General features: G+C 72.2%; 52 protein-coding genes and 1 pseudogene (2 of these 53 cut by a window edge). 33 read left to right on the top strand and 20 right to left on the bottom strand.

Annotation, left to right across the window (positions count from 1 at the left end; all coding sequences use genetic code 11):
* The 7 genes from trpB to rpsA all read right to left on the bottom strand — a co-directional run.
* Positions 1–980, bottom strand: the 5' portion of a protein-coding gene (gene trpB / locus BMX97_RS24385) for a tryptophan synthase subunit beta (RefSeq protein ID WP_091753800.1). Its footprint begins 241 nt before the window's first position; the window shows 980 of its 1,221 coding nt (coding positions 1–980); its start codon is at positions 978–980; the stop codon falls past the left edge of the window.
* A 52-nt stretch (positions 981–1,032) separates the two neighbouring features.
* The gene (locus tag BMX97_RS24380) at positions 1,033–1,761 is read right to left on the bottom strand and encodes a phosphoribosylanthranilate isomerase (RefSeq protein WP_091753799.1); all 729 of its coding nucleotides are present in this window, start codon (positions 1,759–1,761) and stop codon (positions 1,033–1,035) included.
* A gap of 48 nt (positions 1,762–1,809) precedes the next feature.
* Positions 1,810–2,748: a bifunctional Delta(1)-pyrroline-2-carboxylate/Delta(1)-piperideine-2-carboxylate reductase gene (locus BMX97_RS24375; RefSeq protein ID WP_091753798.1), complete on the bottom strand. Its 939-nt coding sequence runs from the start codon at positions 2,746–2,748 to the stop codon at positions 1,810–1,812.
* Between the two features lie 2 nt (positions 2,749–2,750).
* Complete coding sequence (locus BMX97_RS24370; RefSeq protein WP_091753797.1) at positions 2,751–3,104, bottom strand: lipopolysaccharide assembly protein LapA domain-containing protein; 354 nt, start codon at positions 3,102–3,104, stop codon at positions 2,751–2,753.
* A 120-nt stretch (positions 3,105–3,224) separates the two neighbouring features.
* Positions 3,225–3,551: an integration host factor subunit beta gene (ihfB, locus tag BMX97_RS24365; RefSeq protein WP_091753796.1), complete on the bottom strand. Its 327-nt coding sequence runs from the start codon at positions 3,549–3,551 to the stop codon at positions 3,225–3,227.
* Positions 3,552–3,619: 68 nt separating this feature from the next.
* On the bottom strand, positions 3,620–4,576 hold the full coding sequence (gene sppA / locus BMX97_RS24360; RefSeq protein ID WP_091753795.1) for a signal peptide peptidase SppA: 957 nt from the start codon (positions 4,574–4,576) through the stop codon (positions 3,620–3,622).
* A 250-nt stretch (positions 4,577–4,826) separates the two neighbouring features.
* Entirely contained in the window at positions 4,827–6,539 is a 1,713-nt protein-coding gene (gene rpsA, locus BMX97_RS24355; protein ID WP_048428043.1) for a 30S ribosomal protein S1, read from the bottom strand.
* A gap of 604 nt (positions 6,540–7,143) precedes the next feature.
* On the opposite strand from rpsA, the gene BMX97_RS24350 reads away from it, so the two are divergent.
* From BMX97_RS24350 to BMX97_RS24320, 7 genes are all read left to right on the top strand, one after another.
* The gene (locus tag BMX97_RS24350) at positions 7,144–7,623 is read left to right on the top strand and encodes a (2Fe-2S)-binding protein (protein ID WP_048428044.1); all 480 of its coding nucleotides are present in this window, start codon (positions 7,144–7,146) and stop codon (positions 7,621–7,623) included.
* A 17-nt stretch (positions 7,624–7,640) separates the two neighbouring features.
* Positions 7,641–9,962 (top strand): xanthine dehydrogenase family protein molybdopterin-binding subunit, encoded by a 2,322-nt coding sequence (locus tag BMX97_RS24345; RefSeq protein WP_091753817.1) that lies wholly within the window; start codon positions 7,641–7,643, stop codon positions 9,960–9,962.
* A 211-nt stretch (positions 9,963–10,173) separates the two neighbouring features.
* Positions 10,174–10,578: a hypothetical protein gene (locus tag BMX97_RS24340; protein ID WP_091753794.1), complete on the top strand. Its 405-nt coding sequence runs from the start codon at positions 10,174–10,176 to the stop codon at positions 10,576–10,578.
* 236 nt (positions 10,579–10,814) lie between these two features.
* A complete protein-coding gene (locus BMX97_RS24335) occupies positions 10,815–11,897 on the top strand; it encodes an alkene reductase (protein WP_091753793.1) in 1,083 nt (360 codons plus the stop codon).
* Between the two features lie 273 nt (positions 11,898–12,170).
* Positions 12,171–12,419, top strand: coding sequence for a DUF4170 domain-containing protein (locus BMX97_RS24330; protein ID WP_060845982.1), 249 nt, complete (start codon positions 12,171–12,173; stop codon positions 12,417–12,419).
* Between the two features lie 281 nt (positions 12,420–12,700).
* Positions 12,701–13,645, top strand: coding sequence for a ribose-phosphate pyrophosphokinase (locus BMX97_RS24325; RefSeq protein WP_060845981.1), 945 nt, complete (start codon positions 12,701–12,703; stop codon positions 13,643–13,645).
* Between the two features lie 304 nt (positions 13,646–13,949).
* Positions 13,950–14,666, top strand: a complete 717-nt coding sequence (locus BMX97_RS24320) for a DUF1013 domain-containing protein (protein ID WP_091753792.1) — start codon at positions 13,950–13,952, stop codon at positions 14,664–14,666.
* 58 nt (positions 14,667–14,724) lie between these two features.
* Here the strand turns inward: BMX97_RS24320 and xseA are convergent, their stop codons facing one another.
* Entirely contained in the window at positions 14,725–16,308 is a 1,584-nt protein-coding gene (gene xseA, locus BMX97_RS24315; RefSeq protein WP_091753791.1) for an exodeoxyribonuclease VII large subunit, read from the bottom strand.
* A 153-nt stretch (positions 16,309–16,461) separates the two neighbouring features.
* Here xseA and purD point away from each other — a divergent pair, with 153 nt between their 5' ends.
* From purD to BMX97_RS34255, 4 genes are all read left to right on the top strand, one after another.
* Positions 16,462–17,751 (top strand): phosphoribosylamine--glycine ligase, encoded by a 1,290-nt coding sequence (gene purD, locus BMX97_RS24310; RefSeq protein ID WP_091753790.1) that lies wholly within the window; start codon positions 16,462–16,464, stop codon positions 17,749–17,751.
* A 73-nt stretch (positions 17,752–17,824) separates the two neighbouring features.
* Positions 17,825–18,736: an alpha/beta fold hydrolase gene (locus BMX97_RS24305; RefSeq protein ID WP_091753789.1), complete on the top strand. Its 912-nt coding sequence runs from the start codon at positions 17,825–17,827 to the stop codon at positions 18,734–18,736.
* A gap of 133 nt (positions 18,737–18,869) precedes the next feature.
* Entirely contained in the window at positions 18,870–19,745 is an 876-nt protein-coding gene (gene rarD / locus BMX97_RS24300; protein ID WP_091753788.1) for an EamA family transporter RarD, read from the top strand.
* A 130-nt stretch (positions 19,746–19,875) separates the two neighbouring features.
* Positions 19,876–19,998 (top strand): hypothetical protein, encoded by a 123-nt coding sequence (locus BMX97_RS34255; protein WP_280142813.1) that lies wholly within the window; start codon positions 19,876–19,878, stop codon positions 19,996–19,998.
* A 92-nt stretch (positions 19,999–20,090) separates the two neighbouring features.
* On the opposite strand, the gene BMX97_RS24295 is transcribed toward BMX97_RS34255, so the two are convergent.
* On the bottom strand, positions 20,091–20,858 hold the full coding sequence (locus tag BMX97_RS24295) for an SDR family oxidoreductase (RefSeq protein ID WP_091753787.1): 768 nt from the start codon (positions 20,856–20,858) through the stop codon (positions 20,091–20,093).
* Positions 20,859–20,887: 29 nt separating this feature from the next.
* Complete coding sequence (locus BMX97_RS24290; RefSeq protein WP_091753786.1) at positions 20,888–21,592, bottom strand: GntR family transcriptional regulator; 705 nt, start codon at positions 21,590–21,592, stop codon at positions 20,888–20,890.
* Positions 21,593–21,787: 195 nt separating this feature from the next.
* Between BMX97_RS24290 and BMX97_RS24285 the strand changes: the two genes are divergently transcribed.
* The 5 genes from BMX97_RS24285 to BMX97_RS24265 all read left to right on the top strand — a co-directional run bounded on the left by BMX97_RS24285 (position 21,788) and on the right by BMX97_RS24265 (position 28,636).
* Positions 21,788–23,035, top strand: a complete 1,248-nt coding sequence (locus BMX97_RS24285; RefSeq protein WP_091753785.1) for an ABC transporter substrate-binding protein — start codon at positions 21,788–21,790, stop codon at positions 23,033–23,035.
* 274 nt (positions 23,036–23,309) lie between these two features.
* Positions 23,310–24,188, top strand: coding sequence for a branched-chain amino acid ABC transporter permease (locus BMX97_RS24280; RefSeq protein ID WP_091753784.1), 879 nt, complete (start codon positions 23,310–23,312; stop codon positions 24,186–24,188).
* A gap of 5 nt (positions 24,189–24,193) precedes the next feature.
* Positions 24,194–26,719: a branched-chain amino acid ABC transporter ATP-binding protein/permease gene (locus tag BMX97_RS24275; RefSeq protein ID WP_091753816.1), complete on the top strand. Its 2,526-nt coding sequence runs from the start codon at positions 24,194–24,196 to the stop codon at positions 26,717–26,719.
* Between the two features lie 40 nt (positions 26,720–26,759).
* The gene (locus tag BMX97_RS24270; protein WP_091753783.1) at positions 26,760–27,686 is read left to right on the top strand and encodes a 3-hydroxyacyl-CoA dehydrogenase; all 927 of its coding nucleotides are present in this window, start codon (positions 26,760–26,762) and stop codon (positions 27,684–27,686) included.
* Between the two features lie 20 nt (positions 27,687–27,706).
* Entirely contained in the window at positions 27,707–28,636 is a 930-nt protein-coding gene (locus tag BMX97_RS24265) for a 3,5-dioxohexanoate:acetyl-CoA acetone transferase (protein WP_091753782.1), read from the top strand.
* Between the two features lie 285 nt (positions 28,637–28,921).
* Here the strand turns inward: BMX97_RS24265 and pip are convergent, their stop codons facing one another.
* Together pip and mutM are read right to left on the bottom strand one after the other, a co-directional pair.
* The gene (gene pip / locus BMX97_RS24260; protein WP_091753781.1) at positions 28,922–29,857 is read right to left on the bottom strand and encodes a prolyl aminopeptidase; all 936 of its coding nucleotides are present in this window, start codon (positions 29,855–29,857) and stop codon (positions 28,922–28,924) included.
* A 20-nt stretch (positions 29,858–29,877) separates the two neighbouring features.
* Positions 29,878–30,768 (bottom strand): bifunctional DNA-formamidopyrimidine glycosylase/DNA-(apurinic or apyrimidinic site) lyase, encoded by an 891-nt coding sequence (gene mutM, locus BMX97_RS24255; protein ID WP_091753780.1) that lies wholly within the window; start codon positions 30,766–30,768, stop codon positions 29,878–29,880.
* Positions 30,769–30,899: 131 nt separating this feature from the next.
* Here mutM and ubiE point away from each other — a divergent pair, with 131 nt between their 5' ends.
* The 5 genes from ubiE (at position 30,900) to BMX97_RS24230 (ending at position 36,277) form a co-directional block, all read left to right on the top strand.
* On the top strand, positions 30,900–31,658 hold the full coding sequence (ubiE, locus tag BMX97_RS24250; RefSeq protein ID WP_091753779.1) for a bifunctional demethylmenaquinone methyltransferase/2-methoxy-6-polyprenyl-1,4-benzoquinol methylase UbiE: 759 nt from the start codon (positions 30,900–30,902) through the stop codon (positions 31,656–31,658).
* 10 nt (positions 31,659–31,668) lie between these two features.
* Positions 31,669–33,219, top strand: a complete 1,551-nt coding sequence (gene ubiB, locus BMX97_RS24245; protein ID WP_091753778.1) for a 2-polyprenylphenol 6-hydroxylase — start codon at positions 31,669–31,671, stop codon at positions 33,217–33,219.
* Between the two features lie 67 nt (positions 33,220–33,286).
* Positions 33,287–34,306, top strand: a complete 1,020-nt coding sequence (locus BMX97_RS24240; protein WP_091753777.1) for a hypothetical protein — start codon at positions 33,287–33,289, stop codon at positions 34,304–34,306.
* A 423-nt stretch (positions 34,307–34,729) separates the two neighbouring features.
* Positions 34,730–35,065 (top strand): hypothetical protein, encoded by a 336-nt coding sequence (locus BMX97_RS24235; RefSeq protein ID WP_091753776.1) that lies wholly within the window; start codon positions 34,730–34,732, stop codon positions 35,063–35,065.
* Positions 35,066–35,095: 30 nt separating this feature from the next.
* The gene (locus BMX97_RS24230) at positions 35,096–36,277 is read left to right on the top strand and encodes a S1C family serine protease (protein ID WP_091753775.1); all 1,182 of its coding nucleotides are present in this window, start codon (positions 35,096–35,098) and stop codon (positions 36,275–36,277) included.
* Between the two features lie 33 nt (positions 36,278–36,310).
* Here the strand turns inward: BMX97_RS24230 and BMX97_RS24225 are convergent, their stop codons facing one another.
* Complete coding sequence (locus tag BMX97_RS24225) at positions 36,311–37,249, bottom strand: pirin family protein (RefSeq protein WP_091753774.1); 939 nt, start codon at positions 37,247–37,249, stop codon at positions 36,311–36,313.
* Positions 37,250–37,474: 225 nt separating this feature from the next.
* On the opposite strand from BMX97_RS24225, the gene BMX97_RS24220 reads away from it, so the two are divergent.
* The 3 genes and pseudogenes from BMX97_RS24220 to BMX97_RS32340 form a co-directional block, all read left to right on the top strand.
* Positions 37,475–37,783 carry a hypothetical protein gene (locus tag BMX97_RS24220; protein ID WP_143074708.1) on the top strand — a complete coding sequence of 103 codons (309 nt, stop codon included), beginning with the start codon at positions 37,475–37,477 and terminating at the stop codon, positions 37,781–37,783.
* A gap of 168 nt (positions 37,784–37,951) precedes the next feature.
* Positions 37,952–41,272 carry a S41 family peptidase gene (locus tag BMX97_RS24215; RefSeq protein ID WP_091753772.1) on the top strand — a complete coding sequence of 1,107 codons (3,321 nt, stop codon included), beginning with the start codon at positions 37,952–37,954 and terminating at the stop codon, positions 41,270–41,272.
* 359 nt (positions 41,273–41,631) lie between these two features.
* Positions 41,632–41,845: pseudogene (locus BMX97_RS32340) on the top strand (IS701 family transposase); the annotation flags it as partial.
* A 223-nt stretch (positions 41,846–42,068) separates the two neighbouring features.
* Here the strand turns inward: BMX97_RS32340 and BMX97_RS33150 are convergent.
* A complete protein-coding gene (locus BMX97_RS33150; protein WP_177202335.1) occupies positions 42,069–42,245 on the bottom strand; it encodes a hypothetical protein in 177 nt (58 codons plus the stop codon).
* 363 nt (positions 42,246–42,608) lie between these two features.
* Here BMX97_RS33150 and BMX97_RS24205 point away from each other — a divergent pair, with 363 nt between their 5' ends.
* The 3 genes from BMX97_RS24205 (at position 42,609) to BMX97_RS32335 (ending at position 46,383) form a co-directional block, all read left to right on the top strand.
* Entirely contained in the window at positions 42,609–43,982 is a 1,374-nt protein-coding gene (locus BMX97_RS24205) for an MFS transporter (RefSeq protein WP_091753770.1), read from the top strand.
* Between the two features lie 169 nt (positions 43,983–44,151).
* Complete coding sequence (locus tag BMX97_RS24200; protein ID WP_091753769.1) at positions 44,152–45,795, top strand: OFA family MFS transporter; 1,644 nt, start codon at positions 44,152–44,154, stop codon at positions 45,793–45,795.
* 183 nt (positions 45,796–45,978) lie between these two features.
* Entirely contained in the window at positions 45,979–46,383 is a 405-nt protein-coding gene (locus BMX97_RS32335) for a hypothetical protein (protein ID WP_143074706.1), read from the top strand.
* Positions 46,384–46,423: 40 nt separating this feature from the next.
* On the opposite strand, the gene BMX97_RS24195 is transcribed toward BMX97_RS32335, so the two are convergent.
* The 3 genes from BMX97_RS24195 to BMX97_RS24185 form a co-directional block, all read right to left on the bottom strand.
* The gene (locus BMX97_RS24195; RefSeq protein WP_091753815.1) at positions 46,424–46,606 is read right to left on the bottom strand and encodes a hypothetical protein; all 183 of its coding nucleotides are present in this window, start codon (positions 46,604–46,606) and stop codon (positions 46,424–46,426) included.
* 112 nt (positions 46,607–46,718) lie between these two features.
* Positions 46,719–47,135 carry an SWIB/MDM2 domain-containing protein gene (locus BMX97_RS24190; protein ID WP_091753768.1) on the bottom strand — a complete coding sequence of 139 codons (417 nt, stop codon included), beginning with the start codon at positions 47,133–47,135 and terminating at the stop codon, positions 46,719–46,721.
* Between the two features lie 168 nt (positions 47,136–47,303).
* A complete protein-coding gene (locus BMX97_RS24185) occupies positions 47,304–48,323 on the bottom strand; it encodes an aldo/keto reductase (RefSeq protein WP_091753767.1) in 1,020 nt (339 codons plus the stop codon).
* Between the two features lie 298 nt (positions 48,324–48,621).
* Between BMX97_RS24185 and BMX97_RS24180 the strand changes: the two genes are divergently transcribed.
* The 3 genes from BMX97_RS24180 (at position 48,622) to BMX97_RS24170 (ending at position 51,552) form a co-directional block, all read left to right on the top strand.
* Entirely contained in the window at positions 48,622–49,791 is a 1,170-nt protein-coding gene (locus BMX97_RS24180) for an MFS transporter (RefSeq protein ID WP_091753766.1), read from the top strand.
* Between the two features lie 173 nt (positions 49,792–49,964).
* Complete coding sequence (locus BMX97_RS33145; protein ID WP_177202339.1) at positions 49,965–50,783, top strand: hypothetical protein; 819 nt, start codon at positions 49,965–49,967, stop codon at positions 50,781–50,783.
* A 109-nt stretch (positions 50,784–50,892) separates the two neighbouring features.
* Complete coding sequence (locus BMX97_RS24170) at positions 50,893–51,552, top strand: sigma-70 family RNA polymerase sigma factor (RefSeq protein WP_091753765.1); 660 nt, start codon at positions 50,893–50,895, stop codon at positions 51,550–51,552.
* Between the two features lie 18 nt (positions 51,553–51,570).
* On the opposite strand, the gene BMX97_RS24165 is transcribed toward BMX97_RS24170, so the two are convergent.
* Positions 51,571–51,858, bottom strand: coding sequence for a hypothetical protein (locus BMX97_RS24165; RefSeq protein WP_091753764.1), 288 nt, complete (start codon positions 51,856–51,858; stop codon positions 51,571–51,573).
* A gap of 559 nt (positions 51,859–52,417) precedes the next feature.
* Between BMX97_RS24165 and BMX97_RS24160 the strand changes: the two genes are divergently transcribed.
* The 3 genes from BMX97_RS24160 (at position 52,418) to BMX97_RS24150 (ending at position 54,467) form a co-directional block, all read left to right on the top strand.
* Complete coding sequence (locus BMX97_RS24160) at positions 52,418–52,729, top strand: hypothetical protein (protein ID WP_244538618.1); 312 nt, start codon at positions 52,418–52,420, stop codon at positions 52,727–52,729.
* A gap of 80 nt (positions 52,730–52,809) precedes the next feature.
* Positions 52,810–53,979, top strand: a complete 1,170-nt coding sequence (locus BMX97_RS24155) for a mandelate racemase/muconate lactonizing enzyme family protein (RefSeq protein WP_091753763.1) — start codon at positions 52,810–52,812, stop codon at positions 53,977–53,979.
* Positions 53,976–54,467, top strand: coding sequence for a GNAT family N-acetyltransferase (locus BMX97_RS24150; protein ID WP_244538617.1), 492 nt, complete (start codon positions 53,976–53,978; stop codon positions 54,465–54,467). The genes BMX97_RS24155 and BMX97_RS24150 overlap by 4 nt, the downstream gene beginning before the upstream one ends.
* An 11-nt stretch (positions 54,468–54,478) precedes the next feature.
* Here the strand turns inward: BMX97_RS24150 and BMX97_RS24145 are convergent, their stop codons facing one another.
* Complete coding sequence (locus tag BMX97_RS24145) at positions 54,479–55,483, bottom strand: TRAP transporter substrate-binding protein (RefSeq protein ID WP_091753762.1); 1,005 nt, start codon at positions 55,481–55,483, stop codon at positions 54,479–54,481.
* 106 nt (positions 55,484–55,589) lie between these two features.
* On the bottom strand, positions 55,590–55,669 hold the 3' end of the coding sequence (locus BMX97_RS24140) for an alpha/beta hydrolase (RefSeq protein ID WP_091753761.1). It continues 1,204 nt past the right edge of the window; 80 of the gene's 1,284 nt are visible here — the last part of the coding sequence; the start codon falls outside the window, past its right edge; the stop codon is at positions 55,590–55,592.

The following is a 55,669-nucleotide window of genomic DNA, read 5'->3' as shown; positions in this document are numbered from 1 at the left end:
CAGGCGTGCTCGGGGCCGATGCCCGGGTAGTCGAGGCCGGCGGAGATCGAGTGCGCGTCGGCGATCTGGCCGTCGCCGTCCATCAGCAGGTAGGTGCGGTTGCCGTGCAGCACGCCCGGCTTGCCGCCGGTGAGCGAGGCCGCGTGCAGGCCGCTCGACACGCCGTGGCCGGCCGCCTCGACGCCGTAGATCGCCACCTCGCGATCGTCGAGGAAGGGGTGGAACAGCCCCATGGCGTTCGAGCCGCCGCCGATGCAGGCGACGAGCGAGTCCGGCAGGCGGCCCTCCATCTCCAGCATCTGCGCCTTGGTCTCGACGCCGATGATCGACTGGAAGTCGCGCACCATCGCCGGATAGGGATGCGGGCCCGCCACCGTGCCGATGCAGTAGAAGGTGTCGGCGACGTTGGTGACCCAGTCGCGCAGGGCCTCGTTCATCGCGTCCTTGAGGGTGCGGGTGCCGGACTCGACCGGTATGACCTCGGCGCCCAGCATCTTCATCCGGAAGACGTTCGGCTTCTGCCGCTCGACGTCGACCGCGCCCATGTAGACGACGCATTTGAGGCCGAAGCGGGCGCAGAGCGTCGCGGTGGCGACGCCGTGCTGGCCGGCTCCCGTCTCGGCGATGATCCGCGGCTTGCCCATGCGCCGGGCGAGCATGATCTGGCCCAGCACGTTGTTCACCTTGTGCGAGCCGGTGTGGTTCAGCTCCTCGCGCTTGAAGAAGATCTTCGCGCCGCCGAGGTGCTCGGACAGGCGCTCCGCGTGGTAGAGCGGGCTCGGCCGGCCGACGTAATGGGTGAGGTAGCCGTTCATCTCGGCCTGGAAGGCCGGGTCGGCCTTGGCGGCGGCGTAGGCCTCCTCCAGGGCGAGGATGTTCGGCATCAGGGTCTCGGCGACGAAACGGCCGCCGAAGATGCCGAAGCGGCCGCGCTCGTCGGGGCCGGTGCGGAACGAGTTCGGATTCTGGGGAGCGGTCACGGCGGGAGCTCTGCCTCTGGAAGGATTCGCGAAAGAACGGTGTCGGCGGGGCTTACGCCCTTCGCGCCGCAGGGGCAATTTCCGGTGCGGTCGCACCCCCGACGACCCGCGCGGCGGACCCGTCCGTGCCTGCGGCGGCTTTGGCGGCCGACACGAAGGCGGCGATGCGCTGCGGGTCCTTGCGGCCGGGGCTCGACTCGACGCCCGACGACACGTCGACGGCGCGAGCGGCCGTGATCGCCACGGCGTCCGCGACCGTGTCGGGCGTCAGGCCGCCCGAGAGCATGAACGGGTCGTCCCGGCCGGCGCCGGCCAGCAGCGACCAGTCGAAGGCGTGGCCGTTGCCCCCGGGCAGGATCGCGCCGGGCGCGGGCTTGGCGTCGAAGAGCAGCCGGTCGGCGATGCCGCGGTAGCGGGCGGCGCGGATCAGGTCGTCGGCGGTGGCGATGCCGAGCGCCTTCATCACCGGGAGCCCGGTCCGGGCGCGAAGCGCCGCCACGCGCTCGGGGCTCTCGCTGCCGTGGAGCTGGAGCCAGTCGGGACGCAGCGCCGCCACCACCGCCGCGACGAGGGCGTCGTCGGGATCGACCAGCAGCACCACCCGCTCGGTCCGACCGAGGGCCTGTCGCGACAGGGCGGCACCGTGGTCGAGGTCGACGTGGCGCGGGCTCTTGGGAAAGTGGACGAGGCCGATCTGGTCGGCGCCGGCCGCGAGGGCGGCCTCGAGCGTCTCGGGCGTGCTGAGACCACAGATCTTGACGAGGAAGGGTGCGGGCGACATGCGCCGACTATAGGGCGTCGGGCGCCCGCCCGCACGGGTTTCGCGCGCTCACGCCGACGGCGTCAGGCTCTCCCAGACCGCGATGGCCGCGGCGAGGTCCTCGATCGCGGCGCCGACCGACTTGAACACCGTGATCTCGTCCGGCGACGTCCGTCCGGGCGCCTCGCCCCGGCACAGGTCGGCGAGGTCGCCGGTCACCGCCTCGGGGGCGAGCGCGCCGGAGGCGATCGCCACCGCTACGTCGCCGCCCTTCTTGAGGGCGTCGGACGTGTCGACGTAGAGCGGGCCGCGCCGCAGGGCCGCGTCGTCGGCCTCGCGCATCGCCGGCGTGAAGGCGCCGACGAGGTCGAGATGGGTGCCGGGCCGCAGCCACTCGCCCCGCACCAGCGGCTCGGTCGACAGGGTGGCGCAGGAGACGAGATCCGCTTGCCCCACCGCCGCCGCGAGATCGGTCACCGGCTCGGCGTCGAACCCCTCGGCGGCGAGCGTCGCGGCGAGCCGCCGTGCGCCCTCGGGCCGGCGGTTCCAGATTGCGACATGGCGGACCGGCCGCGCGGCGGCGTGAGCCCGCACCAGATACGGGGCGAGGGCACCCGCCCCCACCATCACCATCCGGGCGCCGTCCGGCCGGGCGAGGTGGCGGGCGGCGAGCGCCGAGGCGGCGGCGGTGCGCCACAGGGTCAGGCGGGCGCCGTCGAGGAGCGCCAGCGGCCGGCCGTCGCGGCCACCGCAGAGCAGGACCCCGCCCTGGATCGTGTCGAGCCCGTTCGCCCGGTTGCCCGGAAACAGGGTCAGGATCTTGATGCCGACATAGTCGGTCGTCCAGGCCGGCATCAGCAGCAGCGAGGCCCCGTCTGGGGCGGTCTCGATCGGGTGATGGTGGCGCGTCGGGACGGTGGCGCCGGCCCGGAAGGCGGTGGCGAGGGCGTCGGCCAGGCGGGCGTGGTCGAGCGCCGCGTCGATCTCGCCCTCGCCGATCCACCGCATGGTCAGGCGCGGCCGACCGGAGCCGGCAGGGCGGTGCGGCCGATCGTGGCCGGGGCCGGGGCGGCCTGGCGCAGGCGCTCGGCCTCGTGGCGCAGGCGGGACAGCTCGCGGCCCTTGGCGCGGCGGTCGCGGCGGGTGTCGCCCTGGCCGAGCCAGGAGCCGACGCCGCCCACCACGACGCCGAGCGCCACCGCGGCGAAGATCAGCGCGTAGAGCGGCATCTGGAGGCTGAAAGCCGGCGTGCCGTTGGTGAACGGATCGAAGGAGAGCATCACCGGCTGGCGGTTGGCCACCGCCAGCAGCACGACCACGATCGCGATGGGCAGCAGGATCAGGCCCTTGAGGAAGCGGATCATCGAAAAACCCGGTCTTTCGTCGGTGATGCGGAAGGGGGCGGGACCGCCGGAGGGAGTCCCGTCGAGCAAAGTTGTAACGCGCGGGCGCGCCGGCGCCAGGGGGCAGGCGCCGCGGCCCGGTCAGCCCAGGGCGGCCTCGACCCGGCTCGGCTCGTCGGCGCCGATCCCGGCGGCGTTCAGGCGCAGCCGCATCTCCTTGCCGGTCTTGAAGACGGGAATCGCCTTCTCGGCCACCGCCACGGCGGCGCCTGTGCGCGGATTGCGGCCCCGCCGCGCCTCCCGGCGCTTGACCGAGAACGCACCGAAGCCCCGCAGCTCGACCCGGTCGCCCCGCGCCAGGGCGTCGGCGATCGTGTCGAGGATCGCGTTGACGATGTTCTCGACGTCGCGCTGGTAGAGGTGCGGGTTCTGCTCGGCGATCTTGAGGACCAGCTCTGACTTGATCATGGAGTATCGTCTCGACTGAGGCGGGGCCGGCCGGGGAGATGCGCGGGGTCGCGTCTCGGTGAGGGTCCTTACGGGCGCCAGACCGCGAGGAGCCCGCCCTGCGACAGGGCGGCGGTCTCGGAACCGGCCTGCTGCAGCCTGGCGGCGAGGTCGTCGTAGCCCAGCAGGCCCGCGCCGGCGGCGGCAGCCGAGAACAGGCCGAAGCGGTTGTCGGAGCGCGGCTTCCAGTCCCGCACCGGCAGGTTCTTGGCCACGCCCTTCTCGCGCTCGAGCCAGGCGATGGCCTGGCGCTCGTTGCCGGTCTCGTCGATCAGGCCGAGGGGCACGCTCTGGCGGCCGCTGAACACCCGGCCGTCCGCCACCGCCTTGATCTGGTCGGGGTTCATCCTGCGGCGCTCGGCCACCAGGTCCTTGAACCAGCCGAAGGTGTCGCCGACGATCGCCTGCAGGGCCTCGCGGGCGGCCGGCGGGGTCGGGTGGAAGCCGCTCGGCTCGGCCTTGAGCGGCGAGGACTTCACCTCCTCGACCTTGACCCCGACCTTGTCGAGGAGGCCGGACACCTCGGGGTACTGGAACAGCACGCCGATCGAGCCGACGAGGGAGGTCTCGCGGGCGACGATGTGGTCGGCGGCGATCGCCGTGATGTAGGCGCCGGACGCCGCCGTGCCGTCCACGAAGGCGACGATCGGCTTCTTGTCGGCGAGCGCGCGCAGGTTGCGGAAGAGCTCCTCCGAGCCGGTGGTGGTGCCGCCCGGCGAGTTGATCGCGACGACGACGCCCGAGACCGCGCTCGAATCGCCCACGCGCTTCATCAGCTCGCGGGTCTTCTCGCTGCCGGCGATGAAGCCGTCGATGCTGATGCGGGCGATCTGCGGGGTGACGGCGGAGAACCCCGTGCCCCCGGCCGCCCGCCAGCCGACCGCACCGGCGGCGACGATCAGCGCCCCGATCCCGACCGCGCGCCAGACCGACAGCTTCCGGCGCAAGGAACGCCGGTCGAGGAGAAGTTCAGCATCGATGGCCATGCGGCGCCCGTATCCTGGTCCGACCTCCGGGTGCGCCCGCCCGGCAGGGGGCTTCCCCTGCAAGTCCTTGGCGCACCTCGCTCCCGGCGTGTTCTACCCCCGGCCGTCGCGCAGCGGCAAGAGCGGGATTGGCGGCATCCCCCTCCCCGCTCTAGAGAATGCCGACATGAGAACGCCCGCGCGGAGGGCTGCTCCGCGCGGGCGTCCGAATCGTCGAGGGGTGTCCGGGCCCTTGGCCCGGACGGATCCCTTACTTCTTGTCGGCCTGGCGGGCCTTGAGGGCCGCGCCGAGGATGTCGCCGAGCGAGGCGCCCGAATCGGCGGAGCCGAACTGGGCGATCGCCTCCTTCTCCTCGGCCATCTCGAGGGCCTTGATGGAGAGCTGGACGCGGCGGGCCTTGCGGTCGAACTGCGTCACGCGGGCGTCGAGCTTCTCGCCGGCGGCGAAGCGCTCGGGGCGCTGGTCGTTGCGCTCGCGGGCGAGGTCGGCGCGGCGGATGAAGGCCTGGAGATCGGAATCGACGATCTTGACCTCGATGCCCGAGTCCTTGACCTCGAGCACCTCGCAGGTGACGACCTGGTTCTTGCGGATGCCGTCACCGGCATCGGCGAAGGGGTCGCCGGCGAGCTGCTTGATGCCGAGCGAGATGCGCTCCTTCTCGACGTCGACGTCGAGAACCTGGGCGCGCACCACGTCGCCCTTCTTGAACTCGTCGATGACCTGCTCGCCCGGACGGTTCCAGTCGAGGTCCGAGAGGTGGACCATGCCGTCGACGTCGCCCTCGAGGCCGATGAACAGACCGAACTCGGTCTTGTTCTTGACCTCGCCCTCGACCTCGGTGCCGGCCGGGTGCTTCTCGGAGAAGGCCTCCCACGGGTTCTGCAGGGTCTGCTTGAGACCGAGCGAGATGCGGCGCTTGACCGGATCGACTTCCAGGATCTGGACCTCGACCTCCTGGGAGGTGGAGACGATCTTGCCCGGATGGACGTTCTTCTTGGTCCAGCTCATCTCCGAGACGTGGATCAGGCCCTCGATCCCCGGCTCCAGCTCCACGAAGGCGCCGTAGTCGGTGATGTTGGTCACGCGGCCCTTGAGCTTGGCGTCGACCGGGTAGCGGGCGGCGATGCCCTCCCACGGATCGGCGAGCAGCTGCTTGATGCCGAGCGAGATGCGGTGCGTCTCGTGGTTGATCTTGATGATCTTGACCTTGACGGTCTGGCCGATGTTGACCACCTCGGACGGGTGGTTGACGCGGCGCCACGCCATGTCGGTGACGTGCAGCAGGCCGTCGATGCCGCCGAGGTCGACGAACGCACCGTACTCGGTGATGTTCTTGACCACGCCGTCGATGACCTGACCCTCTTCGAGGTTGGCCACCAGCTCGGAGCGCTGCTCGGCGCGGCTCTCCTCGAGCACGGTACGACGCGACACCACGATGTTGCCGCGGCGGCGGTCCATCTTGAGGATCTGGAACGGCTGCGGCGTGCCCATCAGCGGGGTGACGTCGCGGACCGGACGGATGTCGACCTGCGAGCGCGGCAGGAACGCCACGGCGCCGTCGAGGTCGACGGTGTAGCCGCCCTTGACCTGGTTGAAGATCGTGCCGCTGACGCGCTCGTTGTTCTCGAACGCCTTCTCGAGCTTGACCCAGCTCTCCTCGCGGCGGGCCTTGTCGCGCGAGATGACGGCTTCGCCGAGGGCGTTCTCGATGCGGTCGACGTAGACCTCGACCTCGTCGCCGACGCCGATCGGCTGGTCACGGCCGGGGCCCGTGAACTCCTTGAGGGCGACGCGGCCCTCGGTCTTCGCCCCGATGTCGATGACGGCGACGTCCTTCTCGATCGCCACCACGCGGCCCTTGACCACGGAACCTTCCGTGATCTCGTGCTCGCGGAACGACTCTTCCAGAAGGGCGGCGAAATCTTCGCGGCTCGACGAGGCGCCTTGCAAACCTGCGGACATCTATGCTCCTTTTCGCCCCGCCCTATCCGGGGGGACGGCGCCGGCGGCTCGTATCAACGGGCCGCTTCCGCCCGCCGGAGTCCCGAGAGACGTCTCGGAACCGCCGCGCCCCGAAACGGGACGCGGGCCGGCGCATGATCGACGGGCAGAAACGTGTACTCCGACGGTCCCGGCCGGGGCGCGGTGCGGACGGGCGCAGGCCCGGCACGCGGCATCCCGGCATGGGACGACCGGAGGTGGGCCCGATACACGAAAATCGAACTCCCGGCAAGGCGTTGCGCCGGTTCGCCGCGGCAACCTGACGATGAGCAGGCGGCTTGCCGACACGCGCCGGTCCGGGTTACCCATCCCTAGCCTTAAATCATTCTCATGTTCGGGCGTGGTGCGGGGCCGTCGACGCTTCGGCCCGCGGGATGCGTCCCGGGGCGGGGCGTCCAAGATGCAGGAACGCACGCCGCATGCACGGCGTGAGGGAGGAGAGCGGCGCGGTCCGGTCCGGGGGGCCGGGGCGCCGCGAGACCGCAATCGACGAGAGGGAGGCGGCGCCGCGATCGGAATCGTGTCCGCGGGGCGCCGGCAAGCCTCCCGAAGCCGGAGGGCGACGATGATCAAGCTCAACGTGAACGGGGAGGAGCGCCGCTTCGACGGCGACCCCGAAATGCCGCTCCTGTGGTACCTGCGGGACGAGCTCGGCCTGACGGGCACCAAGTTCGGCTGCGGTGTCGCGGCCTGCGGCGCCTGCACCATCCATGTCGGCGGCACCGCGATGCGGGCCTGCCAGACCCCGGTCTCGGCCGCCGACGGCCAGCCGGTCGTGACGATCGAGGGCCTGTCGCCGGACGGCAACCACCCGGTCCAGGCGGCCTGGCGCGAGCTGAACGTGGCGCAGTGCGGCTACTGCCAGACCGGGCAGATCATGCAGGCGGCGGCGCTCCTCAAGGAGACCCCGAAGCCGACGGACGCCGACATCGACAACCAGATGAGCGGCAACCTGTGCCGCTGCGGCACCTATCCGCGCATCCGCGCCGCCATCAAGCAGGCGGCGGGGCTGACCCCGAAGGCCGGCCAGGGAGATCGCCTGTGATTCACGACCTCTCCTTCATGACCGCCGCCCCGGCCGACGAGCCGGTTTCCGCGATCGAGAAGGCCTCGCCCGGCCAGCTCAGCCGCCGCGGCCTGCTGGCGGGCGCCGGCGCCCTGGTGCTCGCCCTGTCGCTCAAGCCGCAAGGCGCGCTCGCCGCCGACCCGCCGAAATTCGGCGCCGACGGCATGCCGCATGGCTGGCGCGACGACCCGACCCTGTTCGTGGCGATCGCCCCGGACGGCACCGTCACGGTCACCTGCATCCGCGCCGAGATGGGCCAGGGGGTTCGCACCTCGGTGGCCTTCGTCATCGCCGACGAGCTCGAGGCCGACTGGGCCAAGGTCAAGGTCGTCCAGGCGCACGGCGACGAGGAGCGCTTCGGCAACCAGGATACCGACGGCTCGCGTTCGCTCCGGCACTTCTTCATGCCGCTGCGCCGCGCCGGTGCCGCCGCCCGCACGATGCTGGTCGCGGCCGCCGCCAAGCAGTGGAACGTGCCGGCCGCCGAGGTGACGGCGGAGAACCACGCCCTCGTCCACGCCAAGTCCGGCCGCCGGATCGGTTACGGCGAGGTGGCGCAGGCCGCAGCCTCCATGCCGGTGCCCGACCGCGCGACGGTGACGCTCAAGGACCCGTCGGCCTTCCGCTACATCGGCAAGGGCCGTGTCGGCCTGATCGACAACGTCGGCATCACCACCGGCAAGGCGCAGTACGGCCTCGACACCCGCGTCGAGGGGATGCTCTACGCCGTGGTCGCCCGCCCGCCGGTCTTCGGCGGCAAGGTCAAGAGCTTCGACGAGGCTGCGGCGCTCAAGGTGCCGGGCGTCGTCAAGGTCGTGACCATCGATCCCCCGGCCCCGCCCTACGAGTTCATGCCGACCGGCGGCGTCGCGGTCATCGCCCGCAACACCTGGGCGGCGATCAAGGGCCGCGAGGCGCTCAACCCCACCTTCGAGGACGGGCCGAACGCCAGTTACGATTCCGACGCCTACCGGGCCACCCTGGAAGAGGCCGTGCGCAAGCCCGGCAAGGTGGTGCGCCAGGAGGGCGACGTCGACGCGGCGATGAAGACGGCGGTGAAGCGCCTCGAAGCCGAGTACTACATCCCCCACCTCGTCCAGGCCCCGATGGAGCCGCCGGCCGCGACCGTCAGGATCGCCAAGGACGGCGCGATCGAGGCCTGGGGCTGCGTGCAGTCCCCGCAGGCCGCCCGCGACCGCATCGCCAAGCGCCTCGGGGTCGACCCGAAGGCCGTCACGGTGAACGTGACGCTGCTCGGCGGCGGTTTCGGCCGCAAGTCGAAGCCCGACTACTTCGTCGAGGCGGCGCTCTGCTCGAAGGCGATGGACGGCGCCCCGGTCAAGCTGACCTGGACCCGCGAGGACGACCTCCACCACGGCTACTACCACACCGTGTCGGTGGAGCGGCTGGAGGCCGGCCTCGACGACAAGGGCATGCCGGTGGCCTGGCTGCACCGCAGCGCGGCCCCGACCATCGGCTCGACCTTCGTGGCCGGCGCCAAGGAGCAGATCCCGATCGAGCTCGGGATGGGCCTCGTCAACGTGCCCTTCGCCATCCCCAACATGCGGATGGAGAACCCGCCCGCCGACGCGCATGTCCGCATCGGCTGGTTCCGCTCGGTGTCGAACATCCCGCGGGCCTTCGCGGTGCAGTCCTTCATCAACGAACTGGCGCACCTCGCCGGCCGCGACCCGAAGGACTATCTCCTCGACGTCATCGGCCCGGCCCGGATCATCGACCCGGTCAAGCTCGGCGACGCCTGGAACTACGGCGAGGATCCCTCGCGCTATCCGTTCGATACCGGGCGCCTGCGCAACGTGATCGAGACGGTGGCGAAGGGCGCCGGCTGGGGCCGCAAGGTCGACAAGGGCCGCGGGCTCGGCATCGCGGCGCATTACAGCTTCGTCAGCTACACGGCGGCCGTCGCCGAGGTCTCGGTCGGGCCGAAGGGCGAGGTCACCGTCGAGCGGGTCGACATCGCCATCGACAGCGGCCAGCAGGTCAACCCGGAGCGGGCGCGCTCGCAGCTGGAAGGCGCCGTGGTGATGGGCATGGGCCTCGCGCTCACCGCCCAGATCACCTTCAAGAACGGCCGCGCCGTCCAGGACAACTACGACACCTACGAGCTGACCCGGATCAACGAGGCCCCCAAGATCATCAACGTGCACCTCGTGCAGGGCGGTGGCTGGGACAAGCCGCTCGGCGGCGTCGGCGAGCCCGGCGTGCCGCCGGTGGCGCCGGCCATCGCCAACGCGATCTTCGCGGCGACCGGCCGGCGCATCCGCCAGCTGCCGATGCGCGACAAGCTGAGCGCGTGAGCCGGAGAACCCGCGGGGCGCCCTAGCCCCGTGGAATCGGACGACCAGGGCCGCTTCCCGCCGGGAGGCGGCCCTTTTTTCTGCCGGTTTTTCCCGCCCGCCCGGGCCCCGTGGGGGAACCCCCGCCCCCGAGCGGGTGTTCGCGACGATGAGCCGGACGCGCCGAGTTTCGGTGCCCGCCACGGCTCGCGCAAAGGGAGAGAGATCCGCCATGAAGCTCGTCCTCGCCGCCGGCCTGCTGGCCGGTCTCGCCGGCCCGGCCTTTGCCGGCGCCTGCGGCACCGAGATCTCGTCCCTTGAGCCGCGCCTCGACGCCAAGGGCCGCGAGACCATCGCGGCGTCGAGCGGCGGCAAGGAGGTGGCGGCGCGGCGCGAGGCCCAGGCCGAGGCGGCGACCGAGAAGGGCACCAGCCCCTCCGCGCTCCCGAAGGGCCCGGAGCCCGGCTCCGCCGAGACCAAGTCGATCGCCGACGTCGCCAAGGCGAGCGGCGGCGGCACCGGCGTGATGGAGGCCCGCGCCAGCCTCAATCGCGCCCGCGAGCTCGACAAGAAGGGCGACGAGGCCGGCTGCATGAAGGCGGTGTCGGACGCCAAGGAGCAGATGGACAGGTCGTGAGCTCCGGCCCGGTTTAGTGCACCTCACAAAACTCCCGCCGCAATGTCGCTGCCACAGCAAGCCGAGGCAGTGATCGGGAGTTTTGCGGGAGACACTTAATCCGTCCCGGGACGTGAGGCAGCGCACATCGCGGCCAGGGCGGTCCGCTCCGGCCCTGGTCCGCTGCGCTGCAACACCCACATCACCCGCGTATCGCCCGGCCCTTGAAGCCGGGCTCGATCCGGAGACTTGCCCACGTGACTTCCCTGTTCGACCCGATCCAGCTCGGCGCCATCCAGGCTCCGAACCGCATCCTGATGGCGCCGCTGACCCGTGGCCGCGCCTCGCGGACCCACGTCCCGACCCCGATCATGGCGGAGTACTACCGCCAGCGCGCCGGCGCCGGCCTGATCATCAGCGAGGCGACCGGCATCTCCCAGGAAGGCACCGGCTGGCCCTTCGCCCCGGGCCTGTGGAGCCCTGAGCAGGTCGAGGCCTGGAAGCCGGTGGTCGCCGCGGTGCACGAGGCCGGCGGGCGCATCGTCGCGCAGCTCTGGCACATGGGCCGGGTGGTCCATCCCGACTTCCTCGGCGGGCAGGCGCCGGTTTCGGCGTCGGCCACCACGGCGCCCGACCAGGCCCACACCTACGAGGGCAAGAAGCCCTACGCCGAGGCGCGGCCTCTGCGCGAGGACGAGATCCCGCGCCTGCTCGCCGATTACGCCAAGGCCGCCCGCAACGCGGTCGAGGCCGGCTTCGACGGGGTGCAGATCCACGCCGCGAACGGCTACCTGATCGACCAGTTCCTGCGCTCGGGCACCAACCTGCGCCAGGACCGCTACGGCGGTCCCGTGGAGAACCGCATCCGGCTGCTGTCCGAGGTCGCCCGTACCGTGGCCGATACCGTCGGGGCCGACCGCACCGGCGTGCGCCTGTCGCCGAACGAGCCGATCCAGGGCGTCGACGATCTCGAGCCCGAGGCGCTGTTCCCGGCCGCCGCCGCTTCGCTCTCGCAGATCGGCGTCGCCTTCCTGGAGCTGCGCGAGCCGGGCCCGAACGGCACCTTCGGCAAGGCCGCCCGCCCGGCCGTGGCGCCCGCCATCAAGGCCGCCTTCCGGGGTCCGCTGGTGCTGAACTCGGACTACGACGGCCCGAAGGGACAGGCCGCCCTCGACGAGGGCCGCGCCGACGCGATCGCGTTCGGCCGTACCTTCATCGCCAACCCGGACCTGCCGGAGCGGATCGCCAAGGGCGCTCCCCTCAACAAGGACAACTACAAGACCTGGTACAGCCAGGGGCCCGAGGGCTACATCGACTATCCCTCTCTCGACGCCGCCTGAAGGCGGCTTTTGCCCTCTCTCGACGCCGCCTGAGGGCGGCTTCTGCCCACCCTCGACGCCGCCTGAAGGCGGCTTCTGCCCTCTCTCGACGCCGCCTGAAGGCGTCGTCCCGGGATCGTGGCGGCGCGCGGGGCCCGGCCGCGTGCGCCGCACCATGATCCGGCTTGACGCGGAACCCCGCGTTTGCGACGCCGCTCGACGCCTGCCCACGGGGCGGGCGTCGTCCGTCGGACCGGATGGGCGGCATCATCGCGGCACGCGGAGACGAGGCGCATGAGCAACCCGGGCAACACTCCTGCCAGCTCCCAGGAGCCCAAGCAGCTCCTCCACCTGGTGTTCGGTGGCGAGCTGACCGACCTCGACAGCGTCACCTTCCGCGACCTCTCGAAGCTCGACGTGGTCGGCATCTTCCCCGACTACGCCAGTGCCGCCATGGCCTGGAAGGCCAAGGCGCAGCAGACGGTCGACAGCGCCCAGACGCGCTACTTCATCGTGCATCTCCACCGGCTGCTGCAGCCCTGAGGCGAAGGCTTGCGTCCAGGCATGCAGTCACCGCGCATGTGAAACGCGGGGACATGTGAAACGCGGGGACTTGCACATGCCGGCGCACATGAAAGCATTGTGACGATATCCCGGCGCTGGTAAGAGCCTCGCCCGTCACACATGAGAGCATCGCCGCGCGAGGGGCCCGCATTCGCGCGTCGCACGATGCGATCCCTCCCCTCACCCCGGCGCGCGCGGTCTCCACGAGGGCACCGCGCGGCAGCGCCGGGGCTCGCGGCGCGGGCCACGATGGAAGCACGATGAAATCCTCGATCAAGATCGTCGCCGGCAATGCGAGCCGCCCGCTGGCCGAGGCGATCGCGGCCTATCTCGAGAAGCCGCTGGCGGTCTGCTCCGTGCGCCGCTTCGCCGACATGGAGATCTTCGTCGAGCTCCAGGAGAACGTGCGCGGCGAGGACGTGTACATCGTCCAGTCGACCTCGTTCCCGGCCAACGATCACCTGATGGAACTGCTCATCATGATCGACGCCGCGCGGCGCTCCTCGGCGCGGCGCATCACCGCCGTGATCCCGTATTTCGGCTATGCCCGCCAGGACCGGCGCACCTCGGGCCGGACCCCGATCTCGGCCAAGCTCGTCGCCAATCTCATCACCGAGGCCGGCGCCGACCGGGTGATGACCCTCGACCTGCATGCCGGCCAGATCCAGGGCTTCTTCGACATCCCGACCGACAACCTGTTCGCCGCCCCCGTGATGGTGCGCGACATCAAGGAGCGGATGGACCCCGCCGACATGATGGTGGTGTCGCCCGACGTCGGCGGCGTGGTCCGCGCCCGCGCGCTCGCCAAGCGCATCGACGCGCCGCTCGCTATCGTCGACAAGCGCCGCGACCGGCCCGGCGAGTCCGAGGTCATGAACATCATCGGCGAGGTCGAGGGCCGCTCCTGCATCCTCGTCGACGACATCGTCGATTCCGGCGGTACCCTCGTCAACGCCGCCGAGGCCCTGCTCGCCAAGGGCGCCAAGGACGTCTCGGCCTACATCACCCACGGCGTGCTCTCGGGGGGCGCAGTGTCGCGCATCGCCTCCTCGAAGCTCAAGGAGCTGGTGATCACCGACTCGATCCAGCCGACCGCCGCGGTCAAGCTCGCCCGCAACATCCGGGTCGTGACCATCGCGCCGCTGCTCGGCGAGGCGATCGGGCGCACCGCCGACGAGTCGAGCGTCTCGAGCCTGTTCGCCTGATCGCTGCGCGACGCCCGCCGGCCTCGTCCGGCGGGCGCAAGATGATCCGGACCCGAAAGTCGGTCCGAATGCCCGCACGTCCCCCGCGAAACCGGTTTGCACCGGGCCGGCGACGCGCCTATATATCGGACGATTCCCTCACAGCGTGAGACAGGCCGTCCCGATCATCCCGGGACGCCGGCGGGGCCGAAAGGCTCCGCCCCGGGGCGCCCTGTCGCCGCCGAGGGGCCCGTGTCGCAAGGCCGCCTCCCGAGGGAGCGGCCGCCGCGCTTCCGCCGGGCGGGAGCGCCCCGAGGAGGTGTGTATGTCCCAGGGTCCGTTGATGCCGAAGGCGACGGCCGTCTGGCTCGTCGAGAACACGTCGCTGTCCTTCGATCAGATCGCCGACTTCTGCAAGCTCCACCCCCTCGAGGTGAAGGGCATCGCCGACGGCGAGGTGGCGGCCGGCATCAAGGGTCTCGATCCGGTCTCGACCGGCCAGCTCACCCGCGAGGAGATCGAGCGGGCGCAGACCAATCCGAACCACCGCATGAAGGTGGCGGTGTCGAAGGTGAAGCTGCCGGAGGTCAAGCGCACCAAGGGCCCCCGCTACACCCCGCTGTCGCGCCGCCAGGACCGGCCGAACGCCATCCTGTGGCTGCTGCGCAACCACCCGGAGCTGAAGGACGCCCAGGTGATGCGCCTCGTCGGCACCACCAAGTCGACGATCCAGCAGATCCGCGAGCGCACCCACTGGAATTCCGGCTCGCTGCAGCCGATGGACCCGGTGACGCTGGGCCTGTGCTCGCAGATCGACCTCGACTTCGAGGTCCAGCGCGCCGCCAAGGACCGTCCGGTGGTCGATGCCGCCGAGGGCGGCGCCACCCTGATGCCGCCCGAGCTGTCGGTCATGCCCGAGCCCGAGGACCACGACGAGCGCCGCCCCGGCCGCGGCGACGAGCGCCTCGATGCCGATTCGGTGTTCGCCCGCCTCAAGCCGATGCGCAAGGGCGAGCAGGACGAGGACGACGACGAGTACTGACCGGAGGGTTTCCTCCGGGCTGAGACCCTCCCCGCCTCCGGGGGAGGGTCGAGGCGGGTCAGCTCTCGAACAGCGATCCCTGCACGGCGCCCTCCACGGGCGCCTTTTTCGTGTCCGCGGCCGGCTCCTTGCGCTTGGCCGCCCGGCGCGGGGCCGGTCGCGCCGGCGCCGGTGCGGGTTCTTCGGGCGGCGTCCCGGGCGCGGGCGCGGGCGCTCCGTCGACCGAGGCCGCCACCCGCCCGTCGGCGAATTCCACCGTCAGGCGGCCCGCCGCCCGCGCGACGTCTGCCGAGCCGATCGGCGTGCCGGCGGAATCGAGCACCAGCGCGTAGCCGCGGGCGAGCACCGCACGGTAATTGAGGCTGGAAAACAGGGCGGTCGCCCGCGACAGCCGCCCGGCCAGGCGCTCGAGCCCCTGGCCCGGCGCCCGGTCGAGCCGGCGCGACATCCCGTTCAGCCGCTCGCCCTGCACCGCCAGCACCCGCTCCAGGGCGTGGCGCGGCCGGTGGTCGATCGCCGCCAGCCGCTCGCGGGCCCGCGCCAGCCGCAGGGAGGGCGGGTTGCGGGCAAGGCCCTGGAGCGCCCGGTTGAGGCGGCTTTGCGCGTCGCGCGCGTTGGCGGCGAGCGCCGGGGCGAGGCGGGCGTCGGCGAGGTCGAGGCGCTGGCGCTTCTGAGCGAGCAAGGCCTCCGGGCCCGGCAACGCGCGGGAAAGCCCCCGCAGTTCGCCCCGCCGCTGGTCGACGAGGCGGAGCAGCGCGCCGGCATGGCGCCGGCTCAGGGAATTGAGGTCGGCCAGCAGCTCGTGCAGCACCGGCACCGCCATCTCGGCGGCACCGGTCGGGGTCGGGGCGCGCCGGTCGGCGGCGTGGTCGATCAGCGTGACGTCGGTCTCGTGTCCGACGGCGGAGATCAGCGGGATCGTGCTGGCGGCGGCGGCCCGCACCACGATCTCCTCGTTGAAGCACCACAGATCCTCGATCGACCCGCCGCCGCGGGCGACGATCAGCACGTCCGGCCGCGGGATCGCGCCGCCGGGTTCGAGCGCGTTGAAACCGTGGATCGCCGCGGCGATCTCCTCCGCCGCCCCCTCCCCCTGCACCCGAACCGGCCAGACCAGGACGGGGCGCGGGAAGCGGTCGGCCAGCCGATGCAGGATGTCCCGGATCACCGCGCCGGTCGGCGAGGTGACGACGCCGACGACCAACGGCAGGTAGGGCACCGGCCGCTTGCGCGCGGCGTCGAACAGCCCCTCGGCGGCGAGCGCCCGGCGGCGCTCCTCCAGCAGCGCCATCCAGGCGCCGGCCCCGGCGGGCTCCAGCGAATCGACCACGATCTGGTAGGCGGACTTGCCCGGATACGTCGTGATCCGGCCGGTGACCACGACCTCCAGGCCCTCCTTGGGCTTGTGGCGCAGCCGCATCATCGTGCCCTTCCAGATCACGGCGTCGATCTTGGCGCCGCCGTCCTTGAGGCTGAAATAGGCGTGGCCGGAGCCGTGCGGGCCGCGATAGCCCGAGATCTCGCCCTTGAGGCGCACGTGGCCGAACGCATCCTCGAGGGTGCGCTTGAGGGCGGTCGCCAGTTCGGTGACCGACCATTCGGGCACGTTGGCGATCGGGGCGGAGAAGGCGGAAGCGGACATCGGGCGCGACGCTAGCGGCTCGCCCCGAGTCACGGAAGGCCGCTCCGCCGCTTGCGGCCGCCAGTGTCCCCCGCGCATCAGTGCCGGTTGCCGCGCCGCGCCCGCGCCCGTAAACGTCTCGCGCAAGACTGACCTTCCGTTCCGGGACCGGCGATGCGCGACCAGCACCCCCTTACCCTCCTGCTGATCGGCTCCGGCGGGCGCGAGCACGCGCTCGCCTGGAAGCTCGCCCAGAGCCCCCTGTGCCGGCGCCTGCTGATCGCCCCGGGCAATCCCGGCACCGCCGCCCACGGCACCAACCTCGCCCTCGACGTGACCGACCACGCGGCGGTGGTCGACGCCTGCCGGCGGGAGGGCGTCGATTTCGTCGTCGTCGGCCCCGAGGCGCCGCTGGTGGCGGGCCTGGTCGATGCGCTGGCGCAGGCCGGGATCCGGGCCTTCGGTCCGAACGCGGCGGCGGCCCAGCTCGAGGGCTCGAAGGCCTTCACGAAGGAGCTGTGCCGGGAATTCTCGATCCCGACCGCCGCCTTCGCGCGCTTCCGCGCGGTCGAGCCGGCGCTGGCCTACCTGCGGGCCGGCCGCATCCCGGTCGTCGTCAAGGCCGACGGGCTCGCCGCCGGCAAGGGCGTGGTGGTGGCCGAGACCCTGGAACAGGCGGAGGCCGCGGTGGAGAACATGCTCGGCGGCGGGATGGGCGCCGCCGGTGCCGAGGTGGTGATCGAGGCGTGCATGGTCGGCGAGGAGGCGAGCCTGTTCGCCCTCTGCGACGGCACCCGCGCCGTGCTCTTCGGGACCGCCCAGGACCACAAGCGCGTCCATGACGGCGACCAGGGGCCGAATACCGGCGGCATGGGGGCCTATTCCCCCGCGCCCGTCCTGACGCCCGCGCTGGAGGCCGAGGTGATGGAGCGTATCATCCGCCCGACCCTCGACGGGATGCGGGCGCGGGGCACGCCGTTCTCGGGCATCCTCTATGCCGGGCTGATGCTGACGGCCGAAGGCCCGATGCTGATCGAGTACAACACCCGCTTCGGCGACCCCGAATGCGAGGTGCTGATGCCGCGCCTCGCCTCCGACCTGGTGCCGCTGCTGCTCGCGGCCGCCGAGGGCGACCTCTCGGGCGCGGTGCCGGAGTGGCACGACGAGGTGGCGCTGACCGTCATCATGGCGGCGCCCGGCTATCCCGGCACCGTCGCCAGGGGTTCGGAGATTCGCGGCCTCCCCGAGGCGGAAGGAGCCGGCGCCCTGGTGTTCCAGGCCGGCACCAGGCGCGACGGCGAGCGGCTGGTCGCCGATGGCGGCCGGGTGCTCGCGGTGACGGCGCTCGGCGGCACCGTGCGGGAGGCGCAAGCCGGCGCGTACGCCGCCCTCGACCGGATCGACTGGCCGGAAGGGTTCTGCCGCCGCGACATCGGCTGGCGCGCCGTGGCCCGCGAGACCTGAGCCGTACTCGCGCGTTAGCCTCGGAGAGGGCCCGCGTCCCGGCGCGGGCCCGACGACCCTTGGGGAGCGCCCGATGCCCGCCGACCTGTTTCCCGGCTTCACCTCGCACTGGATCGACCTGCCCGACGGGCGCTTCTTCGCCCGGGCCGGCGGGCCCGAGGACGCGCCGCCGGTGGTGCTGCTGCACGGTTTTCCCCAGACCCATGCCTGCTGGCACAGGATCGCCCCGGCGCTCGCCCGCACCCACCGGGTGATCTGCCTCGATCTCAAGGGCTACGGCTGGTCGGCGGCGCCCAAGGGCGATCCCGCCCACCGGGACTATTCCAAGCGGCAGATGGGCCGCGAGGTGGTGGCGGTGATGGAACGGCTCGGCCATGTCCGCTTCGGGCTCGTCGGCCACGACCGCGGCGCCCGGGTCGGCTACCGCCTCGCCCTCGAGGGGCCGGGCCGGATCGACCGCCTCGCCCTCCTCGACATCGTGCCGACGGTCTCGCAGTGGCGGACGATGGAGCGGGAGCCGGACGCCTACCCGCACTGGCGTTTCCTGGCGCAACCCGCGCCGATCCCCGAGCAGGAGATCGGCAAGAACCCGATCCCCTACTACGAGGACCTGCTGCGGCTCTGGACCGGCTCCGGAACCCTCGACCCCTTCTCGCCCGGCGCCCTCGACCTCTACCGCCAGAGCTGGAACGTGCCCGAACGCATCCACGCGTCCTGCGAGGATTACCGCGCCGGGGCCGGCCCGGACCGGGCCGCCGACGAGGCCGACCTGGCGGAGGGCCGCCGCCTCGCCGGACCGGTCCTGGTGCTCGTCGCCGACCGCTTCGTCGGCCGGAACGGGCTCGATCCGGTGCGCCAGGCCTGGACCGGCACCTTCGCGCCGGAGAACACCGTGTTCGAGATGGTGTCCTCGGGTCACTTCGTCGCCGAGGAGAATCCGGGGGCGACGCTGCCGATCCTGGAGCGTTTCCTCGCCGGCTCGTGACCTCCGCGAGCGCCGGCCTTCGCGGACGAAGACCCGCGCGGAGCGGATGACCGCTCCCCGCCCCGGCCCGTAGCCCGGGCGCGGGACCTGCGGCACAACCTCGGCGGGCGGGTACGGCCCGGGGGAAACATCCGTGGGTCTGATCTACGCGCTCGGCGCCTTCCTGAGCTGGGGCCTCGTCGTCCCGGTGCATTTCCGCCTGCTCGACGGGGTGCCGGCCTGGGGCATCCTGGCCCATCGCATCCTGTGGTCGAGCGTGTTCGTGACGCTGCTGCTGATCGGCCTGCGGGCGATGCGCCGCGGGCCGGTGATCAGCTTCCAGCGCCGCCACCTCTTCCTGCTCATCTCCGCCCTGGTCGTCGCGGGCAACTGGTCGCTGTATCTCTGGGCGGTCCAGAACGGGCGGATGCTCGATGCCAGCCTCGGCTACTTCATCAACCCGCTGGTCAACGTCGCGCTCGGCGCGCTCGTGCTGCGCGAATCCCTGCGGCCGCTCCAGCTCGCCGCGGTGGCGCTCGCCGCCATCGGCGTGGCCGCCGCGGTAGTGGCGGCGGGAGCGCTGCCCTGGATCTCGCTCACGCTGGCCGTCAGCTTCGCGATCTATGCCCTGATCCGCAAGCTGGTGCCGATCGACCCGATTCTCGGCCTCGGCGCCGAGACATTCGCGCTCCTGCCCCTGGCGCTGGCTTACCTCGCGCTCACCCCGGCGCCCACCGGCCTCGGTGGCTGGCAGTGGCTGCTCCTGGTGCTCACGGGCGTCACCACCGCGGTGCCGCTGATGTGGTTCGCCGCCGCCGCCTCGCGCCTCAAGCTCTCGACGATCGGGCTGCTGCAATATCTCTCGCCGACCTGCCTCCTCGGCTTGAGCGTATTCGCCTTCGGCGAGTCGCTGCCGCTCTCCCGGGTGCTGGTCTTCGGGCTGATCTGGGCGGGACTGGCGCTCTACGCCCTGGACGCGGCGCGACCGCGGCCCGCGATCGTGCGCGCACCCGAGGACAGGCCAGCCTGACGCAAGCCCCACCGGCCAAGCTTCCCCCATCCAACCATAATCGGCGGGCTCTCTCGCCTCACGCGACGAATCGGCGGGGGCCGCGATGATGCTGGGCGATGTGAACTTGAGTGACGTGAACTTAGGTGGCGTGAACCTGGGTGATGGAAAGGCCAGGGACGAGGCCGGGCCGCACCCGATCTGGCTGGTGGTCGGCCCCTGGGCGATGTTCGCCGTCGTGGTGGGCGGGTTCCTGGCGCGCTGGTGGCCGTAAGCCGGCGCCGCGACGCCGGGACCTGACGCGCCCGCGGCGCCGGTCCGGGACCGCGGCGCCCGGACCGACCGGGTGTCGCCGGGCGGGACCGATCACGTCAGCATCTGCAAATCGCCATCGACCGCGAGCGCCTGGCCCGAGATGGTCTTGCCGCGCGCCGAGGCGAGAAAGAGAATCTGGTCCGCGAGCTGGCGGGCCGTGACGTAGTCCTTGATCGAGGCCGCCGCGAAGGCCGCGCCCTCCATCTCGGAGAAGCCGATCCCGCGCTGCTGCGCCTTGGCTTCCAGCACCCGGCGCTGGCGGTCGCCGGCGACGATGCCGGGGAGCACCGCGTTGACCCGGATCCCGTCGCCCCCGAGCTCCCGCGACAGCGACTTGGTGAAGCCGACGACCGCCCACTTCGCCGCCGCGTAGGGCGTGCGCAGCGGGAAGCCGAAGCGGCCCGCCGCCGAGGACAGGTTGACGATCGACGGGTTGGCGCTCGCCCGCAACAGCGGCACCGCCAGGCGCACGCAGTTGAACTGCCCGGTGAGGCAGATGTCGAGGGTGCGGTCCCAGTCCTCGGGGTCGATCTCCTCGACGCGCCCGGTCGGGCCGGCGGTGCCGGCATTGTTGACGAGGCAATCGAGCCCGCCGAGCGTCGCTGTCGCCTCCGCGAATAGCCGCGCGACGTCCTCGCGCGAGGCGACGTCGGCATGGGTGGCGCCGATGTCCGGGGGCAGGGCCGCGAGGGCCTCCCGGTCGACGTCGCAGACATGGACCCGGGCGCCCTCCTCCACGAAGGCCCGCGCCACCTCGAGCCCGATGCCGCCGGCGCCGGCCGTCACCAGCACCTTCAGGCCGCCCAGTCCCATCTCCATGGCGTGTCTCCGTCGTCGGGGTGCCGGGCTCAGGAGGCCAGGCGTCCGGTCGTTTCGATGAAGGTGGCGCTGCCGGCGATGTCGGCGGCGAGCGCCGCCCGGGCGCCCTCCGCGTCGCCGGCCGCGAGCGCCGCCACGAGGCGGGCGTGATGCGCCTCGGCCCCGCCCTCGGCGAGGCGGCGGGGCGAGGAGCGCATGTCGAGGTTGAGCACCGGGCCGATGCGCAGCCACAGCCCCTCGATGATCGCGACGAGCGAGGGCAGGCCGGCGGCGGCGTAGACCGCGAAGTGCAGGTCGCGGTTCGCCCGCATCGCCCGTTCGAGGTCGGGCGCGGCGGCACGCACCTCGCCGCGGAACGCCGCGTCGTGATCCCGGATCGCCGCGAGCTCGCCGGGACCGCAGGCCTGCGCGGCCTCCGCGGCGGCGAACCCCTCGACGGCGATCCGCACCCGGGTCAGCTCCCGGAACGTCTGCAGCGTGATCACCGGCACCCGGACCGCGCGGTTGGGCAGGACTTCCAGCGCCTCGTCGGCGACGAGGCGCGACACCGCCTCGCGGGCCGGCATCATCGAGGTGCCGAGCCGCTCCGCCACCGTGCGCAGGGACAGCCGGTCGCCCGGCGCTAGCCCGCCGGCGATCAGGAGGTCGCGCAGCGCGTCGTAGACCTGGGTGCCCAGCGTGATCCGCTCGGGCGGCGCGAGCGCCTCCGGGTCGGGCCGGTCGCGCGCATCCATGCCGCCGTCATGCCGGCCGTGCTTTTGCAAGTCCCGCCTCTGCAAGCGCGGACCTCCTCCCTGCGTTTCCCTTCGGCGCAATCGGACGGTTTCGAGACCGTCTCGACAGGCGCGCCGTTTGATGCCAGCCTAAGTGTGATCACAGATCACGGCAACCCAAACGACCGCGATCGATCCCGGGCAGGACACGCAACCATGACGCAGGGTCTCGTTCCCACGCGCCGCCGCCTCGTGCAGGGCGGCCTCGCGGCCGGCGCCGCTTTCGCCATGCCGAGCCTCGTGCGGGCGCAAGGCGCACCGATCCGCATCGGCCACCTCACGCCGCGCACCGGCTTCCTCGGGCCGCTCGGCGAATACGCCGTGATGGCGGCCCAGCTCGCCGCCGAGGATATCAATGCCGCGGGCGGCATCGACGGCCGCAGGGTCGAGCTCCTGACCGAGGATTCGGTCAACCCGCAGACCGCGTCGAGCAAGGCCGAGCGCTATGTCGAGCGCGACAAGGTCGCAGCGATCGTCGGCGAGATTTCCTCCGCCTCGGCACTCGCCATCGGCCAGGTGGCGCAGCGCGGAAAGACGATCTTCCTCAATACCGGCGCTAATTCGGACGCGCTGCGCGGGCAGGATTGCAAGCGCTACATGTTCCACGTCGAGGGCGCGAACTCGATGTACGTCAAGGCGGTCGGCCGCTCCTTGACCGAGCAGGGCCTCGTCAAGGGCAAGCGCTGGTACTCGCTGACCGCCGATTACGCCTTCGGCCACGACCTGTTGCGGGTCGCCAAGGGGTTCATGCAGGGCCAGGGCGGCACCTTCGCGGCGGACGAGCTGGTGCCGACCGACGCCACCGATTTCTCCGCCTACCTGATCAAGATCCGGCAGGCCAAGCCCGACCTCGTGATCTCGAACCTCGCCGGCAACCAGATCACCAACTTCCTCAAGCAATACGCCGAGTATGGCCTGCCCTTCCCGGTCGCCGGATTCGGCTTCGATACCGCGCTCGCCTGGGGTGCCGGCCCCGGCAACTTCGCCGGCACCTGGCCGTGCCTGTGGCACCATACGATCGACACGCCCTCGGCCAAGGCCTTCGTCGCCGCCTTCGTGAAGAAGTACGGCAAGCCGCCGGAGAACCAGGCCTGGGGCGACTACAACGCGGTCAGGATCGTCGCCAAGGCGATGACCGACACGAAATCCACCGAGGGGCCGAAGCTGGTTTCGTACCTGGAGGGCGGCGCGACGTTCGACGTGCAGAAGCCCCGCCCCGGCTATTTCCGAGCACGCGATCACCAGTTCATCAGCGAGATGTACGCGATCACGGCGCTGCCGGCGGACAAGGTGAAGGACAAGTGGGACCTCTTCACCTCGACCCCGGCGATCCCGGGACCGAGCGAGGACATGGAGGTGCTGGCCCCGACGGCGGAGGAGGCGGCGTGCAAGATGGAGGGGTGAGGTCTGCTGGTGTTCCAACGCCGGCAAGGTGAGGCACGCCTCCCCTCTCCCGTGTGGGAGAGGGGCCGGGGGTGAGGGTGCTACGGTTCCGTTTGAAGCGCTCAGCGGTCAGCCGCCAGCACGACGGGCTGGGCTTTATTCAGAACCGTAGCACCCTGCGCGATCTTCGATCGCCCCTACCCCTCTCCCACACGGGAGAGGGGATCCCGCGATCTCTATTGAAGCGGGTGACGATCTGAAAATGACGCTAGTCCTTTTGAATCGGAACTAACCCGTGCTCCTCCTCACCCTCGCCATCGAGCAGGTCGTGAACGGCTTGTTCCTGGGCGCGATCTACCTGCTGATCGCGCTCGGTCTGTCGCTGATCTTCAGCCTGGGGGGCATCGTCAACCTGGCCCATGGCGCGTTCTACGCGATCGGCGCCTACCTGACGATCCAGCTGTCGCCGGCACTCGGCTTCGGCGGCTCGCTCGTCGCCGCGCCGATCCTCGTCGCAGGCATCGGTCTTGTGGTCGAGCGGTTCCTGTTCCGGCGGTTCTACCGCGCCGACCCGATCCTCTCGCTCCTCCTCACCTTCGGCCTCGCCATGGTGGCCGAGCAGGGCATCCGGATGATCTTCGGCGCACCGCCCCTGCCCTACGCGATCCCGCAAGGATTGCGCGGGCAGGTCTTCGTCGGCGATCTCGTGCTGTCGCGCTACCGGCTGACCATCCTGGCGGCGGTCGTCGTGGCGGTGGCCTGCGTCTGGTTCCTGCTCCAGCGCACCACCTTCGGACGGGTGGTCCGGGCGGGCGTCCAGAATCCCGACATGGTCGCGGCGCTCGGCATCTCGCTACAGCCCTACATGGCGACCGTGGTGGGCTTGAGCGTCGGCCTCGCGGCGCTCGCCGGCGTCATGCTGGCGCCGATCTCCGGCGTGCATCCGGCCATGGGCGCCGAGGTGCTCACCGGCGCCTTCGTGGTGGTGGTGATCGGCGGGCTCGGCTCGTTCTGGGGGGTGGTGCTCGCCGCCCTCATCGTCGGGATCGTCCGCGGCCTGATGGTGCTGGTCTATCCCGGCCTCGCCGAGGCCGCGATCTACGCCCTGATGGCGGTCATCCTGCTCGTGCGGCCGCGCGGCCTCTTGGGCGAGCGCATCCTGCGGTTCGAGTGACCACCATGAATCACCGCAGCGAGAGACTGACCCTGCCGCTCATGGCGGCCGCCCTCGTGGCCCTGCCCTTCGGCCTGTCGGCGCTCGGGCTCACCCTCACCTCGGCCACCGACGTGGTGGTGTTCGCGGTGGCCTGCATGGGGCTCAACATCCTGGTCGGGCAGACGGGCCTCGTCTCCTTCGGCCACGGCGCCTTCTTCGGGTTCGGCGCCTACGCGGCGGCGATCGGCCAGCGCACCTTCTTCCCCGGCACCCTGCTGCCGCCGACCCTGTTCGCCCTCGCATTCGTGGCGGGCGCGTCCGTGCTCCTCGGGCTGCTGATCCTGCGGCGCCGGGGCGTCTACTTCTCGCTCCTGACGCTCGCCCTGTCGGCCCTGTCCTTCACCGTGGCCTTCCGCTGGACCGCGCTCACCGGCGGCGAGAGCGGCTATGGCGGCGTCGAGCGGACGCGGCTCCTCGGGCTCGACCTCGACGCGGCCTGGACCTGGTACGGGTTGGTGGCCGTCACCGCCTTCGCGGTCGTGGTCGGACTGGCGCGGTTCCGCCGCTCGCCGGTGGGCACGGTGCTGGAGGCGATCCGCGAGAACGAGCAGCGCGCGCGCTTCCTCGGCTACCCGACCAACCGCTACAAGCTCGTCGCCTTCACGGTCTCCGCCACCGTGACAGGGCTCGCCGGCGTTTTAAGCGTCTTCACCCACCGCTTCGCCTCGGCCGAGCCGCTCGGCTCCGCCTTCTCGGGCGAATTGCTCGCCATGGTGGTGATCGGCGGCATGCGGAGCTTCGCCGGGCCGGCGATCGGGGCCCTGTTCTTCATCCTGTTCCGCGAGATGCTGTCGATCTGGACCGCGAACTGGCTGTTTTGGTTCGGCCTCCTCTTCGTCGGCTTCATCGTGTTCTCGCCCGACGGGCTCGTCGGCATCGGCCGGCGCGTGTGGCGCCTGGTCCGCCCGCCCGCCGCCGAGGACGCCGCCATGGCGGGGCGCCGGGCCGGGCTGCCGGAGAACCTGCCGGCCTTCCTGCGGCCCGACGGCGTGGTCGACGGGATCATCCTGGCGGCCCGCGGCATCGCCAAGCGCTTCGGCGGGCTGAAGGCGGTGGACGGCGTCACCATCGCGGTGCGCGACCGGACGCTGCATGCCCTGATCGGCCCCAACGGCGCCGGCAAGACCACCGCCTTCAACCTGATCTCCGGGATGTACCGGCCCGATTCCGGCACCGTGACGCTTGGCCCGATCTCGATCGCCGGCTTTGCCCCGGAGCGGATCTGCGCGGCCGGGATCGGGCGCTCGTTCCAGATCACCAACCTGTTTCCGGCGCTCACCGTCGAGGACAACATTCGCCTCGCCGTGCAGGGGCGCCGCCCCGGCCGGTTCGACCCGTGGCGCGACGCCCGGGCCGACCGGGAGGCGGCGGCCGAGACCGCCGAGATCCTGCGCTGGCTCGGCCTCGCGGGGCTGGAGCGCGCCGAGGCCGGCTCGCTGTCCTATGGCGGCCAGCGTCTCCTCGACATGGGTGTGGCGCTCGCTACCAAGCCCCGGGTGCTGCTCCTCGACGAGCCGCTGGCGGGCCTGGCGGCGGCCGAGCGCACCCGCATCGGCGACATCATCAAGCGCGTCTCGACCGAGGTGCCGGTGCTGATGGTCGAGCACGACATCGACCGGGTCTTTCAGATCGCCGACGCCGTGACGGTGATGAACGAGGGCACGGTGCTGGTCGACGGCACGGTCGAGGATGCCCGCACCAGCCCCGAGGTGCAGGAGGTCTATATCGGCTCCGGCACCGCCGCGATGGCGGCCCGCCCCCGCCCGAGCGCCGCCGAGCCGCAGGTCCTGCTCTCGCTCGAGAACGTCGACACCTTCTACGGCAAGAGCCACATCCTCTCGGGCGTCACCTTCGACGTGCACGCCCACGAGATCGTGGCGCTGCTCGGCCGCAACGGCGCCGGCAAGTCGACTTGCCTCAAGACGATCACCGGGCTGGCGCCCCATGCCTCGGGGCACATCCGGCTCGGGTCCGATCGCCTCGACGGCCGCTCGGCGGCGGTGATCGCGCGCGCCGGCATCGGCTACGTGCCGCAGGGCCGCGGGCTCTTCGCCGGGATGAGCGTCGCCGAGAACCTGGAGCTCGGCCGGCTCAAGCGCCGCACCGGCAACGGCGTGCACTGGGACGAGGAGCGGGTGCTCTCGTACTTCCCGCGCCTGCGCGAGCGCTGGCGCACGCCCGCCGATTACCTGTCGGGCGGCGAGCAGCAGATGGTCGCGGTGGCCCGCGCGCTGTCGGGCGACGTGCGGGTGCTGCTCCTTGACGAGCCGTTCGAGGGCCTGGCCCCGGCGGTGGTCGAGAGCCTGTTCGAGACCTTCGATGCGCTGCGCCGCGAGGTCTCGATCGTCATCGTCGACCACAACCTCGATCTCGCGCTCGCCCTCTCCGACCGCACCGTGGCGCTGGAGCGGGGGCGCGTGATGCATACCGGCCCCTCGCAGGCCCTGCGCGACGACCTGGCCCTTCGCCGGCAGGTGCTGTGGCTGTGAGTTCCCGCCTATGATCCGCCCCGAGGGAGAATCGCCCGTCATGCCAACCGTTGCCGTCGTCGGGGCCGGGCTGATCGGCCGGTCCTGGGCCGTGGTCTTCGCCCGGTCCGGGTTCGACGTCCGCCTGACCGATATCCACACCGAGACGCTGGACGCCGCACCGGGTCACATCGCCGAGGCCCTGCGCCAGCTCGAGACCCACGGCCTCGTGGCGGACATCCCGGCCATCCTCGCCCGGGTCCGCACCTGCCCGACCCTCGCCGAGGCGGTGGCCGGCGTCGACCTCGTGCAGGAGAACGGCCCCGAGACCGTCGAGGCCAAGCGCGCGCTGTTTGCCGACCTCGACGCCCTGTGCGGGCCGGACACGATCCTCGCCTCCTCGACCTCCGCCATCGTCGCCTCGCTGTTCACGGAAGGCCTCGCGGGGCGCGCCCGCTGCCTCGTCGGCCACCCGGTCAACCCGCCCCATCTGGTGCCGGTGGTGGAACTGTGCGGCGCGCCCTGGACCGACCCGGCCGTGATCGAGCGCGCCCGGGCCCTCTACGAGGCCGCCGGCCAGGCGCCGGTGACGGTCAACCGCGAGGTCGAGGGCTTCGTGCTCAACCGTCTCCAGGGCGCCCTGCTCTCGGAGGCGTTCCGCCTCGTCGCCGAGGGCGTGGTGAGCCCGGCCGACCTCGACCGGACGGTGGCCGAGGGCCTGGGGCTGCGCTGGTCGTTCCTCGGGCCCTTCGCCACGATCGACCTCAACGCGCCCGGCGGGGTGGCCGACTACGCCGCCCGCTACGGCGGCTTCTACGGAAGGCTCGCCGCCGATCCGGCTCCCGCCGCGGTGTGGTCGCCGGAGAGCGCCGCCCTCATCAATGCCGCCTGGGACGGCGGGCCCGATCCCGACCCGCCGGCGGAGCGCAGCCGCCGGCGCGACGCGCGCCTCGCGGCGCTGATGGCGCACAAGCGCGCCCAATCGTGAAAGTTCAGGAGGATATTCCCATGGCCAAGAGAAAAGTCGTCATCACCTGCGCCGTCACCGGGGCGATCCACACGCCCTCGATGTCGCCGCACCTGCCGGTGACCCCCGACGAGATCGCCGAGGCCGCGATCGGCGCGGCGGAGGCGGGCGCGGCCATCGTCCACCTGCACGCCCGCGACCCGAAGACCGGCAAGCCCGACCAGTCGCCCGAAGCCTTCGAGCCCTTCCTGAAGGTGATCAAGCAGCGCTCGAACTGCGTGGTGAACCTCACCACCGGCGGGGCCCCGACCATGGGCATCGACGAGCGCCTCGGGCCGGCGGCCCATTTCAAGCCGGAGGTCGCCTCGCTCAACATGGGGTCGATGAATTTCGGCCTCTACCCGATGCTGGACCGTTTCAAGACCTTCCAGCACGACTGGGAGCAGCCCTACCTGGAGGGCTCGCGCGACCGGATCTTCAAGAACACCTTCGCCGACATCGAGCACATCCTGACGACCTGCGCCGAGAACGGCACCCGGTTCGAGGTCGAGTGCTACGATATCGGCCATCTCTACACGCTGTCCCACTTCGCCGATCGCGGCGTGATCAAGCCGCCCTTCTTCGTCCAGAGCGTGTTCGGCATCCTCGGCGGCATCGGCCAGCATCCGGAGGACGTGCAGCACATGAAGCGCACCGCCGACCGGCTGTTCGGCGACGATTACCGCTGGTCGGTGCTGGGAGCGGGCCGCAACCAGATGACCATCGCCGCCCAGGCGATCGCGCTCGGCGGCAACGTCCGGGTGGGGCTGGAGGATTCGCTGTGGATCGGGCCCGGGAGGATGGCCGAGTCGAACGCCCAGCAGGTCCTGAAGGCGCGCCAGATCATCGAGGGCCTGGGCCTCGACGTGGCGACGCCGGACGACGCCCGCGAGATCCTGGCGCTGAAGGGCGGCGACCGGGTCAATTTCTAGGGTATCGGCCGCCTGGCGCGTGAGCCCGTGGAGCGGCGCTCCGATTCCGCACCGGGACGGGCGCCCCTTCGACGGGGCCAGGATCATGTCGGGCGTGCGTGCCCGGGTCGAGCCGGAGGCGGGTGCCTCGTGTTCGGCCGAGCGGCAGCCTCCGCCCATCGGGGGCGCAGCCCGCGAACCGCGCGTGATGTCAGGTGACCGGCTCCGGCGTCGGCGTCCGGCCACCCGACTGGAACGGCACGGCGGGCAGCGACCGGCACCTCCGGTCGCCGGCCCCGTCCATCCTCACGCCACCCCGGCCAAGGCATCCGTCGCGGCCCGTATCCGCGCGCTGATCCCGGGCCCGCCATGCCCTTCGTCCTCGACGATGCAGAGCCGGCTCGCCGGCCAGAGCCGGTGAAGCTGCCACGCGGTGACGGCCGGCCCGCTGACGTCGCGGCGTCCATGGATCAAGACACCGGGGATCGTCCGCAGGCGGTCCATCCGCGCGGAGATCGCGTCCGGGCCGTGCAGGAAGCCGTCATTCGCCCAGTAGTGGGTCACCAGCGTCGCGAACACCGCGTCCCGCTCCAGGTCGTCGGGGCGTCCGGGCGGTGGCGGATCGAGGGAGACGTGGGCCGCCTCCCAGGCCATCCAGTCACGGGCGGCGCGCCGGCGGTCCGCCGCGTCGTCGCCTGCGAGGCGCCGCGCATAGGCCTCGACGATGCGCTCCCCGCCGCTTCGGCCGGAAGCCTCGGCGAAGGCCTGCCACGCCTCCGGAAAGATTCTCCCGACGCCCTCGGTGATCCACGCGACCTCGTCCCGGCTGGTGGTGGTGACGGCGGCCAGCACGAGCCCGCTCACCCGGTCCGGATGACGCTGCGCATAGGCGAGCGCCAGGGTGGTGCCCCATGAGATGCCCGAGACCAGCCAGCGTTCGATGTCGAGATGCGCCCTCACCGCCTCGATATCGGCGATCAGCGCCGTCGTGGTATTGCCCGAGAGCCCGCCGAGGTCCGCAGTCACGAGCGGCCGGCTACGGCCGCAGCCCCGCTGGTCGATGCCGACGAGGCGATAGCGCTCTTGGTCGAAGTGACGGCGGTACCCGCCGCTTCCGAGCCCGCTCCCCGGCCCACCGTGCAGGAAGAGCGCCGGGATGCCGTCCGGCGCGCCCGAGGTCTCCCAGTAGATCCGGGTACCGCCGGCGACGGGAAGGAGACCATGATCGAGGAGATCGGACATTTGGCAGGGATCCCCGGCCTTTACCCCGGCTGGCACGTCTCGCAGAAGAACGTCGACCGTCCCGACTGCACCAGCCGCCGCACCACCCCGCGGCATCCCTTCGCCGTGCAGGCCAGCCCCTCCCGGTCGTAGACCCGGAAGGCGTGCTGGAAGGCGCCCGCGCTGCCGTCGGTGTGGACGTAGTCGCGCAAGGTGGAGCCGCCCGCCGCCACCGCCTCGGTCAGCACGTCGCGAATCACGACCGCGAGGCGCTTGGCCTTCGCGGTCGGGCGGCCGGCAGCGTCCGCGAGCGACCCGGCGGGCGCCTCCGGGTGGAGCTTGGCCCGGTGCAAGGCCTCGCAGACGTAGATGTTGCCTAAGCCCGCGATCAGCCGCTGGTCGAGGAGCGCGGCCTTGAGCGGCGTGCGTTTACCCCAAAAGAGCTGCGCGATCGTCTCGCCCGAGAGCTCGTTGCCGAGCGGCTCGATGCCCATGCCGGCGAAGTGGCGGCAGGTGGACAGCTCCGCCGACGGCACCAGGTCCATGAAACCGAAGCGGCGGGCGTCGTTGTAGACGACCCGGGCGCCGTTCGAGAGCCGGAAATCGACGTGGTCGTGCTTCGACTGGCCTTGCGCGCCCTCGAGATAGAAGTCGCCGGGCGAGACGGAGCGCCCGTCGGGCAGGTGCACGTCGAACCGCCCGCTCATGCCGAGATGCATGATCAGCGCCTCGCCGGAGGAGAGCTCGGCGACGAGGTACTTGGCGCGCCGCGACAGGGCCGTGACCTCCTGCCCCTTCACCCGGGCGGCGAAACGGGCCGGGAAGGGAAAGCGCAGGTTGGGCCGGTTCAGCACCACGTCGGTGAAGCGGGCGCCGACCATCGCCGGCTCCAAACCGCGGCGCACGGTCTCGACTTCGGGCAGTTCGGGCATCTCTCGTCCGTGGCGAAGGGCAATGGTGCGACCTTGAGCGCGACGAAGCGCACCCGGCGAACATGCTTGCCCAGATGGTGCTTTCCCCCCGGCTTCGCTATGCAGGCCGCCACGACAGGGGACCTGAAGGCATGGCCGGCGACGAGACCAGCACCGATTTCGGCTTCGAGCGCGTCAGGCTCGCGGAGAAGCAGGACCGCGTCAACGAGGTCTTCCGCTCGGTGGCCAAGCGCTACGACCTGATGAACGACCTGATGTCGGGCGGCCTGCACCGGGCCTGGAAGAGCGCCTTCGTGTCGACGCTCCGGCCCTCGCGCACCCGGCCGTTCCGGCTGCTGGATGTCGCCGGCGGCACCGGCGACATCGCGTTCCGCACGCTCGAGGCCGGCGGGCCCGACACCAAGGTGACGGTGCTCGACATCAACGAGGCGATGCTCGGCGTCGGCCGCGAGCGGGCCGGCCACCGGTACGGCTCGCGCATCGACTTCGTGGCCGGCAACGCCGAGTCGCTGCCGCTGCCCGAAAACACCTTCGACGCCTACACCATCGCCTTCGGCATCCGGAACGTGCCGCGGATCGAGAATGCCCTGGCCGAGGCCCACCGGGTGCTCAAGGTCGGCGGGCGCCTCCTGTGCCTCGAATTCTCCCACGTCGACGTGCCGGGCCTCGACAAGATCTACGAGGCCTACTCGTTCAAGGTCATCCCGCGCATCGGCGCGTTGGTGGCCGGCGACAAGGAATCCTACCAGTACCTCGTCGAGTCGATCCGTCGCTTCCCGACCCCCGGCAGCTTCTCGCGCATGATCGAGCAGGCGGGCTTCGGCCACGTCACCCACCGGCCGCTCTCGGGCGGCATCTGCGCCATCCATTCCGGCTGGAAGCTCGCGTGAGGCACCCGTCGTGCTGAGCCTCGTCGCCCACCTCGCGCGGGGCATCCATGTCGGCTGGGTGATGGCCCGCGAGGGCGGCCTCTCCTTCGTCGACGAAGCCGCCCTGCCGCCCCACCTGCGCGTCGTCCTGCGGCTCGGCCGCAAGCTGGAGCGCCCGGGCCTCGGCGCCGGCCGCCTGCCCGCGGCGCTGACCCGCCTCGGGCCCTCCTACGTCAAGTTCGGCCAGTTCCTGGCGACGCGCCCCGACATCGTCGGCATGGCGGCGGCGCGCGACCTGGAGCGGCTGCAGGACCGGGTGCCGCCCTTCCCGCAGGAGGTCGCGGTCGGCATCCTCGAATCGACCCTCGGTAAGCCGGTCTCGGAGCTGTTCACGGCGTTCAGCGAGCCGATCGCCGCCGCCTCGATCGCCCAGGTCCACCGGGCGCACCTGCGCGAGCCCGACGGCACCGAGCGGGTGATCGCCGTCAAGATCATGCGGCCGGGCGTGCGCGAGCGCTTCGCCCGCGACATCCAGGCGATGCGGTTCATGGCCCGGATCGTCGAGGCCCTGCGCCCGGAGGCCGAGCGCCTGCGCCCACGGGAGGTGGTGGAGACGCTCGCCCGCTCCGTCGCCATGGAGATGGACCTCAGGCTCGAGGCCGCCGCCCTCTCGGAGCTCGCCGAGAACATCAAGGACGACCCCGAGTTCCGGGTGCCGCAGCCGGTCTGGGAGCTGACCGGGCGCGACGTGCTGGCGAGCGAGTGGATCGACGGCATCCGCCTCAACGACCGGGCGGCGATCGTCGAGGCCGGCCACGACGTGGCGGCCCTCGGCCGGACCGTGATCCAGTCCTTCCTGCGCCACGCGATCCGGGACGGCTTCTTCCACGCCGACATGCATCCCGGAAACCTGTTCGTCGATCCGGCCGGGCGGCTCGTCGCGGTCGATTTCGGCATCATGGGCCGGCTCGGGCTCAAGGAGCGCCGCTTCCTCGCCGAGATCCTGCTCGGCTTCATCCTGCGCGACTACCGCCGGGTGGCGGAGGTGCATTTCGAGGCCGGCTACGTCCCCTCGCACCACTCCGTCGACGATTTCGCCCAGGCGATCCGGGCGATCGGCGAGCCGATCCACCAGCGCCGGGCCGACGAGATCTCGATGGCGAAGGTCCTGACGCTGCTCTTCGACGTCACGGCGCTCTTCGACATGAGCACCCGCACCGAGCTGGTGATGCTCCAGAAGACCATGGTGGTGGTCGAGGGCGTCGCCCGCTCCCTCGATCCGCGCCTCGACATGTGGACCACCGCCGAGCCGGTGGTGCGCGCCTGGCTCACCCGCAACCTCGGCCCGATCGGCCGCGCCGACCAGGCCCGCCGGGCGGTGCTGACCCTCGCCGACGTGGTGGCCGACGTGCCGGACCTCGCTCAGCGGGTGAAGCGCGTGCTGGTGCGCCTCGACGAGGAGGGCCTGCGCGAGGTGACGCGCGTCGAGCGCCGGATCCGCGTCGAGACCAAGCGGATGGTATGGTCGACGCTCGCCCTATGGGTGATCGCTGGGTCGCTGCTGGCGATCGCCGTGAGGTGACCGGGCGCCGCGGGGCCGGCGCGAGCCCGTGCTACGGCGAGCGACGGGTTGAAGCCGGAGCGGCGCAATGGACTGGTTCGAGCGTCTGACCGGCTTTCGCGAGACGGAGCACGCGCCGACGCAGCGGCGGCTGCGCGTGGAGGGCGGCTGCCTCGTGCGGGAGGGAAGCGGTGATCGCTTCGCGATCGGCACGCTGACGCTGCCCTCGGTGGCGGAGCTGCGCGCGGCGGCTTGCGGCGTGCGGCGGGCGGGTCGGACGCGGCTGAGCCTCGTCGAGGGCGACGTGCGGGCCCTGCACCGCCTGCCCGGGAACCGGGGCGCGCTGTTCCAGGTCGCCTCGCAGTTCAACATGCTGGAGATGGTCGGGCCCGAGGTCACCCCGGAGGACGGCGTCGCCCGCTACGCCGGCGACCGCACCCAGGGCCCGGCCTGCGCCATGGCGGCGGGGGCGGCCACGATCTACCGCAACTACCTCGTGCCCGTGGAAGGCGGCCTCGGCCAGACCGCCGGGCGGCAGCTCGACGGCCTCGCCGATCTCGGCGACGCCCTCGCGCGAGGTATCGGGACCGTGCGAACCGCGTTGTGGACCATGCGCAACGGCTACGCGCTGCCGACGCCGGCAGGGCTCGCGGCCATCGCCGCGTATCTGGACGGGGCGGACGAGGACGCCCGGGACGACCTGCGCGGCCGGCTGCGGCTCGGCCTTCACACGGATGTGGCGGTCACCGACGGACCGTCGCCCCATCCGCTGGTCAGCCAGGTCTTCTGCTCGGCGCTGCCGGTCGCCTATGCGGGCCTGCCGCAGGCGGACTGGGCACCGTTCGCCCGCCTGGTGCTGGAAGCCGCCTACGAGGGGACACTGCTCGCCGGGCTGCTGAACGCGGCCCGAGGCGCGTCCGGCCGCGTGCTGCTGACGCGCCTCGGCGGCGGCGCCTTCGGCAACGCCGACGACTGGATCGACGCCGCCCTGCTGCGGGCGCTCCGGCGTGCAGGCGATGGCGATCTCGACGTGGCGCTCGTCAGCTACGGTCCGCCCGCACCGGCCTTGCACGACCTCGTACGACGCTACGCCGAACCGGACCGATGAGCCGGTGCGCAACCGATGTTGCCGACCGTGGAAGAATTTCAGACTCAGCCAGATACCGGGCACTCCATCTCATGATCGATGTATAATTAGCTATTTGTTGGTATTATGAAAATTTGTGTTGACTTATAACTATTGTATAATTTTATTATTTATCTTGATATATTCATTTTTCGAAATGTAAATTTTTAGGATACATCATATTTCGTGGCCGATATCGAAACATGGAGGTAAAAAACTGGCGCTGCGCGTGCCGGTGCCGACCGGATTCGCCGGAGCCTTGCAGCCTTTCATTGACTCTCTCGCTTCGACGGCAACCTGTGGGGTGAAATATCCAGTCCGGCCTCTTTTCAGGCGCTGCCTTCCACGCTTAAGCTTGCCGCATTCCACAGTCGTCGGCAAGTCTCGTCCGGGAAGGTCCTGTTCATGATGAAGCATTGTCTGGTCGTGGCCTGCCTCGCGGGCGCCTTCGCGCTGGCCGGGGCAGCACCGTCGCGGGCGCAGAGCGCCGGCTCCGTGCTCGGCGGTCTCGCCGGCGGTGTCATCGGCGGCATGATCGCCGGCTCGATCGCCGCGCAGGCGGCCCGCCAGCGTCCGGTCGTCGTCTACGCGCCGCGTCGGCGGACGCGCGTCGTGCGCTACGCCCGTCCCCGCCCCGCCTACCCGGCCGCCGGCCCGGCCCGGGTGCAGGCGGTGAACGCCTCGGGCGATCCCTTCGCCTCGCCCCGCAGCGGCGTGACCGTCGTCAACCAGGCCCGCTGACGCGCCCCTCGCATGCCGGATCCCCGCCCTATGCTCCGCCCAATCGCCCTCGCCTTCCTCGCCGCGGCCGCAGCCGCCCTCCCGGCGGCGGCCTCCCCGGCCCCGCCGCGGCTGACGGTCGACAAGAGCTTCGGCAAGGTGGCGGGGTGGTCGATCGGCTATAGCGAGAGCCTCGGCGGGTGCCTGGCCGCCGCCAGCTACGGCGACGGCACCACCCTGTGGTTCGGCATCGGCGGGACGCGGGGAACGTCGTACCTCGCCCTCACCAACCCGAAATGGCGCTCGCTCGAGGTCGGCGGCCAGTACGAGCTCCACATGCTCGCCGGCCGCGAGCGCTGGCACGGCACCTTCACAGGCTTCGAGCGCGACGAGGCCCGGGGCCTGTTCCAGGCGGGCCTCAAGGAGCGTTTCGTCGCCGACCTGTCGCGGTCCGGCAGCATCGCGGTGCGGTTCCAGGGCCGGCAGATCGCGACGCTCTCCCTCGTCGGCTCGACCGAGGCCTTCGACGCCGTGCTGAGCTGCCAGAAGGAGGCGGTGACCGCCGCCGCCAAGGCGGGACCCGATCCGAAGCCCGGCCCCGATTCGCCGCGCAAGGCCGGCATGGTCAGCACCGGCACCGGCTTCTACGTCTCGGAGCGCGGCCATCTGCTGACCAACCACCACGTCGTCGCCGGCTGCACCGACATCCAGGTCCGCCAGCCCGGCTCCGGCATCCTCAAGGCGCGGCTCGTGGCCGGGGACGCGGCCAACGACCTCGCGGTGCTGGCCACCGACGTGCCGCCCAAGACCGTGCCGCCCCTCTCGGTCCGGGCGCGCCTGGGCGAGAGCGTCTACGTCTACGGCTTTCCCCAGAGCAGCATCCTGGCCTCGACGGGCAATTTCACCATCGGCAACGTGACGGCGGTGGCGGGCTCGGGCGACGACACCCGCAAGATCCAGATCTCGGCGCCGGTCCACCAGGGCAACAGCGGCGGCCCGATCCTCGACCAGTACGGCAACGTCGTCGGGGTGGTGCAGTCGAAGCAGGTCGCCTTCGCCTCCGGCGACGTGCCGCAGAACGTGAACTTCGCCATCAAGTCGGCGATCGCCCTGAGCTTCCTCGAGGCGAACGGCGTCGAGGCGCCGATCACCGTGCGCACCGCCGACGCGCTCGACGGCGCGGCGCTGGCCGAGAAGGCACGGGACTTCACCGTGCAGGTCGTGTGCGAGTGAGCCTTCCGCGGGCGTTCCGCCTGCCCGCCCGGCTCACGGATAGCGGACCGGCGGCGGGTCCTCGGGCAGCGGGATGAACTCGGCGTCGTTCGGCACCGTGTCGAACCGGCCCTGGCGCCAATCCTCCTTGGCCTGGGCGATCCGCTCGGGCCGCGAGGAGACGAAGTTCCACCACAGGTGGCGGGGGCCGTCCATCGGCTCGCCGCCCAGCACCATGAAGCGGGAAGTCTCCGTCGCCCGCACGCTGATCCGGTCGCCGGGGCGGAAGACCAGGAGCTGGCCCGGGCCGAAGCCGTCGCCGGCGATCTCGATCGCCCCCGACACCGTGTAGATCGCCCGCTCGTCGTAGTCGGCATCGAGCGGCAGGACGGCCCCGGCCTCGAGCGCCACGTCGGCATAGACCATCGGGCTCGAGGTCCGGACCGGCGAACGCGCGCCGTAGGCCTCGCCGGCGATCAGCCGCACGGTCTTGCCCTCGGCGGAGACGACCGGCAGGGCGGCGGCGTCGTAATGCTCGAAGGCCGGGGCGGTCTCCTCGTCCCGGGCCGACAGGGCGACCCAGCTCTGGAGGCCGAACAGCCGCGAACCCGTGTGGCGCAGGGCGCTGCCGGTGCGCTCCGAATGGGTGATGCCGCGCCCCGCCGTCATCCAGTTCAGCTCGCCCGGGCGGATCGGCAATTCGGTGCCGAGGCTGTCGCGGTGCATGATCTCGCCGTCGAACAGGTAGGTGACGGTCGACAGCCCGATATGCGGGTGGGGCCGCACGTCCATGCCCTGGCCGAGCAGGAACTCGGACGGGCCCATCTGGTCGAAGAACACGAACGGGCCGACCATCCGGCACTCGGCCGAGGGCAGCGCCCGCCGTACCGCGAACGAGCCGAGGTCGCGCGAGCGCGGCACGATCAGGGTCCGGATCGCGTCGCAGCTGAAGGCATCGCCCGGGACGGGGTCGTCGGCACCGTGCCAGCTCATCGCATCCGCTCCTTCCGAAGGGGCCCCGCGGGGGGTTATGTCGCCCGCCGGGAGGCCGTCCCGTGAGCCAGCATCCTGGCTGCACCGGATCGGTCTGAAAACAGAAACGATCGAAACGCATCGTTTCGATTTGCGGCCTCCGGCCGGACAGGGGAGCCATCGGGCGCAAGCTTCGCGCAATCCAGCTCCGGCACGCTGCGCGCTCCGGTAGAGGGAAGGCGGGCCATGGGCGACGGAGCACTGATGGGCGACGAAGCACTGACGGAGGAGCAGGCCGCCGAGCGCCTGGCCCATTACCTCCTGAAGGAGGCCTACCACGACCTCGCCGCGGTGCTGCTCAGCGCCAACGCCAAGGCGGCCGAGACCCTGTTCTACGCCATCGAGAAGCGCACCGCCGACGCGCTCCGCGCCATCGTGGCGGACCGGACCGAGGGAACCGCCTCGACCCGCATCGCCCGCACCGTCGGCGGCGAACTCCACGAGCTGTTCGCCGGGGCGCACGGCCGCGCCACGGCCGCCCAGCAGGTCGCGTAGCGGCCGACGGCCCCGGATGCCGGCGGGTCGCGCCGTCGAGCCAGAATCTCGGAAAATTCCGGGCCGGGCCAGGGCGGTTTCGACGATCCTCGGCATAAGCTCGACAGGGTGCGGGTCCCGGCCTTACGCTGGGGGAGATCAACGCCACCCCGCTCCCACGGTCCCGTCATGCGCCGGCTCCCCGTCTCCGCGCTCCTCCTCCTGTGCACGATTGCGGGAGGCCGGGCGGGAGAGCCGTCGGAACCGCGGCCGCTCTGGCTGCGCGAGCCGGCCCTGTCGCCGGACGCAAGCCGCATCGCGTTCCGGTACCACGGCCGGATCTGGACCGTGCCGGCAACGGGCGGCGAGGCCCGGGCGCTGACCGGTGCCGGCGCCCATGCGGAGACGCCGGTCTGGGCGCCCGACGGGCAGAACCTCGCCTTCGCCTCCGACCGCTCCGGTGCCCTCAACCTCTACGGCGTCCCGGCCGCCGGCGGCGAGGCCCGGCGCCTGACCTGGTACTCGCTCGACGAGCGGCCGATGAGCATGACGCCCGACGGGCGCTCGGTGCTGTTCGCCTCCGCGCGCCTCGGCGACGCCACCCGTACCTTCGCGCCCCCGCTCCGCTCCGAACTCGCGAGCCAGGTCTACGCCGTGCCGCTCGCGGGCGGGCGCGAGACCCTCGTCCTGCCCAACGCCGCCCTCGACGCGACCTGGGATCCGGAGGGGCGGCGCCTCCTCTACACCAGCGCCAACATCGAGCAGCGCTTTCGCCAGCACCAGGTCTCGCAGGCGGTGCGCCAGGTCTGGCTCTACGACGCCGCCACCGGCCGCCACGAGCGCCTGACCGGCGGCACCCGCGAGAGCCGCGGCGCGGTCTGGCTGCCGGGCGGCGAGATCGCCTATCTCGGCGAGGCCTCGGGCACGCTCAACGTCTGGCGCCTGTCCCTGGCCGACCGGGTGCCGCGCCAGGTCACGCGGTTCGACGGCGCGCCGGTGCGCTCCCTCTCCGCCTCCCGCACCGGCGACCTCGCCTTCGCCCGCGACGGGCAGGTCTACCGCCTGCGCGCCGGCGGCGGGACGCCCGAGCCGGTGCCGATCACGGCACCGGAGGCGACCTTTCCCGACGCGGTCCCGGCCCGCACCTCCGATTTCGGCGACCTCGCCCCGGCGCCGTTGGGTCACGAGGTCGCCCTGGTGGCGCAGGGCGAGATCTACGTCGCCGCGCGCGACGGCAAGTCGGTCAAGCGGATCACCCGCACGCCCGGGGAGGAGCGCAATCCGGCCTTTTCCCCCGACGGCCGCCGCCTCGCCTACGCGGCCGAGCGCGACGGGCATTGGGGCCTCTACGAGGTGCGGCCGGCGCAAGCCGACGAGCGGGGCTTCGCCCAGGCGACCCGCCTGATCGAGCGGGCGCTGCCGACCCCGCCGGGCGATGCCTTCCTGCCGACCTGGTCCCCGGACGGGCGGCAGCTCGCCTATATCCACGACCGCGGCGCGGTCCACGTCCTCGATCCCGCGACCGGCGCCGACCGCGAGGTGGTGCCGCCGGGCCGGTTCTATCCCTATCGAGACGGGTCGTGGTGGCTGGCCTGGTCGCCGGACGGGCGCTGGCTGGCGCTGCCGGTGCAGCTCGACCGGGGCTTCACCGACAACGTCGCGGTGGTGCCGGCGGACGGCTCGCGGCCGGCCGAGCGGGTGGCGCCGGCGGGCGAGGGCCAGGGCGAGGCGCGCTGGAGCCCGGACGGCGGCATGCTGGTCTGGCGCAGCGAGCCGGAGGACCTCCACTCCGCCTCCGGCGCCACCGAGCCGGCCGACATCGACGCGGTCTTCGCCTCGCGCCGGGCCCGGGATGCCTACGAGGCGCGCCTGCGCGTCCCCATCGAGCCCGAAGCCTCCCGGCCGGCCGACCGCGGGACGGAGCCGGGCGGCGAGCCGGACACCGCCGAGGCCAAGGCCGCGCTGGAGCGGGCCGCCGCCCGCCCGGCCCCGCAGCCCTTCGACCCGGACGGCCTCGAGGATCGGCGGCACCGGCTGTCGCCGGGCCATGTCGACGTGGTCCTGGCCGCGATGCTGCGCGACGGGACGAGCCTGCTCGTCGTCGAGCGCAGCGAGCGGCCGAAGGGCGAGGGCTACGCCCTGACCGGCACCATCCGCGACCTGCGCCGGGGCACGCGCCGCACGGTGTTCTCGGACCTGTCCTACAAGGCCTTCACGCCGGTGCGGCTGAGCCGCGACCAGAAATCCCTTCTGGTGCTGTCCGGGACCGGTTTCACCGAGGTCGACCTCGCCAAGGGCACCCCGCGTCACGTCCGGGTCGAGGCCGATGCCAGCCACGACCCGGCGGCGCGCCTCGCGGCGGGCTTCGACCAGTATTGGCGCCTGACGCGGGCGAAGTTCCTCGATCCCGGCATGCACGGGGTCGACTGGGACGCGGTACGGACCCGCTACGCCCGCTTCCTGCCGGCGCTGGCCGACGCCCGCGACCTCGCCGAGCTCCTGTCAGAGATGGCCGGCGAGCTCGATGCCTCGCATACCCGCGCCTTCCTCAGCCCCAGCGTGCCGGCGGGCGAGGAGACCGCCTCCCTCGGCCTCTATTACGACGAGACCTTTGCCGGCCCCGGCATGCGCGTCGCCGCGATCCTGCCCGCCGGACCCTTCGACACCGGCGACACCCGGCTCGCCCCCGGCGACGTGATCACCGCGGTGGACGGCGAGGCCGTGCCCGACGACGGCGGCCCGCGCCGCCTCCTGCGCGGCACCCGGGACCGGCGGATCGAGGTGGCGTTCGTCAAGCCGGACGGGACCGAGCTGCGCGAGCGCCGGGTGCCGGTGAGCCTGGAGCGCGAGCGCGACCTCGCCTTCGAGCGCTGGCGGCGCCGGCGCCGGGACGCGGTGGCGGCGCGCTCCTGCGGCCGCCTCGGCTACGTCCACGTCCGGGCGATGAACGCCGCTTCCTACCGCAGCACCTTCGCGGAGGTCTTCGGGCGCTTCGGCCGCGCCGAGGGGCTGGTGGTCGACGTGCGCTTCAACGGCGGCGGCAACCTGCACAACCAGTTGCTGACGATGCTCTCGGGCCGGCCCTACCTCACCTTCGCGCCCCGGACCGGACCGGTCCAGAGCGACCCGCGCGACCGCTGGAGCCGGCCCTCCGCCGTGCTGATGAACGGCGCGAGCTACTCCGACGCCTCGATCTTCCCGCAGGGCTATCGCGACCTCGGCATCGGCCCGCTCGTCGGCGAGCCGGTGGCCGGCACCGGCACCTTCGTCTGGTGGGTGCCCTCCCCGATCGTGCCGCGCCTCACCTACGGGCTGCCGCAGGTCCCGCTCTACCGCACCGACGGCACGCGGCTGGAAAACACCGACGTGCTGCCCGACCTCGCGGTCCCGGCCGACCCCGCCGCCTGGGCGGAGGGCCGCGACCCGCAACTCGACGCGGCGGTGGACCGGCTGCTCGGCGGGACGGGCGGGGCCTGCCGGCCGGTGGGGGCGGCGGTGGCGCCGGAGTGAGGCCCGGGGTCGGGGGCGACCAGCTCGGTCGTGCGGGCCGCTTTCCACCCTCGGCAGCCTCTCGCACGATCAGGTCAATTGAGTTTCCGCCCCAGCATGGCAGTGAGCACCTGCTTGACCGGTCGATATAATCGATCCCACCAGCAACCTCATCTTGAGATATCGTCCGCATCTCCGATGGGGTTGCGTATTGGAGGCAAGATCGTCCTTTGGCCTCTTGCGTGTGTCGAACAGTCTGTGACGATTGCAGGATTGAGCATTCATCTGACGGCGAGTGACCGGAGGTTTTCATGCCGGATGCCTCGCTTGAAGCGATTCTGGATCTCCGGTCGACGAGCCTGCGGTAGGGCGAGGACCGGATCCGACCGCTGTTGACCGCGCCGAGCGTCGCCCGCTCGGCCGGTGCCGTCCTGGATGGCCTGCTCCGGGGCAGCACGGCGCAAGACCGGCTGGATGCGAGCCGAGGCCGCGGGCGATCCTGGACCATGGCGTCAGCAGGCGGTGCTCGGGCGCAGCCAGCGGGATACCGACGCCCTGCGCGATGTCGTGGGCGAGCACGTCGTCGAGCACGTCGTCGAGCTTCTGGCCGAGCCACGACGCGACCCGCTCCCGGCATGGCTGGCACCGGCACGTGAGCCTGGCGATGCCGGCCCTCGCGGTGTCGGGGCGAGTGCGCCAGCCCCAAGAACCGAGCGAGGAGCCGAGCTCGACCGTGCCCTGGTCGCTGCAGGAGATCCGGCGCGTCGCGTTCCGGCTCGCCCGGCGGCGCGTCGAGCCGGCTCTCAGCATCGCCTGGTCAGCGTGGCGGCGCGCTCGCCGAGCCGACCATGGTCCAGCGGCAGACCGGGCGGCCGGTCTCCGGATCGAGGGACCAGGTGGCGCGCAGGACGGCATTCGCCGGCACGGCGGGAGCCGCGGGCAGGCGCACGGCAAGAGCGCCTTTCAGCGCGAAGGGCAGGATGGTGAAGGTCATGATGCACCTCTCGGGGGCGGCCGTCCGCGCGGCCGGCGCCCACGAGAGCGCGCCCGATCAGGCGTCCCTGCGAGAAGCGGCCGGCACGAACGGCGCGGTCGATCGACTGTGACTGTCGCTCGGCATGGGGTTGATGGTTCCTGGATGGGCGTGGCGGGGCGCAGAACCGCCCATGGCCACGCGAGGCTCCCTACACCCGTCGGCCGGCGTGTCAACGGGTTTGCCGGCACCCGGTGTCGCAGCAACTCCGTCCCCCGCGCAGGGCGGGGATGAGGCCGAATGCGGTGCGGCGGCACCGGCTTTGCGTTAGGTCTGCGCGCGGCGAGACGGGGGCTCGAGGTCCCCGCCAGGGAGGCGGCACGGATGACGGGAGCGGCGGGGCCGATGACGGCGGAGGTGGCCGACGGCCTGCCGACCCGGGCGAGGCTGTGGGCGATGCTGGCGATCGGCATCGCCATGTCGATGGCGGTGCTCGACGGCGCCATCGTCAACGTCGCCCTGCCGGTGATGGCGAAGGACCTGCAGGTCTCGCCGGGCGCCGCGATCTTCATCACCAATGGCTACCAGCTCGCGGTCACCGCCGCCCTGCTGCCGCTGGCCTCGCTCGGCGACATCCTCGGCTACAAGCGGGTCTACTGCACCGGCCTCGCGCTGTTCACCGCGGCCTCGCTCGCCTGCGCGCTCGCCGGCTCGCTGCCGGTGCTGATCGCCGCCCGCATCGTCCAGGGGCTGGGTGCGGCCGGCATCATGAGCGTCAACATCGCGCTCGTGCGCTTCGTCTACCCGCACCGGATGATCGGGCGCGGCGTCGGCACCATGGCGCTCATCGTGGCGATCGCCTCGGCGGCGGGCCCGAGCGTGGCGGCGGCCGTGCTGTCGCTGACGAGCTGGCCCTGGCTCTTCCTCGTCAACGTGCCGCTCGGCCTCGCGGCCCTGACGCTCGCCACCCGGATGCTGCCGGTCACACCCCGTAGCGGCGCCCGGTTCGATGCCCTGAGCGCGCTCCTCAACGCGCTGTTCTTCTGCCTGCTGATCACCGGCGTCGACGGGCTCGGCGAAGCGGGACGGGGCGGCACGGCGCTCGCCCTGCTCGCGGCGGCCGGCCTCGTCGGGGTCGCCTTCGTGTGGATGCAGGCCCGCCTGCCGGCCCCGCTCCTGCCGATCGACCTCCTGCGCATCCCGGTCTTCGCGCTGTCGATGGTGAGCTCGGTCTGCTCGTTCTCGGCCCAGATGATGGCCTACGTCGCCCTGCCCTTCTACTTCCAGGACGTGCTCCACCTCTCGAGCACCCAGACCGGCCTCCTGATGACGCCCTGGCCGATTGCCATCGCGGTGATCGCCCCCTTCGCCGGGCGGCTGGCCGACCGCTACCCGCCCGGGCTGCTCGGCGCCATCGGCCTCGTCGCCCTCTCGGCGGGCCTCGCCCTGATGGCCGCCCTGCCGGCCGACGCCTCGCCGCTCGCCATCGCCTGGCGGCTGACGCTGTGCGGCCTCGGCTTCGGGCTGTTTCAGTCGCCCAACAACAAGGTGATCATCACCAGCGCGCCGCGGGAGCGCAGCGGCGGGGCGAGCGGAATGCAATCGACCGCCCGGCTGCTCGGCCAGTCCCTCGGCGCCGCGGTCGTCGCGGTGATCTTCGGACACCTGCACGCCGGCGGCACCGCGATGGTGCTGTGGCTGTCGAGCGCGCTCGCGCTCACCGGCGCGCTCGCCAGCGGATTGCGGATCCGGCGCTGACGCCAGCGTCGTCGCGCATCGCCCGATCGCAATCCCGACCCTCCGCACAGACGACGCAACGATGTGGGCGGACGCGCCGCGCCGGACGCGACGACTATCCGGGATGAAGATCCTGTCCTAAACGTACCGTGCCAACGGCCCGACACGGGGCCGAACCGGGAGACCGTTCATGGACGCACGGGTTGTCGATCGCTCGCCGGGTGCACCCGGTCTCCTCGACCGCGAACGCATCGTCGCCCGCGCGGGCTTCAACCGCTGGCTCGTCCCGCCGGCGGCGCTCGCCATCCACCTGTGCATCGGCATGTCCTACGGCCTGTCGGTGTTCTGGCTGCCGCTGTCGCGGGCCCTCAGCGTCGGCCAGCCGGCCCCGGCGGCCTGCCCGGAGATGGGCCTCCTGACCGCGCTCGTCACCACGACCTGCGACTGGCGCGTCAGCGACCTCGTCCTGACCTTCTCGATCGGCATCGTGATGCTCGGCCTCTCGGCGGCCCTGTTCGGCGGCTGGCTCGAGCGCGCCGGCCCGCGCAAGGCCGGGCTCGCCGCCGCCTTGTGCTGGGGCGGCGGCTTCCTCGTCGCCGCGCTCGGCGTCTTCCTGCACCAGCTCTGGCTGATCTGGCTCGGCATGGGGCTGATCGGCGGCATCGGGCTCGGGCTCGGCTACATCTCGCCGGTCTCGACCCTGGTGAAGTGGTTCCCGGACCGGCGCGGCATGGCGACCGGCATGGCGATCATGGGGTTCGGCGGCGGCGCGATGATCGGCTCGCCGCTGGCCGACCTGCTCATCACCCGCTTCAAGGGCCCGGACGGCGCCGGCGTGTGGCAGACCCTGGCGCTGATGGGCGCGGGCTACCTCGTCGTCATGCTCTGCGGCGCCTTCGGCTACCGGGTGCCGCCCGCCGGCTGGCGGCCGGACGGCTGGACCCCGCCGGCAGCGAAGAACCGGATGATCACCAGCGGGCACGTCCACCTGCGCGACGCCCACAAGACCGCGCAGTTCTGGCTGCTCTGGGCGATGCTGTGCCTGAACGTCTCGGCCGGGATCGGCGTGCTGGCCCTCGCCTCGCCGATGCTCCAGGAGATCTTCGGCGGCGCGCTGATCGGCCGGCCCGACCTCGGCCTGGCGCAGCTCGATGCCGGCCAGAAGGCGCAGGTCGCCGCCATCGCGGCCGGTTTCGTCGGCCTGCTCTCGCTGTTCAACATCCTCGGCCGGTTCTTCTGGGCCACGCTGTCCGACCGCATCGGCCGCAAGCTGACCTACGCCACCTTCTTCGCGCTCGGCTGCGTCCTCTACGCCGCCGCGCCCTGGGCCGCCGGCATCGGCTCGCAGGCGCTGTTCGTGCTGTTCTTCTGCGTGATCCTGTCGATGTACGGCGGCGGCTTCGCGACGATCCCCGCCTACCTCGCCGACGTGTTCGGCACCCAGTTCGTCGGCGCGATCCACGGCCGGCTCCTCACCGCCTGGTCGACGGCGGGCGTCGTCGGCCCCTTCGTGGTCACGGCGATCCGGCAGGCCCAGGTCGATGCCGGCGTGCAGGGCGCCGCCCTCTACGGCCGCACGCTCCTGATCCTCTCTGGCTTCCTGGCGGCCGGCTTCGTGGCGAACCTACTGGTGCGGCCGCTCGCCGAGCGCTGGTTCATGCGCCCGGCCGACGCCCGGTCCGGCGCCGCCGTCGCCGCCGATCCGTCCGGCTCCTTCGGGATCGGCCGCGGCGGCCCGACGCCGGTGGCGATCGTCGCCTGGGCGGCGGTCGGCCTGCCGATTCTCTGGGGCGTGTGGGTCACCCTGTCGAAGGCGCTGATCCTGTTCCGGTAGGAGACCCCGCTACGCGGAGGCGGGCGGCCTCTCGGCCTCCCGCGCGACCGAGCCACGGCGAGCGGATGGCTTGCTGACCGTACGGGCGCATGCTGTCGCCATGACAGGCCGGACATTCATCGCCCTGCTCGGCGGCAGCGTCCTGCTCGCGCTGCCCTCCTCGTCGGCGGGCCGCTCTACGCCTTGCAGGTCGCGGCCTCGCACGCGCCGCCCCTCACGCCGGCCACGCCGCCAATCCTGCGAGGCGCCACGGCGGGCAGCGGGTGGGCCGGCGGCGGTTGCCCGCGACCGGCATCCCAGACGGCGGCGCCCGGACGTGAAGCCCTGTCGCCCGACCTGACGGCTCGCCTCTCCGACACCTTCCCCAAAGGAAGCGACGCCGACGCCGTTCGTGCGGCCTTGCTCGCCGAGGGCTTCCGCCCGACCGAACCGTGCCGGGACGATCGACGAATCGAGCGCGCCGGCTTCGAGCAGAGGGGTGGCGGCGTTGCCGCGCCGTATCCGGTCTCCGCCATCGTCGCGTGGAAACGGACCGAGACCGGGCGCGTGGAATGGGTAAAGGGGTTCGTCTCGTATCTCGCCCCGTGACCGTCGGCCGGCGGGCGACCGCGTCGCAAGCCTCGGCGGATCAGGGATCGGACCGCAGCTCCGCACAATCGCGCCGGCCGCCGGCCAGGCAATCCTCGCGAACGGATTCCCGGCGCAGCACGCCGGCGAGCCACACACAGGCGACCACCAGGACGGCCAGGAACAGGAGGGCGGCGAGCGCGCGACGCCGGCCGGCATCGCCGGGATCGGGGGGCTGGGTCATCGGCACGCGGGGGGCCCGGGGCGGGGCGGCGTCGGGCCGGAAGCGCGAATGGCCGCCGCGGGCGGCCATTCGGGGGAGAGACGGACCGGAGGAAGCCGGTGGCCGGGCAATCCTATTTCAGGTGCTGGGCGAGGTACTTGTTCATCTCGAACATCGTCGCCTTGTCCTTGCCGAAGACCTTCTTCAGCTTGTCGTCGGCGAGGATCTCGCGCTTGTTCTCGGGGTTCTGGAGCGAGTGCTTGCGGATGTACTCCCACACCTTGCTCACCACCTCGCCGCGCGGGATCGGGCTGTCGCCGACGATGGCGGCGAGCTCGGGCGTCGGCTGCAGGGGCTTCTGCAGGGCGTTGGGCTTGTCGCCGGATTTCGGCGCCGCGACCTTCTTGCCCTTGGCCGCACCCTTCGCCTCGTCGGCGGCGTCGTCCTTCGCCGTGTCCTTGGCGGCGGCCTTCGCGGCCTTGGGAGCGGCCTTCGGGGCGGCTTCGGGCTCGGCCTTGGTCTCGGCCTTCTTGGTGGTCTTGATCGCCATCGGTCTCCTCCGGTCTGCAACCCGTCTCCCAGGGTCGAACAGTGGACATGCCTGGGCACATAGCGTCAACAACTAAGCCGTGGGCGGCGCGTTCCAAGAGGAAATCGCCGCCGAACCGGAGTCATCCACATCGGATCACACCGTGAGCCTGACGCTGAGGAGCGTGGCTCAGGCGCGGGCATCCGTCCAGGTGGTCCGTCCCTCGAGCGGATAGGCCGGGTCGGTGTAGCCCGGCGTCGAGGGATGGCCGGCCGGCACCAGGCCGTCGACCAGAGCCTCGTCCTCCGGCGCGAAGCGGTAGTCGAGGGCCTTGGCGTAGGAGCGCCACTGCTCGAAGGTCCTCGGTCCGGCGATCACCGCCGTGACCGCGCGGTTGTTGAGCACCCAGGCCACCGCGAAGTCGATCACCGTGGCGCCCTTTTCCTCCGCATGGCGCTTGAGCGCCTCGGCGATGCGCAGGCTCTCGGGCCGCCACTCGGTCTGCATCATCCGGGTGTCGCCGCGCCCGGCGCGGGTGCCCTCGGGCGGCGCCTCGCCGGGGCGATACTTGGCGGTCAGCACGCCGCGGGCGAGCGGCGAGTAGGGCACGACGCCCAGCCCGTAATGGGCGCAGGCCGGCAGGTGTTCGACCTCCGGCATCCGGTTGAGGGCGTTGTAGTAGGGCTGGCTCGCCGCCGGCCGGTCAATGCCGTGCTCGTCGCACAGCCGGCAGATCTCGGCGACCCGCCAGGCCCGGTGGTTCGACACCCCGAAGTAGCGCACCTTACCGGCCCGGATGAGGTCGGCCATCGCCCGCACGGTCTCGGAGAGCGGCGTGTCGTGATCCTCCTTGTGGAGGTAGTAGAGGTCGATCCGGTCGGTGTTGAGCCGCTTGAGGCTGGCCTCGCAGGCCTGGACGATGTGGGCGCGCGACAGGCCGCGGTCGTTCGGGCCCTTCCCCATCGGGTTCGCCACCTTGGTGGCTAGCACCCAGGCGTCGCGGTCCTGCGCGATGGCCCGGCCCACCACCTCCTCGGAGCGCCCCTCCGTGTAGGCGTTCGCCGTGTCGATGAAGTTGATCCCCTGCGCGCGGGCATCCGCCACGATGCGGATCGCCTCGTCGTCGGGGGTGGGTCCGCCGAACATCATCGTGCCGAGGCAGAGCGGCGAGACCTTCAGGCCGGACCGGCCGAGCGTGCGGTACTCCATTGGGCGTTCCCCGATCCCGAAAATGGCGTTTGCGTGGCGTCGGCGGCGTCTTCGCGCCGGCCCGCATCCGCGTTGTGGATGCTGGGGTTTTCCCCTTCTTCATCCCGTTCGGCAAGGTCGCGTTAAGCACGGGGCCGCAAAGCTTTCGCCCATGATCATCGCAGCCCTCTCCCTCGCCTTCTGCGCCGCCGGCGCCCTCGTCCTCGGTCTGGGGACCATCGTCACCGTCGAGCCGCCGCGGGACCATCCCCACGGCGCCGGCCTGATCTGAGGGCGGCGCGCCCGCGGGCCCGGTCCGATGCCCGCAGGCGCGCTGCCGCGCTTCCTCCTCGTCTACGCCGCGCTCTATGCCGGTTACGGCCTGACCACGCCGTTCCTGCCCGCGCTCCTCTCCGAGCGCGGGCTGTCGCCGACGCAGGTCGGGCTGGTGCTGGCCGCCGGCACCGCGATCCGGCTGGCCGCCGGCCCGCTGGCGGGCGCGATCGCCGACGGGTTGCGCGCGGGCCGCGGCGTACTGGCCGCCTGCGGGCTCCTCGCGGGATCGAGCGCCCTCCTCTTCCTCGCCGGCCACGGCTTTGCCGGGCTGATGCTCGCCGGCCTGGCGCATGCCGCCGCGACGGCGCCGCTCGCTCCGCTCGCCGACGCCCTGGCGCTGCCGGCCGCCGCCGCTTCCCGCTTCGCCTACGGCACCGTGCGGGGCGCCGGCTCGGCCGCCTTCATCGCCGGCACGCTGGCGGCCGGCCAGCTGACGGGGCTCCTCGGCCTGTCGGCCCTGCCGGTGGCGGGCGCCGCCGCGTTCGCGCTGCTGGCCGCCGCGACGCTCGCCCTGCCGGCCGGGCCCGCCGGCCCGGAAACGCCGACCGTGCGGCCCGGCCTCGCCGAGCTGCGGGCGCTCCTCGGCGCCCCCGCCTTCCGCCGCCTCGTCGCGGTCGCCGCCCTGGTGATCGCCAGCCACGCGGTGCACGACGCCTTCGCGGTGATCCGCTGGCGCGAGGCCGGCCTGTCTCCCGGCACCGCGAGCCTGCTCTGGGCCGAGGCGGTGGGCGCCGAGGTGCTGGTCTTCCTGGTGATCGGCCCCCGGCTGCTCGGCCGCCTCGGACCCGGCGGGGCGCTAGCGCTCGCGGCCGGGGCGGGGATCCTGCGCTGGTCGGTGGCGGCGCTCACCGTCGCGCTGCCGGCGCTCGCGGCGATCCAGGCCCTGCACGGGCTGACCTTCGCGCTCCTGCACCTCGCGGCGATGCAGGTCCTCGCCCGGACGGTGCCGCCTGCCCTCGCGGCGACGGCCCAGACCCTCTACGGCACCCTCGGCCTCGGGCTCGCCACCACCCTGGCGACCCTCGCGGCCGGGCCGCTCTGGGCCCGGCTCGGCCCCGGCGCGTTCTGGGTCATGGCGGCGCTCTGCGCGGCGGCGCTGCCGCTGGTGCGGGGCGTGGGCACGCGAACCGACGCACGGCACGATACGGCCTGAGCCGATTTCACCGACGTGGTGACCGGTTCGGCGCCGAAAACCTGCGCCAACACAAGAACCTGAGCGGGCGAAGCGTCGACTCGCCAACGCGAGTCTGCCTAGCCGAAGCCGCTTGCACGCGCCGCGCGAATCGGCGCCAATCGCGCCGCTCCCCCTGCCGCGAGGATGACGGCATGACGCTCTCTTCCACGGCTTGTCCGCCCGGGGCCTTCCCGCTCACCGCGATCCCGCCGGGGCTGGAGCCGTTCGTCTTCGACCTGTTCGTGCCGGAGTACCGGCCGCTGCAATCGGGCGCCTGGCGCATCCATCACGGGCGGAACCTGCTCGCCCAGGGCTACTGGAGCCCGACGCGGCTGGTACCGCGCGTCACCGCCCTGGTCCGCGGCGACCACACCTGGATGTCGACGACGCCGATCGAGCTGGAGAGCCAGGAGATCGGCGTACGCCTGTCCGCCGGCCACGTCGTGGTGTTCGGTCTCGGGATGGGCTGGTCGGCGGTGGCGAGCGCCCTGCGGCCGGAGGTCACCGCCGTCACCGTGGTCGAGATCGACCCCGAGGTGATCGCGCTGCACCGGGAGCTCGACCTCGCCGCCCAGCTGCCGCCGGAGGCCCGCGCCAAGATCCGCATCGTCGAGGGCGACGCCCTGGCGTGGCGCCCCGAACGGCCCGTCGACCTGCTGATGCCGGACATCTGGTTGCCGTTGGTCTCCGACGACCGGGTGGCTGAGGTGCGCCGCATGCAGGCGAACGTCCAGGCCGCGAACCTGTATTTCTGGGGCCAGGAGCTCGAGATCGCCCGCCACGCCGCGGCGGCGAGACGCGCCCTCGACGAGGGCGGCATCCGCGACACGATCGCGGCCTTCGAGTTGCCCCTGGTCGGGCCGGCGCTCCCGGACTACGCGGACAAGGTGCGCCAGGTCGCGGCGCGGCACATGCGCGGTCGCTGGCTGCCGGGCACGACCGGAACCGCTCCGGCGGCGGCCACGTCCTGACCGGGCACCTCGTCGGGCCTCGTCGGACCGGCCGTTCGAACTAGTACGCCAGGACCATTGTAATGGTACGTGAGGACATGGCTTAAGCGGCGGCCGCCGGAGACCCCCGATGCCGCCGCCGATCACGACCGACCTCGACCCCGCCGAGGCGCCGGCTTTGCCGGCGGGCATCCAGGCCCATCTCGGGGCCGCCCTGCGCGCCGCCTACGACGACGTCGCGGCCCCGCCCTGCGACCGGCTGGAGGCCCTGGTCGCCCGCCTCGCCGCGGCGCTCGCCGGCCTCGACGCCGCGCCCGCGGAGGCGTTCCGGCGCGACATGCTGGCGGAGGTACCGCGGCTCCGCCGCCGGGCCGTGACGCTCTGCAACGACCGCACCCGCGCCGACGATCTGGTGCAGGAGACCCTGCTCAAGGCCTGGGCGGCGCAGGACCGGTTCACCCCCGGCACGCAGCTCGGCGCCTGGCTCTACACCATCCTGCGCAACCACTTCTATTCCGAGCACCAGAAGCGCGCCCGCGAGGTCGGCGATCCCGACGGAATCTTCGCCGGGCGCCTCGTCTCCCTGCCGGCCCAGCACGGCAACCTCGACCTGCGCGACGTGCAATCCGCCCTCGACCGCCTGGTGCCGGACCAGCGCGAGGCGCTGCTGCTCTCGGCGGTGCACGACCTGTCCTACGAGGACATCGCCGTCGCGATGGAGTGCCGGGTCGGCACAGTGAAGAGCCGGATCAACCGGGCCCGGGCCCGGCTGGCGGAGATGCTGGGCTGAACCCTGCGGACGCCGCCTTCACCGGCCGCAGCCGACGCAGATCCCGTCCTCGATCCGGTCGTCGGCCCGCTCCAGGCGGGTGCGCGCGTCGATCCGTCGTTCCAGCCGCGCATCGGCCCCGCCCGGATGCGGCATCACCCGGCCGACCGCGCTGGCGTTCGGCGCCGTGACGGTGGAGCGCGGCCCGCCTCCGGTGCCGGTCTCGTCGGGCAGGTCGCGGGCCTGCGCGGCCCCGGACGCGGCGAGCGCGCCCGCCAGCACCGTCCCGGCGAGCCATCGACGGGTGAACGCGCGCGATGCGGGCATGACCGGCTCCTGTCGCGGTGGGCATCCGAGGTCCGGCGGCCCCGGAAGGGCCGCACACGGCTCTCAACGCGGCAGGTCGGGCGCCGTTGCAGCGGGGTGTCCGCGCCTCAGGCGCGCGGCCGGCGGACCGGGGCCTCGTCGCGGTGATCGGGATGGTGACCGAACACGCCGACGGCGACCAGGACGGCGACGAGCCCCAGGGCGATCAGGAAAACCTGCATATCAACTCCTTCGCGCGGGACGGCTCGCGACCGGACCCCGCACGCTCCCTAACAAGATCCGCGCCACCTTCTGCCGGGTGGCCATAGCCGCCGCCCCGTGACAGCGGGACGACAGAGAGGGCACTCTGCCCGCAGGCGTGCCGGAATGCCAAGTCCCGATCCACGGGCTTCTGGATCCACGGGCTTCTGGATCCATGGGCCTCTCGATCCACGGGGCGCGATGCGTTTCATCCGTGCCGCGGCCGCGTCGCTTCGCCCGACCCCTCCCTGCCGCGGGAACGCCGGCCGGTTCCTCCCGTTGCCCCGGTCCCTCGCACCCGACAGACAGGACCTCTCGCATGCCGCTCCGCACCCCCCTCCTCGCCGCCGCCCTCGTCGCGGGGCTGGTAGGCTCCGCCGCCGCCCAGGGCATCGACAACGGCGCCGGCACCGCCAAGCCGTCGACCGGCAATACCGGCTCGGGCATGTCGAGCCAGCCGCCGGGCACCGGCATCGGCGGCAACAACCCGGGCAGCATGGGCTCGACCGGCGCGCAAGGGTCGAGCGGCGGCAACATGGGGCCCGGCCCCACCGTGACGCGCGAGGGCCCGACCGGCAGCGGCGCACCCGGCACCGGCCCGGGCTCGCAGAAGAACGGCACCGCGCGCTGACGGTCCACGCGCCCGGCGCATTTGTCAGCGCCCGCGCGGCCCCCTACGAGACGGGGCAGCGACCTCGTAGGGGATCACCCATGCGCATCACCGCCATCCGCGACATCGTCGCGCCGATCAAGTCGGACATCGCCAACGCCTGGATCGACTTCTCGACCATGACGGCGAGCGTGGTCGCGGTGGTGACCGACGCGGTGGTCGACGGCCGCCCGGTCATCGGCTTCGGCTTCAACTCGAACGGCCGCTACGCCCCGCAGGGGCTCCTGCGCGAGCGCTTCATCCCGCGCCTGCTCGCCGCCGCCCCCGAGGACCTCCAGGACGAGGATGGATTCCTCGACCCGCACCGGGCCTGGGCGACGATGATGAAGAACGAGAAGCCCGGCGGCCACGGCGAGCGCTCGGTGGCGGTGGGCGTCCTCGACATGGCCCTGTGGGATGCGCTCGCCAAAGCCAAGGGCGTGCCGCTCTGGCGGCTGCTCGCCGACCGCTACCGCGGGGGCGAGGCCGATCCGACCGCCTGGGTCTACGCCGCGGGCGGCTACTACTATCCCGGCAAGGGCCTCGACGCCCTCCAGGACGAGATGCGCTCCTACCTCGACCGCGGCTACAGCACGGTGAAGATGAAGGTCGGGCTGGTGCCGCTCGCGGAGGACGTCGCCCGGATCGAGGCGGTGCTCGCGGTGCTGGGCGGCGACGGCTCGCGCCTGTGCGTCGATGTCAACGGCCGCTTCACCCTCGAGGAGGCGATCCGCTTCGGCCGCGCGGTCGCGCCCTTCGGGCTGCGCTGGTACGAGGAGCCGGTCGATCCCCTCGACTACCTCGCCCACGCGGCGCTCGCCACGACCTATGACGGGCCGCTCGCCACCGGCGAGAACCTGTTTTCGCACCAGGACGCCCGCAACCTGATCCGCCACGGCGGCCTGCGGCCCGACCGCGACATCCTGCAATTCGACCCCGCCCTGTCCTACGGCCTCGTCGAGTACCTGCGCACCCTCGACGTGCTGCGCGCCCACGGCTGGTCGCCGCGCCGCTGCGTGCCCCATGGCGGGCACCAGTTCGCCCTCAACATCGCGGTGGGCCTCGGGCTCGGCGGCAACGAGAGCTACCCGGACGTCTTCGCGCCCTTCGGGGGCTTCGCCGACGCGGTGCCGGTGCGGGACAGCCGGGTCGCGATGCCGGACGTGCCCGGCATCGGCTTCGAGGCGAAGAATGCGCTCTACGCGGTGATGCGGCCGCTGGAACGGGCGTGACGCCGGGCGGGTCCGGGCGCGCGAGGACGATCGCCGCCCGGCCCGCCCGCCTCGCCGACCTGCCGGCGCTCCTGGCGGTGTTTGCCGCGTCCGAGGTCAGCGCCGCCGCGCCCGCGGAATCGGCCGGACGCCTGTGGCGGGAGAGCCTGGCGCATCCCGGCGTCGCGATCTTCGTCTCCGACGCGGACACCGGCGGTGGCCTCGCGGCGACCTGCATGCTCGTCAGCGCGCCGAACCTCCTGCGCGGCGGACGCGCCCACGGCTTTCTGGAGAACGTCGTGACCCACCCCGCGCATCGCGGGCGCGGGCACGGCCGGGCCGTCGTCCGGGCGGCCCTCGCCGAGGCCTGGGCGCGCGGATGCCACCACGTCCTGATGCAGAGCGGGCGCGCCGACCCGCGGGTCCACGCCTTCTACGAGGGGATGGGCTTCGTGCCGGGCCGCCGGACGGCCTACGTGGCGATGCGCCCGGAAGACCCGGCCTTCTGACCGCGCGCCGCCTACGACACCGCCCCGGCGAATTTCTCCAGGTGGCTCCAGGCCTCGGCCCCGTACTTGCCCTTCCACTCGGCGTAGAACCCGGCCGCCCGCAGCCGGTCCTGGAAGGGCGCGGGCGGAGCGTCGTTGATCGCGAAACCCGCCTTGCCGAGCGCCGCGCGCATGGTGTCGCCCTGGCTCGCGATGTCGCGGCGCTGGTCGAGGGCGGCGGCGTCGAAGTGGCGGGCGAGCACCGCCTTCACGTCGCCGGGCAGGCGCGACCAGGTCCGCTGGCCGGACATCAGCCAGAACCCGTCCCAGATGTGGTTGGTGAAGGAGAGGTACTTCTGCACCTCGGCGAGCTTGAAGCTCGTGATGATGGCGAGCGGGTTCTCCTGCCCGTCCACCACCTTGGTCTGGAGCGCCGAGTAGGCCTCCGAGAAGTTCAGCGCCACCGGCGCGGCGCCGAGCGCCCGGAACGCCGAGGTGAACAGCGCGCTGTTCGGCACCCGGAGCTTCAGGCCGTCGAAATCGGCCGGGCTCGCGATCGGCCGGGTGCTGGTCGTGGTCTGGCGAAAGCCGTTGTCCCACATCCGCTCGAACGGCACGAGGCCGGCCTTGGCGATCTCGCCCCGGATGTAGGCGCCGAGTTCGCCGTCGAGGGCCGGCCAGACCTTGTCGTAGCCGCTCCACGCGAAGGCGACGTTGATGAGCGAGGCGCGGGGCACCAGCGTCGCGAGGTTGGAGGAGGATTGCGCGAACATCTCCAGCGCGCCGGAACGCAGCTGGCTCAGCATGTCGGCATCCGAGCCGAGCTGCCCGTTGGGGAAGATCGCGACCTCGACGGCGCCGCTCGTTTCCTTGGCGACCTTCTCGGCCGCCTCGCGCAGGCGGATCGTCGCCGGATGGGTGTCGGGCGTGACGACCCCGCATTTGAGCCGCAGGCCTCCGCCCTGCGCCCGGACGTGGGGTGCCGCGACGACCGTGGCGGCGCCCGCGATGAGGGTGCGGCGCGTGAGATGGAGCATGGGGTCGGCCTCCCGTGTGTCCGTCTGTCCCGGCGCGGGTGCGCCGGAGGGCCGGATCTCGTCTGCCGCCCTGGTTACGCCGAGTCGACGCGGGCTGCCACCGCCCTCACCGTCCCCCGAGCGCCCGGGCCGGCGCCGTCGCGAGGTCCACCGCGCCCTCCGCGGTGTCGCCGATGCCCTGGCCGA

This window comes from Methylobacterium sp. ap11, assembly GCF_900110515.1.
GTDB lineage: Bacteria > Pseudomonadota > Alphaproteobacteria > Rhizobiales > Beijerinckiaceae > Methylobacterium > Methylobacterium ajmalii.
The sequence above is the reverse complement of the archived record's forward strand: the minus strand, read 5'-3'. Positions and strand labels throughout refer to the sequence as shown.

What these genes read in the sequence shown, in the direction of transcription:
- BMX97_RS24380 (WP_091753799.1), bottom strand. Translation starts at nt 1,761, where the DNA reads ATGTCGCCCGCACCCTTCCTCGTCAAGATCTGTGGTCTCAGCACGCCC.
- BMX97_RS24375 (WP_091753798.1), bottom strand. Translation starts at nt 2,748, where the DNA reads ATGCGGTGGATCGGCGAGGGCGAGATCGACGCGGCGCTCGACCACGCC.
- BMX97_RS24370 (WP_091753797.1), bottom strand. Translation starts at nt 3,104, where the DNA reads ATGATCCGCTTCCTCAAGGGCCTGATCCTGCTGCCCATCGCGATCGTG.
- ihfB (WP_091753796.1), bottom strand. Translation starts at nt 3,551, where the DNA reads ATGATCAAGTCAGAGCTGGTCCTCAAGATCGCCGAGCAGAACCCGCAC.
- sppA (WP_091753795.1), bottom strand. Translation starts at nt 4,576, where the DNA reads ATGGCCATCGATGCTGAACTTCTCCTCGACCGGCGTTCCTTGCGCCGG.
- rpsA (WP_048428043.1), bottom strand. Translation starts at nt 6,539, where the DNA reads ATGTCCGCAGGTTTGCAAGGCGCCTCGTCGAGCCGCGAAGATTTCGCC.
- BMX97_RS24350 (WP_048428044.1), top strand. Translation starts at nt 7,144, where the DNA reads ATGATCAAGCTCAACGTGAACGGGGAGGAGCGCCGCTTCGACGGCGAC.
- BMX97_RS24345 (WP_091753817.1), top strand. Translation starts at nt 7,641, where the DNA reads ATGACCGCCGCCCCGGCCGACGAGCCGGTTTCCGCGATCGAGAAGGCC.
- BMX97_RS24340 (WP_091753794.1), top strand. Translation starts at nt 10,174, where the DNA reads ATGAAGCTCGTCCTCGCCGCCGGCCTGCTGGCCGGTCTCGCCGGCCCG.
- BMX97_RS24330 (WP_060845982.1), top strand. Translation starts at nt 12,171, where the DNA reads ATGAGCAACCCGGGCAACACTCCTGCCAGCTCCCAGGAGCCCAAGCAG.
- BMX97_RS24325 (WP_060845981.1), top strand. Translation starts at nt 12,701, where the DNA reads ATGAAATCCTCGATCAAGATCGTCGCCGGCAATGCGAGCCGCCCGCTG.
- BMX97_RS24320 (WP_091753792.1), top strand. Translation starts at nt 13,950, where the DNA reads ATGTCCCAGGGTCCGTTGATGCCGAAGGCGACGGCCGTCTGGCTCGTC.
- xseA (WP_091753791.1), bottom strand. Translation starts at nt 16,308, where the DNA reads ATGTCCGCTTCCGCCTTCTCCGCCCCGATCGCCAACGTGCCCGAATGG.
- purD (WP_091753790.1), top strand. Translation starts at nt 16,462, where the DNA reads ATGCGCGACCAGCACCCCCTTACCCTCCTGCTGATCGGCTCCGGCGGG.
- BMX97_RS24305 (WP_091753789.1), top strand. Translation starts at nt 17,825, where the DNA reads ATGCCCGCCGACCTGTTTCCCGGCTTCACCTCGCACTGGATCGACCTG.
- BMX97_RS24295 (WP_091753787.1), bottom strand. Translation starts at nt 20,858, where the DNA reads ATGGAGATGGGACTGGGCGGCCTGAAGGTGCTGGTGACGGCCGGCGCC.
- BMX97_RS24290 (WP_091753786.1), bottom strand. Translation starts at nt 21,592, where the DNA reads ATGGATGCGCGCGACCGGCCCGACCCGGAGGCGCTCGCGCCGCCCGAG.
- BMX97_RS24285 (WP_091753785.1), top strand. Translation starts at nt 21,788, where the DNA reads ATGACGCAGGGTCTCGTTCCCACGCGCCGCCGCCTCGTGCAGGGCGGC.
- BMX97_RS24275 (WP_091753816.1), top strand. Translation starts at nt 24,194, where the DNA reads ATGAATCACCGCAGCGAGAGACTGACCCTGCCGCTCATGGCGGCCGCC.
- BMX97_RS24270 (WP_091753783.1), top strand. Translation starts at nt 26,760, where the DNA reads ATGCCAACCGTTGCCGTCGTCGGGGCCGGGCTGATCGGCCGGTCCTGG.
- BMX97_RS24265 (WP_091753782.1), top strand. Translation starts at nt 27,707, where the DNA reads ATGGCCAAGAGAAAAGTCGTCATCACCTGCGCCGTCACCGGGGCGATC.
- pip (WP_091753781.1), bottom strand. Translation starts at nt 29,857, where the DNA reads ATGTCCGATCTCCTCGATCATGGTCTCCTTCCCGTCGCCGGCGGTACC.
- mutM (WP_091753780.1), bottom strand. Translation starts at nt 30,768, where the DNA reads ATGCCCGAACTGCCCGAAGTCGAGACCGTGCGCCGCGGTTTGGAGCCG.
- ubiE (WP_091753779.1), top strand. Translation starts at nt 30,900, where the DNA reads ATGGCCGGCGACGAGACCAGCACCGATTTCGGCTTCGAGCGCGTCAGG.
- BMX97_RS24240 (WP_091753777.1), top strand. Translation starts at nt 33,287, where the DNA reads ATGGACTGGTTCGAGCGTCTGACCGGCTTTCGCGAGACGGAGCACGCG.
- BMX97_RS24235 (WP_091753776.1), top strand. Translation starts at nt 34,730, where the DNA reads ATGATGAAGCATTGTCTGGTCGTGGCCTGCCTCGCGGGCGCCTTCGCG.
- BMX97_RS24230 (WP_091753775.1), top strand. Translation starts at nt 35,096, where the DNA reads ATGCTCCGCCCAATCGCCCTCGCCTTCCTCGCCGCGGCCGCAGCCGCC.
- BMX97_RS24225 (WP_091753774.1), bottom strand. Translation starts at nt 37,249, where the DNA reads ATGAGCTGGCACGGTGCCGACGACCCCGTCCCGGGCGATGCCTTCAGC.
- BMX97_RS24220 (WP_143074708.1), top strand. Translation starts at nt 37,475, where the DNA reads ATGGGCGACGGAGCACTGATGGGCGACGAAGCACTGACGGAGGAGCAG.
- BMX97_RS24215 (WP_091753772.1), top strand. Translation starts at nt 37,952, where the DNA reads ATGCGCCGGCTCCCCGTCTCCGCGCTCCTCCTCCTGTGCACGATTGCG.
- BMX97_RS33150 (WP_177202335.1), bottom strand. Translation starts at nt 42,245, where the DNA reads ATGACCTTCACCATCCTGCCCTTCGCGCTGAAAGGCGCTCTTGCCGTG.
- BMX97_RS24205 (WP_091753770.1), top strand. Translation starts at nt 42,609, where the DNA reads ATGACGGGAGCGGCGGGGCCGATGACGGCGGAGGTGGCCGACGGCCTG.
- BMX97_RS24200 (WP_091753769.1), top strand. Translation starts at nt 44,152, where the DNA reads ATGGACGCACGGGTTGTCGATCGCTCGCCGGGTGCACCCGGTCTCCTC.
- BMX97_RS24195 (WP_091753815.1), bottom strand. Translation starts at nt 46,606, where the DNA reads ATGACCCAGCCCCCCGATCCCGGCGATGCCGGCCGGCGTCGCGCGCTC.
- BMX97_RS24190 (WP_091753768.1), bottom strand. Translation starts at nt 47,135, where the DNA reads ATGGCGATCAAGACCACCAAGAAGGCCGAGACCAAGGCCGAGCCCGAA.
- BMX97_RS24185 (WP_091753767.1), bottom strand. Translation starts at nt 48,323, where the DNA reads ATGGAGTACCGCACGCTCGGCCGGTCCGGCCTGAAGGTCTCGCCGCTC.
- BMX97_RS24180 (WP_091753766.1), top strand. Translation starts at nt 48,622, where the DNA reads ATGCCCGCAGGCGCGCTGCCGCGCTTCCTCCTCGTCTACGCCGCGCTC.
- BMX97_RS33145 (WP_177202339.1), top strand. Translation starts at nt 49,965, where the DNA reads ATGACGCTCTCTTCCACGGCTTGTCCGCCCGGGGCCTTCCCGCTCACC.
- BMX97_RS24170 (WP_091753765.1), top strand. Translation starts at nt 50,893, where the DNA reads ATGCCGCCGCCGATCACGACCGACCTCGACCCCGCCGAGGCGCCGGCT.
- BMX97_RS24165 (WP_091753764.1), bottom strand. Translation starts at nt 51,858, where the DNA reads ATGCCCGCATCGCGCGCGTTCACCCGTCGATGGCTCGCCGGGACGGTG.
- BMX97_RS24160 (WP_244538618.1), top strand. Translation starts at nt 52,418, where the DNA reads ATGCCGCTCCGCACCCCCCTCCTCGCCGCCGCCCTCGTCGCGGGGCTG.
- BMX97_RS24155 (WP_091753763.1), top strand. Translation starts at nt 52,810, where the DNA reads ATGCGCATCACCGCCATCCGCGACATCGTCGCGCCGATCAAGTCGGAC.
- BMX97_RS24145 (WP_091753762.1), bottom strand. Translation starts at nt 55,483, where the DNA reads ATGCTCCATCTCACGCGCCGCACCCTCATCGCGGGCGCCGCCACGGTC.